At 45.3% G+C, this 57671-nt stretch carries 56 protein-coding genes (1 of these 56 running past the window's edge); 21 read left to right on the top strand and 35 right to left on the bottom strand.

The genetic code is table 11. The annotated features are described in order from the left end of the window. From B3S93_RS14555 to fae, 3 genes are all read left to right on the top strand, one after another. Positions 1–862, top strand: partial view of a RimK family alpha-L-glutamate ligase gene (locus B3S93_RS14555; RefSeq protein ID WP_292402921.1) — the 3' portion only. It extends 65 nt beyond the left edge of the window; 862 of the gene's 927 nt are visible here — the last part of the coding sequence; its start codon lies beyond the left edge, outside the window; the stop codon is at positions 860–862. Then, positions 852–1730: a triphosphoribosyl-dephospho-CoA synthase gene (locus B3S93_RS14550; RefSeq protein ID WP_292402919.1), complete on the top strand. Its 879-nt coding sequence runs from the start codon at positions 852–854 to the stop codon at positions 1728–1730. Before B3S93_RS14555 ends, B3S93_RS14550 begins: the two co-directional genes overlap by 11 nt. A gap of 118 nt (positions 1731–1848) precedes the next feature. Further along, positions 1849–2367 carry a formaldehyde-activating enzyme gene (gene fae / locus B3S93_RS14545; protein WP_014705284.1) on the top strand — a complete coding sequence of 173 codons (519 nt, stop codon included), beginning with the start codon at positions 1849–1851 and terminating at the stop codon, positions 2365–2367. A 41-nt stretch (positions 2368–2408) separates the two neighbouring features. Here the strand turns inward: fae and B3S93_RS14540 are convergent, their stop codons facing one another. Beyond that, a complete protein-coding gene (locus B3S93_RS14540; protein WP_292402916.1) occupies positions 2409–3104 on the bottom strand; it encodes a HisA/HisF-related TIM barrel protein in 696 nt (231 codons plus the stop codon). A gap of 22 nt (positions 3105–3126) precedes the next feature. On the opposite strand from B3S93_RS14540, the gene B3S93_RS14535 reads away from it, so the two are divergent. The 5 genes from B3S93_RS14535 to B3S93_RS14515 are packed head-to-tail and all read left to right on the top strand — an operon-like array spanning position 3127 to position 8307. Further along, positions 3127–4122, top strand: coding sequence for an ATP-grasp domain-containing protein (locus B3S93_RS14535; protein ID WP_292402913.1), 996 nt, complete (start codon positions 3127–3129; stop codon positions 4120–4122). Next, positions 4115–5158 carry a hydantoinase/oxoprolinase family protein gene (locus B3S93_RS14530; RefSeq protein ID WP_292402911.1) on the top strand — a complete coding sequence of 348 codons (1044 nt, stop codon included), beginning with the start codon at positions 4115–4117 and terminating at the stop codon, positions 5156–5158. The genes B3S93_RS14535 and B3S93_RS14530 overlap by 8 nt, the downstream gene beginning before the upstream one ends. A gap of 9 nt (positions 5159–5167) precedes the next feature. After that, complete coding sequence (gene pabB, locus B3S93_RS14525; RefSeq protein WP_292402991.1) at positions 5168–6553, top strand: aminodeoxychorismate synthase component I; 1386 nt, start codon at positions 5168–5170, stop codon at positions 6551–6553. Continuing rightward, positions 6554–7129: a delta 1-pyrroline-5-carboxylate synthetase gene (locus B3S93_RS14520; protein WP_292358231.1), complete on the top strand. Its 576-nt coding sequence runs from the start codon at positions 6554–6556 to the stop codon at positions 7127–7129. Beyond that, on the top strand, positions 7126–8307 hold the full coding sequence (locus B3S93_RS14515; protein WP_292358233.1) for a pyridoxal phosphate-dependent decarboxylase family protein: 1182 nt from the start codon (positions 7126–7128) through the stop codon (positions 8305–8307). The genes B3S93_RS14520 and B3S93_RS14515 overlap by 4 nt, the downstream gene beginning before the upstream one ends. Here the strand turns inward: B3S93_RS14515 and B3S93_RS14510 are convergent. The 8 genes from B3S93_RS14510 to B3S93_RS14475 form a co-directional block, all read right to left on the bottom strand. Further along, the gene (locus B3S93_RS14510; RefSeq protein WP_292402909.1) at positions 8282–9991 is read right to left on the bottom strand and encodes an SPOR domain-containing protein; all 1710 of its coding nucleotides are present in this window, start codon (positions 9989–9991) and stop codon (positions 8282–8284) included. The genes B3S93_RS14515 and B3S93_RS14510 overlap by 26 nt on opposite strands. 8 nt (positions 9992–9999) lie before the next feature. Further along, positions 10000–11085: a 3-dehydroquinate synthase gene (gene aroB, locus B3S93_RS14505; protein ID WP_292402989.1), complete on the bottom strand. Its 1086-nt coding sequence runs from the start codon at positions 11083–11085 to the stop codon at positions 10000–10002. 5 nt (positions 11086–11090) lie between these two features. After that, a complete protein-coding gene (gene aroK, locus B3S93_RS14500; protein ID WP_292402907.1) occupies positions 11091–11618 on the bottom strand; it encodes a shikimate kinase AroK in 528 nt (175 codons plus the stop codon). Positions 11619–11703: 85 nt separating this feature from the next. After that, positions 11704–13839, bottom strand: coding sequence for a type IV pilus secretin PilQ (gene pilQ / locus B3S93_RS14495; protein ID WP_292402904.1), 2136 nt, complete (start codon positions 13837–13839; stop codon positions 11704–11706). A 28-nt stretch (positions 13840–13867) separates the two neighbouring features. Continuing rightward, positions 13868–14416: a pilus assembly protein PilP gene (locus tag B3S93_RS14490; protein ID WP_292402902.1), complete on the bottom strand. Its 549-nt coding sequence runs from the start codon at positions 14414–14416 to the stop codon at positions 13868–13870. Continuing rightward, positions 14416–15003: a type 4a pilus biogenesis protein PilO gene (locus B3S93_RS14485; RefSeq protein ID WP_292358244.1), complete on the bottom strand. Its 588-nt coding sequence runs from the start codon at positions 15001–15003 to the stop codon at positions 14416–14418. The genes B3S93_RS14490 and B3S93_RS14485 overlap by 1 nt, the downstream gene beginning before the upstream one ends. A gap of 2 nt (positions 15004–15005) precedes the next feature. Next, positions 15006–15566 carry a PilN domain-containing protein gene (locus B3S93_RS14480; protein ID WP_292358246.1) on the bottom strand — a complete coding sequence of 187 codons (561 nt, stop codon included), beginning with the start codon at positions 15564–15566 and terminating at the stop codon, positions 15006–15008. Next, positions 15566–16624, bottom strand: a complete 1059-nt coding sequence (locus B3S93_RS14475) for a pilus assembly protein PilM (protein WP_292358248.1) — start codon at positions 16622–16624, stop codon at positions 15566–15568. Before B3S93_RS14475 ends, B3S93_RS14480 begins: the two co-directional genes overlap by 1 nt. Positions 16625–16812: 188 nt before the next feature. Here B3S93_RS14475 and B3S93_RS14470 point away from each other — a divergent pair, with 188 nt between their 5' ends. Beyond that, positions 16813–19212, top strand: a complete 2400-nt coding sequence (locus tag B3S93_RS14470; RefSeq protein WP_292402900.1) for a penicillin-binding protein 1A — start codon at positions 16813–16815, stop codon at positions 19210–19212. Positions 19213–19294: 82 nt separating this feature from the next. Next, positions 19295–19513, top strand: a complete 219-nt coding sequence (locus B3S93_RS14465) for a hypothetical protein (protein ID WP_292402898.1) — start codon at positions 19295–19297, stop codon at positions 19511–19513. Between the two features lie 116 nt (positions 19514–19629). On the opposite strand, the gene B3S93_RS14460 is transcribed toward B3S93_RS14465, so the two are convergent. The 12 genes from B3S93_RS14460 to B3S93_RS14405 all read right to left on the bottom strand — a co-directional run bounded on the left by B3S93_RS14460 (position 19630) and on the right by B3S93_RS14405 (position 32148). Continuing rightward, positions 19630–21105, bottom strand: a complete 1476-nt coding sequence (locus tag B3S93_RS14460) for a M48 family metalloprotease (RefSeq protein ID WP_292749177.1) — start codon at positions 21103–21105, stop codon at positions 19630–19632. A gap of 27 nt (positions 21106–21132) precedes the next feature. Continuing rightward, the gene (rpmE, locus tag B3S93_RS14455; RefSeq protein ID WP_014705308.1) at positions 21133–21333 is read right to left on the bottom strand and encodes a 50S ribosomal protein L31; all 201 of its coding nucleotides are present in this window, start codon (positions 21331–21333) and stop codon (positions 21133–21135) included. 123 nt (positions 21334–21456) lie between these two features. Beyond that, entirely contained in the window at positions 21457–22032 is a 576-nt protein-coding gene (locus tag B3S93_RS14450; RefSeq protein ID WP_292402891.1) for a class I SAM-dependent methyltransferase, read from the bottom strand. Then, positions 22032–23483, bottom strand: coding sequence for a TrkH family potassium uptake protein (locus tag B3S93_RS14445; protein ID WP_292358255.1), 1452 nt, complete (start codon positions 23481–23483; stop codon positions 22032–22034). The genes B3S93_RS14450 and B3S93_RS14445 overlap by 1 nt, the downstream gene beginning before the upstream one ends. Positions 23484–23489: 6 nt before the next feature. Continuing rightward, a complete protein-coding gene (lnt, locus tag B3S93_RS14440; protein ID WP_292402888.1) occupies positions 23490–25001 on the bottom strand; it encodes an apolipoprotein N-acyltransferase in 1512 nt (503 codons plus the stop codon). Further along, positions 25001–25870, bottom strand: a complete 870-nt coding sequence (locus B3S93_RS14435) for an HlyC/CorC family transporter (RefSeq protein ID WP_292358259.1) — start codon at positions 25868–25870, stop codon at positions 25001–25003. Before B3S93_RS14435 ends, lnt begins: the two co-directional genes overlap by 1 nt. After that, positions 25867–26331 carry an rRNA maturation RNase YbeY gene (gene ybeY / locus B3S93_RS14430; RefSeq protein WP_292402884.1) on the bottom strand — a complete coding sequence of 155 codons (465 nt, stop codon included), beginning with the start codon at positions 26329–26331 and terminating at the stop codon, positions 25867–25869. Before ybeY ends, B3S93_RS14435 begins: the two co-directional genes overlap by 4 nt. Further along, positions 26328–27302: a PhoH family protein gene (locus B3S93_RS14425; protein ID WP_292402880.1), complete on the bottom strand. Its 975-nt coding sequence runs from the start codon at positions 27300–27302 to the stop codon at positions 26328–26330. Before B3S93_RS14425 ends, ybeY begins: the two co-directional genes overlap by 4 nt. A gap of 21 nt (positions 27303–27323) precedes the next feature. Further along, on the bottom strand, positions 27324–28664 hold the full coding sequence (gene miaB, locus B3S93_RS14420) for a tRNA (N6-isopentenyl adenosine(37)-C2)-methylthiotransferase MiaB (RefSeq protein ID WP_292358264.1): 1341 nt from the start codon (positions 28662–28664) through the stop codon (positions 27324–27326). A 143-nt stretch (positions 28665–28807) separates the two neighbouring features. After that, a complete protein-coding gene (locus B3S93_RS14415; RefSeq protein WP_349677850.1) occupies positions 28808–30403 on the bottom strand; it encodes a glucan biosynthesis protein G in 1596 nt (531 codons plus the stop codon). Between the two features lie 72 nt (positions 30404–30475). Continuing rightward, positions 30476–31738, bottom strand: a complete 1263-nt coding sequence (locus B3S93_RS14410) for an acyltransferase family protein (RefSeq protein ID WP_292402877.1) — start codon at positions 31736–31738, stop codon at positions 30476–30478. 98 nt (positions 31739–31836) lie between these two features. Continuing rightward, positions 31837–32148, bottom strand: a complete 312-nt coding sequence (locus B3S93_RS14405; RefSeq protein ID WP_292402874.1) for a hypothetical protein — start codon at positions 32146–32148, stop codon at positions 31837–31839. Positions 32149–32363: 215 nt separating this feature from the next. Here B3S93_RS14405 and B3S93_RS14400 point away from each other — a divergent pair, with 215 nt between their 5' ends. From B3S93_RS14400 to ycaO, 3 genes are all read left to right on the top strand, one after another. After that, complete coding sequence (locus tag B3S93_RS14400) at positions 32364–32798, top strand: GlcG/HbpS family heme-binding protein (protein WP_292402871.1); 435 nt, start codon at positions 32364–32366, stop codon at positions 32796–32798. A 29-nt stretch (positions 32799–32827) separates the two neighbouring features. After that, positions 32828–33031, top strand: coding sequence for a DUF3185 family protein (locus B3S93_RS14395; RefSeq protein ID WP_292402866.1), 204 nt, complete (start codon positions 32828–32830; stop codon positions 33029–33031). Between the two features lie 139 nt (positions 33032–33170). Continuing rightward, complete coding sequence (gene ycaO, locus B3S93_RS14390; RefSeq protein ID WP_292402863.1) at positions 33171–34913, top strand: 30S ribosomal protein S12 methylthiotransferase accessory factor YcaO; 1743 nt, start codon at positions 33171–33173, stop codon at positions 34911–34913. Between the two features lie 52 nt (positions 34914–34965). Here ycaO and B3S93_RS14385 read toward each other — a convergent pair whose 3' ends face one another. The 6 genes from B3S93_RS14385 to B3S93_RS14360 all read right to left on the bottom strand — a co-directional run bounded on the left by B3S93_RS14385 (position 34966) and on the right by B3S93_RS14360 (position 39006). After that, complete coding sequence (locus tag B3S93_RS14385) at positions 34966–36540, bottom strand: cation:proton antiporter family protein (RefSeq protein WP_292402860.1); 1575 nt, start codon at positions 36538–36540, stop codon at positions 34966–34968. 154 nt (positions 36541–36694) lie between these two features. After that, positions 36695–36991, bottom strand: a complete 297-nt coding sequence (locus tag B3S93_RS14380) for a DUF1840 domain-containing protein (protein WP_292358278.1) — start codon at positions 36989–36991, stop codon at positions 36695–36697. 284 nt (positions 36992–37275) lie between these two features. Further along, the gene (locus B3S93_RS14375) at positions 37276–37596 is read right to left on the bottom strand and encodes a hypothetical protein (RefSeq protein WP_292358280.1); all 321 of its coding nucleotides are present in this window, start codon (positions 37594–37596) and stop codon (positions 37276–37278) included. 99 nt (positions 37597–37695) lie between these two features. After that, the gene (locus B3S93_RS14370; RefSeq protein WP_292402858.1) at positions 37696–37971 is read right to left on the bottom strand and encodes a DUF1971 domain-containing protein; all 276 of its coding nucleotides are present in this window, start codon (positions 37969–37971) and stop codon (positions 37696–37698) included. Positions 37972–38090: 119 nt separating this feature from the next. Continuing rightward, the gene (locus tag B3S93_RS14365; RefSeq protein WP_292402855.1) at positions 38091–38711 is read right to left on the bottom strand and encodes a uracil-DNA glycosylase family protein; all 621 of its coding nucleotides are present in this window, start codon (positions 38709–38711) and stop codon (positions 38091–38093) included. A 40-nt stretch (positions 38712–38751) separates the two neighbouring features. Next, a complete protein-coding gene (locus B3S93_RS14360) occupies positions 38752–39006 on the bottom strand; it encodes a DUF1488 family protein (RefSeq protein ID WP_292358285.1) in 255 nt (84 codons plus the stop codon). Positions 39007–39248: 242 nt separating this feature from the next. Here B3S93_RS14360 and B3S93_RS14355 point away from each other — a divergent pair, with 242 nt between their 5' ends. Next, a complete protein-coding gene (locus tag B3S93_RS14355) occupies positions 39249–40535 on the top strand; it encodes an MgtC/SapB family protein (protein ID WP_292358287.1) in 1287 nt (428 codons plus the stop codon). A gap of 235 nt (positions 40536–40770) precedes the next feature. Here B3S93_RS14355 and B3S93_RS14350 read toward each other — a convergent pair whose 3' ends face one another. After that, positions 40771–42231: a phospholipase D-like domain-containing protein gene (locus B3S93_RS14350; protein ID WP_292402852.1), complete on the bottom strand. Its 1461-nt coding sequence runs from the start codon at positions 42229–42231 to the stop codon at positions 40771–40773. Between the two features lie 342 nt (positions 42232–42573). On the opposite strand from B3S93_RS14350, the gene B3S93_RS14345 reads away from it, so the two are divergent. The 3 genes from B3S93_RS14345 to B3S93_RS14335 all read left to right on the top strand — a co-directional run bounded on the left by B3S93_RS14345 (position 42574) and on the right by B3S93_RS14335 (position 47937). Next, positions 42574–44412: a purple acid phosphatase family protein gene (locus B3S93_RS14345; protein WP_292402849.1), complete on the top strand. Its 1839-nt coding sequence runs from the start codon at positions 42574–42576 to the stop codon at positions 44410–44412. A gap of 228 nt (positions 44413–44640) precedes the next feature. Further along, positions 44641–45705 (top strand): phosphate ABC transporter substrate-binding protein PstS, encoded by a 1065-nt coding sequence (gene pstS, locus B3S93_RS14340; protein ID WP_292402845.1) that lies wholly within the window; start codon positions 44641–44643, stop codon positions 45703–45705. Positions 45706–45951: 246 nt separating this feature from the next. After that, positions 45952–47937, top strand: a complete 1986-nt coding sequence (locus B3S93_RS14335) for a site-specific recombinase (RefSeq protein WP_292402842.1) — start codon at positions 45952–45954, stop codon at positions 47935–47937. A gap of 489 nt (positions 47938–48426) precedes the next feature. Here B3S93_RS14335 and B3S93_RS14330 read toward each other — a convergent pair whose 3' ends face one another. Further along, positions 48427–48744 (bottom strand): winged helix-turn-helix transcriptional regulator, encoded by a 318-nt coding sequence (locus B3S93_RS14330; RefSeq protein ID WP_292402839.1) that lies wholly within the window; start codon positions 48742–48744, stop codon positions 48427–48429. Between the two features lie 143 nt (positions 48745–48887). Between B3S93_RS14330 and B3S93_RS14325 the strand changes: the two genes are divergently transcribed. Beyond that, complete coding sequence (locus tag B3S93_RS14325; protein WP_292749168.1) at positions 48888–49646, top strand: SDR family NAD(P)-dependent oxidoreductase; 759 nt, start codon at positions 48888–48890, stop codon at positions 49644–49646. A gap of 125 nt (positions 49647–49771) precedes the next feature. Beyond that, complete coding sequence (locus B3S93_RS14320; protein WP_292402835.1) at positions 49772–50092, top strand: YdhR family protein; 321 nt, start codon at positions 49772–49774, stop codon at positions 50090–50092. A gap of 100 nt (positions 50093–50192) precedes the next feature. Here the strand turns inward: B3S93_RS14320 and B3S93_RS14315 are convergent, their stop codons facing one another. The 6 genes from B3S93_RS14315 to B3S93_RS14290 form a co-directional block, all read right to left on the bottom strand. Next, positions 50193–51200: a YihY/virulence factor BrkB family protein gene (locus B3S93_RS14315; protein ID WP_292402832.1), complete on the bottom strand. Its 1008-nt coding sequence runs from the start codon at positions 51198–51200 to the stop codon at positions 50193–50195. Positions 51201–51389: 189 nt separating this feature from the next. After that, positions 51390–52337 (bottom strand): malate dehydrogenase, encoded by a 948-nt coding sequence (gene mdh, locus B3S93_RS14310; RefSeq protein WP_292749166.1) that lies wholly within the window; start codon positions 52335–52337, stop codon positions 51390–51392. A gap of 117 nt (positions 52338–52454) precedes the next feature. Continuing rightward, a complete protein-coding gene (locus tag B3S93_RS14305) occupies positions 52455–52793 on the bottom strand; it encodes a hypothetical protein (protein WP_292402826.1) in 339 nt (112 codons plus the stop codon). 132 nt (positions 52794–52925) lie between these two features. Then, the gene (locus B3S93_RS14300) at positions 52926–53510 is read right to left on the bottom strand and encodes a DJ-1/PfpI family protein (RefSeq protein ID WP_292402823.1); all 585 of its coding nucleotides are present in this window, start codon (positions 53508–53510) and stop codon (positions 52926–52928) included. A 187-nt stretch (positions 53511–53697) separates the two neighbouring features. Beyond that, positions 53698–53988 (bottom strand): hypothetical protein, encoded by a 291-nt coding sequence (locus B3S93_RS14295; protein ID WP_292402820.1) that lies wholly within the window; start codon positions 53986–53988, stop codon positions 53698–53700. A gap of 69 nt (positions 53989–54057) precedes the next feature. After that, positions 54058–54249, bottom strand: coding sequence for a hypothetical protein (locus B3S93_RS14290; protein ID WP_292402818.1), 192 nt, complete (start codon positions 54247–54249; stop codon positions 54058–54060). A gap of 529 nt (positions 54250–54778) precedes the next feature. On the opposite strand from B3S93_RS14290, the gene radC reads away from it, so the two are divergent. Both radC and B3S93_RS14280 read left to right on the top strand, forming a co-directional pair. Continuing rightward, entirely contained in the window at positions 54779–55453 is a 675-nt protein-coding gene (gene radC, locus B3S93_RS14285) for a RadC family protein (protein WP_292358316.1), read from the top strand. Positions 55454–55568: 115 nt separating this feature from the next. After that, the gene (locus B3S93_RS14280) at positions 55569–57602 is read left to right on the top strand and encodes a TonB-dependent receptor (protein WP_292402815.1); all 2034 of its coding nucleotides are present in this window, start codon (positions 55569–55571) and stop codon (positions 57600–57602) included. Positions 57603–57671: the final 69 nt, after the last annotated feature.

The raw sequence follows: 57671 nt of genomic DNA, 5'->3' as shown, positions 1-57671 counted from the left end.
AGCACTGGCTGACTTAAATATTGAAACGGTGCTTATCGATCTGGCGGAATGCCGGATCGATACCCGCAGTCCAACAGGCATGGTGATTCCTCATTTTGAAACGACATTGCCTGATGCCGTACTGGTCAGAGGGATCGCTCCCGGAAGCCTCGAACAAATCACCTTACGCATGGACGTATTGCATACCCTTGCCGAATTAGGTGTGCCGGTTTTGAATCCCGCACATGCTATTGAACTCACCGTCGATAAAGCGCGTACGTCATTAAGACTCCATCTGGCGAATATCCCTTCTCCACATACCTGGGCTTGCGAAAGCCGCGAACAGGCATTGCAAATTGCCCGCGAAGAATTCGCCAAAGGGTTCAGCCTGGTCGTTAAACCGTTATTTGGTTGTCAGGGGAAAGGCATACAACGCCTTGATGCGTTAGCACAACTGGATAATCTCTCAGTAGTTGGTGAGGCTTATTATCTTCAGCATTATGTGGCACCGGCTCAAATCGGTTGCTGGCAGGACTGGCGCTTGATGGTGGTCAATGGAGAAGTCATTGCGGCCATGACTCGTCGCTCGAATCACTGGATAACCAACTTTGCTCAAGGTGCCAGCTGTTTTGCCAGTACAGTGACCCATGAAATGGCACAACTTGCTATCAGAGCGACGGCTGCGGTGGAAGCACCTTATGCCGGCGTCGATCTGATTCAGGATCCGCAAGGCCAATTCAGTGTATTGGAAGTCAATAGCGTACCCGCCTGGAAAGGCTTATATCAGGCAACAGGTATTGATATTGCTGTTCGACTTGCAACAATGGTTGCTTCTCATATTCAGCAAACCAGACAGGTATCTCTCCCCGAACATGCTAGCTGAACAACAGATTGCTGACAGTGTCCGTTGGGCCTGTGAGCAGGAAGTCAACGCTCCAAAACCCGGCAATGTAAATGTCTGGAGTGACGGACATAATATGGCTGTGCAGGACTTTCTCTCCAGTGCTGCAGCAATTGCGCCGGTAATGGCGCAACCCAATCTAAAGGTTGGCGAACGGATTTTGCAGTCCATTAAAGCTACCCGTAAAGTCGTCGACTGTAATACCAACCTTGGTATCGTATTATTATTTGCCCCGTTATGTGATGCAATTCAGCGATGTTCCAGCTTTGATCAACTATCTTCAGAGCTTGAAAAAACCCTAGTGGCTTTAACCATTGAAGATGCCCGTCTGTGTTATGAAGCGATTCGGTTGGCTGATGCGGGCGGTATGGGTCAGCAAGCTGAAGAAGACATACATCAACAGCCAAAAGTCACCCTGCGAAAAGCGATGGAATTAGCGCAAAATCGAGACACAATCGCCTTGCAATATGTAAATAACTACCAGCAAGTATGGGATATCGGCTATAAACAATTGACAGAAGCGTTGAAATGTGGGGAAAAGGTTGAATGGGCCTCCACAATCGCGTATCTTTACTTACTAGCACGTGTGCCGGATACGCTAATTATCAGAAAGCAATCCCGGCATATCGCCCAGACAGTGGCACAGAAGGCACAGTTATTTATTTTAAAAATGAATAAAAATAGACCCTTAAGCAAATCAACAGCCGAGTTGACCGTCTGGGATCAAGAATTAAAGAGTCACGCCATAAATCCCGGAACCTCCGCAGATATGACCGCAGCAGCATTGCTGCTATTTGCGTTCGAGCAGGCGTTTGATTCAAACCGAATTTCAGTAGCACGATGCTTATAGCGGGCGGCACTGAGCAGGTGATACGTTCCTTTATTACGTATAAACCTCAATCTCACATAAAAAGGTTGAGGAAAAAATGAGCCTTTTTGACAATTTTTTTGGAACAGGAAAATATAACATGCCAGTTATCGATCGCGTACTTGTAGGTGAATCCTTAGTCATTGAAGATGGTGACTTAGACAACGTTGCTCACATTGATTTATTAATGGGCCCACGTGGTTCAGCAGCAGAAGATGCTTTCTGCCGCACTATGACCGACCAGAAACAAGGTGTTAACGGCCTGTTGGCTGTGGTTGCACCTAACCTGATGGTCAAACCAGCTACCGTTATGTTCAACAAAGTAACCATCAAAAACATGAAACAAGCTGTGCAAATGTTTGGCCCTGCACAACGTGGTGTTTCTGTTGCGGTTGCTGAGTGTGTTGAAGATGGCACTATCCCTCTCAGTGAAGCTGATGATTGCTTCATTTGCGTTGGTGTATTTATCTCACCAACAGCTGACAGTGATGAAAAAATCCAGGACTGGAACTACCGTGCAACTAAAGAAGCTATCAAACGTGCAGTAGCTCGTGAGCCTAAAGCGGCTGACGTTGTTGCACAATACAAAGCTTCTGAACACCCATTTGGTGCTAAGTAAGTTTTAGACTGATGTCAATGCCGCCCTTCGGGGCGGCATTTTCAGTTCATTATCTGGCGTACTGTATCGACGCCAAGCCTGCCTTTGTGCAAAGCACTGGCAATCAAAGCCCCTTTGATTTGGTTTTTTGCCAAATTCATTAAATCTTCTTCCCCACGCACACCACCCGCCGCAATTAATTGCGCACCAGGCTTAATCATTTGAATTTTATTCAGTAACTTTTCATCTGGCCCCCTATCCATCCCCACTGTATCCAGACTCATCACGATAATAGTTTCAGGCCATAAATCTACACGCGTTAACAAATCATGTTGACCCAATAACCGTCCCTGCCGAAAATCCAGCGATAAAATAAATTCCTTAGGTTGCAACGTGGTTAACAATTGAAGATCCTGCAGAGTCTCACTCCCTAATACCGGCTTAATATTTGGTATATCACACCAGAACTGCCAATCATTCAGAGTACGGATGCCCGCATCCAGCCAGATGGTTAATTGTGGAAATAGCCGGTGCAGTTGCAAATAAAACGCTTTATCGATTTTTCCAATTTCGATTGCATCCAGATCCGCAATATAAATATCGGTAAACGCATACCATGTCAGTAACTGTTTAATCACCGCATTTGGATAGACACTGGAGGTTAATTGCGATTTAAGCGGCTGATAGTGATCACGCCTTCCACCTTGTGCATGTACGACCTTCCCCCCCATCAGATCAATGACCGGTATAATCAACACTTCTTTAAGTAACCTCAGAAAAATGAACTTAGTCGTCTACGAGCATATCACCAGTGGCGCATTGTGTGACGAGCAGTTACCCGCATCGCTCTCACATGAAGGCGAAATGATGCTTTCTGCCATTGTGCAGGATCTTCTCCGGCTGGGTCAGATTCATATCACTATCCTTAGAGATAAGCGACTTAGTGAGTCTGACTGGATGAAGACCTCCAGTATCACGATAAAAACTTGCGCTAGTCGCCAGGAATTTGATCAAAATTGGCAGTATTGTTTAAAAAACCTTTCGTTTTTTTTACTGATTGCTCCCGAAACCGATAATATTTTATTGTCCCTGCAACAGCAGGTTATCGCTGCGAACAATCTCTATCTGGGGTGCTCAATTGAGGCAACCAGCTTTTGTACGGACAAAATTCAATGTTCTGAGCAACTGCTGAAAAAAGGCATTGCTACACCAGTGACTTTATCAGCTGCCGATGGTTTATTAGACCAGTGCCTGCTCGACCAGCCTTATGTCGTCAAACCTCAGGACGGTGCCGGTTGTCTTGATACTCTCAAATTTGAATCGATACAACAAACTCGACAATACCTGATAGGTCTGCCTAAAGAGGTACGAAACAAACTGATTGTGCAACCTTACCTTGATGGCCCGGCCTTGAGCATTAGTTTGTATGTGGGACAAAATAACATCGAGTTACTGTCAATTAATCAGCAATTAATCGAACATCAGGCACAACAATTTGTCTTTCATGGGTGTCAGGTAAACACTATTGCGACACAGCAATTTACTGACCAGCAGGCAATGCAGCTTGCCACTTTGATTGATCAGGCGATTGCAGGATTATCCGGCTACGTTGGTATCGATTTTATATTAACTAAGCAAGGGCCAGTGGTGGTAGATATTAACCCCCGATTGACAACAGCCTATGTCAACCTGGCAGCCAATAAACAGCGTAACCCTGCCCTGCCGTTATGGCAGCATCTACAACGTTTGCAGCAACAAGAAGCATATTATGCATAGACAAGAAAAAGGCTGTTTCACCGGCTGGGATATTGGTGGAGCACACTTGAAAGTAGTTCGCTGTAATAATCAGGGCGAACTATTACAGGCGCTTGAACTGCCCTGCCCACTTTGGCGGGGCAAAGAAGCGCTGCGCAAGGCTATTCGTCTGGCAGTTGATACGCTGAACAATGAATTGGATCAACAACTTGTCACCATGACCGGCGAACTGGCAGATTGCTTTGTTGACCGAGCTTCGGGTGTATCGGAAATTCTGGCCTGTATAGCTGAATATTTTCCAACTGATCGGGTTTCGGTATTCAGCAGTAATGGCTGGTTAAGTCAGGAACAAGCCCGCACTCACTGGGATAAAGTAGCTTCGATGAATTGGCTGGCCAGTGCCCAGTTAGCCGCTACAAATTATCCAGCAGGACTTTTAATTGATTGTGGAAGCACAACCACCGACATTATTACACTTAATCAATCTCAGCCACAATTAACCGCATATGATGATCAAGGCCGGCTAAAAAGTGGTGAGTTACTGTATACAGGTGTTATCCGTACCCCCTTGATGGCTATCGGGCAGAAGCTGCCGTTTCGTGGAGAGTGGCAAACTATCACCGCTGAATTATTTGCGACTACTGGGGATTGCTGGCGGCTGCTGGATAAAATCAGTGCTACACAGATTAATGATAGCAGTGCGGATGGCAATGATTGGCAAACCGAAAACTGCCAACGCAGATTAGCTCGAATGCTGGGAACCGATACCAATTTGTTTACAGCAGAAGACTGGCAGAATGTCGCAATATGGTTTTCTGAACAGCAAATCCAGCAGATCCATAATGCCTGCTTACAGGTATTATCCGCTCATAGTGATCTTGATATGCAAGCACCGGTGATTGGCGCAGGTGCTGGACGATTTATCGTCAGCCAGATTGCTAAGCGTTTACAGCGTCCATATGTTGATTTTGATAGCCTGCTTGGCTCGCATGCAACCGCTGCGTCATACGCACCAGCCAGCGCACTCGCCCTTCTAGCCCAGAGGCAGTTCACGTAAAATACTGTGATGAATTCTCAATTGCCGCCTTTATGTGCCGAGCTTCCCTATCAAATAGACAGTGCCACACTGTTTGCTGCTATTCGTGATTTGCCGTGGGCGGTTTTCCTGGATAGTGCCATTACCGAAGGCGATAATGCCCGCTTCGATATCATCGCGGCAGATCCCTTTATTACGCTGCAGACCACCGGTCAAACAACAACTATTGACTATCGAACTGCAAATAGCCTGAATTCGGCGGACGATCCCTTTTTGTTGTTGCAGACTGTGCTGAAAAAATATGCTCAGCAGTCAACCGAACTGCCCTTCTGTGGGGGTGCCATTGGGTATTTCAGTTATGATCTGGGCCGCAGAATTGAAAGCCTGCCAAGTCTGGCGGTAGATTCGGAACAAATACCGGAAATGGCTGTTGGCATTTATGACTGGGCAGTGATTAATGATCATCAGCAACAGCGCTGCTGGTTAGTCAGTTATGGTGTTGACCCATTCACTCATCAGCAATGGTCAGATTTACTCAGCCGACTACACCAAATGCCAATCCCTGACTCCGCAAGCTTTAAAGTAACCGGTGAATTACATTGCAACATGGATCAACAGGCCTATCAAACGGCCTTTGAAAAAATAAAAAACTATATTACCGATGGGGACTGTTACCAGGTCAATCTGGCCAAACGTTACGAAGTAAATGCTGAAGGGGATCCCTGGATTGCCTATCAGCAGTTACGAAAACAGAATGCCGCACCTTTTTCAGCCTTTTTAGCAACGCCTCAGGCAGCGGTATTAAGTTCATCACCGGAGAGATTATTACGGGTCAAAAATAATCTGGTGGAAACCAAACCAATTAAAGGCACACGTCCACGGGATTTGCACAATGCAGAGCGCGACCGCATGCTCGCCCGGCAATTACAGGACAGCCTCAAGGATCGCGCTGAAAATGTAATGATTGTTGATTTGCTACGCAATGATCTGGGGAAAGTCTGTGCACCAGGTTCCATATCCGTGCCATCTCCTTTTGCGCTCGAGTCTTTTGCTACCGTACATCACCTGGTCAGCACTATTACCGGGACACTGGCTGAAGATCAGGATGCTGTCAGCTTATTAAGAGCCTGTTTTCCTGGGGGATCCATTACCGGTGCACCCAAACTGCGCTCGATGGAAATCATCGAAGAACTCGAACCGCAACGCCGTGGGGTCTATTGTGGCAGCATTGCTTTTATTGGCTTTGACGGCAATATGGACAGCAATATTACGATTCGTACATTGGTATTCAGTGATAATCGTCTGCGTTTCTGGGCTGGTGGCGGTATTGTGGCGGATTCCGAACTGGAAGCCGAATATCAGGAAGTGGCTGATAAAGCCGCGGCAATGCTGGGTCTGGTGGAGTCATTACGTTAAATGTATGTCGTTAAACTGGGTGGTAGCCTATATCACACTGCTGAACTCAAATCCTGGTTAACATTGCTGGAACAAACGGCGCTTAATGAGTCTGTGGTAATTGTTCCGGGCGGTGGTCCTTTTGCTGATATGGTGCGTCAGGCGCAGCAACTGCATAAATTTGATGATCAACATGCTCACCATATGGCGATCCTTGCCATGGCACAATATGGGTTGATGCTTCAGGCCTTGTTACCCTCCGCTGTCCTTGTAAAAACGCCAGCAGAAGTTTCCAGCCATTGCCAACTGGCTATCTGGTTGCCAGATGATCAATTACTGCAAGTCAAAGAAATTACCCAAAACTGGCAGATCACTTCCGACAGTCTGGCTTTGTGGTTTACACAGCAATTTCCACAAAGCAGCTTGAGTCTAATCAAACGTGTTTCCGCAGAGAGTGGAGATCTCAACGAGTTAAGTAAAAAAGGCATTATTGATCAGGGTTTTACTGCACTGTTCCAACAAAGACCAATTTCAACTCAATTGATCCATTATCAAGCCCTGGATAACTTTCCCGAGCATGGAATTAAGCTCGGATGAGCATTGATTCAAGTCAACTATCTGCCACGCTGTCAGCGTTAATTAATCAGTCTCTGCAACAATTCGACATCGATGCTAAAACGCTTCAACAGCTTTCCCAACAAATAGATACCTTACTCCTTGCAGGACAGCGTCACAGACAAGCAAACTGGGCAGGTCATATGACGCCTGCAGTAAATGAATTAGCCGCACTGGGAAAGCTTGTGGCGGCTTTGCATCAAGGTAATCTGCTCTCATCAGAGCTTTATCCAGAACTTGCGATCATTGAAAAAGATATCTTTGATTTTTTCTGCCCTTTGTTTGGTCAACAACACGGACATGCGACGCATGGTGGCAGCTATGGCAACCTTGATGCGTTATGGCAGGCTCGAAAAAAATTCGGTGGCCATTCAAACCGGGTATATGCCAGCGATCAATCCCACTATTCCGTTTTCAAGGCGTGTGACATTTTGGGCCTGCAGTTACAATTGATCCCCACCAATGATTCCCAGCAGATGGATATTGCCGCACTTGCGTTTGCCTGTAACGAGCAGACGCCAATGGCCATTGTTGCTACAGCAGGCACCACCAGTAGTGGACAGATCGATGATATCAATGCGGTTAAAGCAATTATTGGGCATAGTCCATGTTGGCTGCATATCGATGCAGCCTGGGGTGGTTTTTTAAGTTTAATCAACACTAGTCCCCTGACTGACAAACAGCTCGGACAAGCTGATTCGGTCTGTTTTGATCCGCACAAAAGTCTGGGCCAGCCCCGTCCCTGCGGGTTATTGATGTATCAGCAACCAATTAAAGCTACGGCCTCGCCAACCCAATACCTGACACAAACACCACGTGACACATTACCGGGTTCCTATGGAGCAGAACTTTTACTGCCTTTATGGCTGACCATTAAAGCACTTGGAAAAGCAGGTCTTGTTGAGCAAATTGACTTTCAACTCGATCAGGCCAGAAAATTTGCCGATTTTCTCAATGAGCAGCCAGGTTGGCAGGCAGAAGGTTCTCCCACAGGCATTGTCTGTTTTAATCCCCCCCCTCAAAAAGACCTTTCCGGTTTGCTTGAAAAAGGTATTTTTTCACTTACAGAAATTGCTGGAAAAAGAGTCTATCGTGCTGTCTTTGCCGGACCTGGGACCCGCAGTGACACACTGATTAGCGATCTGGCGCCTTATCTATAATCTGTTTTTGTACGCCATCATAGCGTCTTAGCCAGGGCGATATTTTATTTAACGGAGAGGACCATTGCTGACTATCACGCATTGCTACCTGTTTTGAAGGATATACCCCGTAGATCACGGCATACCAGACTTCACCATTACGCATACTTTCAAAAACTGCAACATTACCTGTCAGTTCATTTTTTTCCACAAAGCTGTCCACTTCAGATCTATCCCATGTTCCCATTAATTGAAAGGTAAAATCAGTAGCGGATTGCTGCATAATCCACTCTTTATCCTTTAAAGTCGTATCGACCAGATCAGAAAATGCTGTATCAGCTTTCTCCGTGGTGGTAGCGGGTACGGGAATTAATTCAATTGGCGGGTTAATTTGTTCAGGCGTTGAAGGTGGCTCAACCTCTTGTTCTTCTGCTGTTTCAGAAGTCACTTTTTCTATTTCAGAACTTGAATCATCATTCACCGTGACAACGTCGGCAATAGATTCCTCTGAATCAGCAGTCTGAGAGGGTTGTTCAATTATTTCTACAGGATCAAGTAAAACGTCTGCAGCGACTTCCTGTTCAGGTTCAGGCTCTACTTCATCGGTCGGGGAAATGGTTTCGATTGCTGCTTCAACATCAGAGTCAGTCGTCGGTTCAGCTTCTATATCTGTCTGTTCCAACTCTTCGAGTAATTCGACTAATTCCTGGCGATCGGCTTCTGCAACACTGGTAAGTTCTTCTGGCTCATCCACAACGACCATGGGCAAGTCTTCGGTTAAAGCATCCGTATTTAGCACATCGTCTTCAATCGTGCTTTTATCAGCAACAAACAAGTCATTTATCTGCTGCTGATAAAACAAAACCAATGCAAATAAAACACCCAGCGGAACCAGTCCAAACCATTTATTCCAGCGCAAAGAAACAGCAGGAAACTTGAAGCTGAAAGGCAGCTGCACCGGTTTGCCCTGTCCCAGTAAAAATTTATGGGCAAGATGATTCAATGCTGCCGGAACACCTGAAGACTGTCGATGAAAACGTATTAATGCTTTGTTATCAAATGGGCTGTCACCGTTGAAACCAACACCCTGTAACCGCTGCAATAAATAAGCAGCGGTTTCCTGTTGTGGAATTGGCCCCAGCAGTAAGGGTTGAATGCGCTCATTTTGAGAAGCCATGACATCAGCCGTAACATCAGTTACTACCGCCCGCCATAGATAGTTGCCTTCATGTTGCCAGTCAAACCAGGTTTTTAATTGCTGGAGTAATGGCTCGGCAAGCTTACTGATATCATCAATCAATAACACCGGACGAATCTGTAAAGTCTGCAGTTGTTGTAATCGCTGTTGTAATAGCTGAAGGTTGTTACTGCCCAGCGTACTCTCCTGAGGCGCACCAAAAACCTGTAAACAGCGGCTGACCATAAACTGAATGGTTAATGAGGGTTCTGCCTGAATCAGGCAAAAACGCAAATCATCGCCCCCCCGATTCATTAAGGCTTTTAAAGTAGTGGTTTTACCCAGACCGTTGGTGCCATACAGCAAAGGAATTTTGTCACTGGCCCGAAGCAGATGCAGAACCAGGTCCAGACGCTGCTTAATTTCCGGCCCCATATACAGTCCGGCTTCTGTCACCTCAGCACTGAATGGATTCGACTGAAGCGCTAATCTTGAAATATATTTTGGTTCAGCTGCCGCTGCAGTCATTGCATTACTCAATTTCCAGCAGTAAATTTCGCCAGGGTTTCAGCCAGGGCATCACCATCATAGTCATCGGAAATAATGGCCTGACCGATATCTTTTAACAACACCAGACGAATCAGTCCATCCTGAACCTTTTTATCTACCGCCATCAGGTTCATAAAATCTGCAGAACTTAACTTACCCGGGACAGTAACAGGCAGATTAGCGGCTTTCATAATGTCGCTGATACGGGTAACTTTTTCCGTGCTAAGCCATCCCATACGTTGCGACAAGTCGGCCGCCATCACCATACCTATTGCAATCGCCTCACCATGCAGACAATTCCCGTAGCCACAACCAGTCTCAATGGCATGACCGAATGTATGACCAAGGTTTAACAAAGCTCTGACACCCTGTTCACGCTCATCATCTGCCACAATGGTTGCCTTATCCTGACAGGATCGGGCAATCGCTTGTGCCAGTGCCTCAGGATCACGCGAAACCAGCAGCGACATATTCTGTTCAAGCCAGTCAAAAAATTCAGCGTCATTAATCAACCCATATTTAATGACTTCTGCCAGTCCCGAAGAAAACTGACGATCATCCAACGTTTTTAACGTGGCAGTATCTGCCAGTACACATTGCGGCTGGTAAAACGCACCAATCATATTTTTGCCTAACGGATGATTGACCGCGGTTTTGCCGCCGACTGAAGAGTCGACCTGTGATAATAAGGTGGTGGGAACCTGGATAAAGGGCACCCCCCGCTGATAACAGGCTGCAGCAAATCCTGCCATATCGCCTATAACACCACCACCCAGCGCAATAATGGTTACCTGACGAGACAATCTGGCTTCCAGTAAACGATCAAAAATCAGCTGCATGGTGTCCAGCGTTTTATATTGTTCACCATCTGGCAAAATAACACTTTCCAGCCGATAGTCTTTTAACGCTGTTTTTACGGTATCCAGGTACAGAGGTGCCACCGTTTCATTGGTAACAATCAACACTTCCTTTCCCCGGATATGGGCGGTAAATAAATCACTTTCCGATAGCAGATTTTCACCAATATGGATGGGATAACTGCGATCACCGAGCGCAACTTGAAGCGTTTTCATCATATTCAGTTTTCTTTTGTTTTTAATTGTTGCAGTTGTTTTATCACTGCGTTCACGGTTCGGGTTACAGACTGATCACCCGTTTGTAACACCACATCAGCCACTTCCCGATATAAAGGATCCCGCTGTGCCATTAGTTGTTTTATTTGCTGGCGACGATCCCCTACCTGCAGTAAAGGACGGCTGGTATCACGAGATGTGCGGCGGTAAAGTTGTTCCGCTGTGGCCGCCAGATAGACAACCTTGCCACGTTTCAGATTGCGCCGGTTTGCCTCCGCCAGCACAGCACCGCCACCAGTTGCCATTACAATATTCTCCATTGCGCTAAGCTCATCAATCACTTTTTGCTCGCGCTCTCTGAAGCCCTCTTCACCTTCCATCTCAAAAATCCAGGAGATGGATACACCAGTGCGCTTTTCAATCTCACGATCACTATCAAAAAACTTACGATGCAGCTTTTTAGCAAGCTGTCGACCAATGGTAGACTTTCCAGACCCCATTGGTCCCACCAGAAATATATTACCTGAAATCACGTGGCTAATGACTCAACTGTTTATCGTGAAAAAAAAACCGGATCATAGTAGATCCGGTTTTTTATATTAACTGAAAAAGCAGGAATTAATAATCCATACCTTCCTTAATAATTTTTGGTGTCACAAATACCAGCAGTTCACGTTGACGATCTTCATTTAAATTGGTTTTGAAGAGGAAGCCCACATAAGGCAAATCACCAAAGAATGGTACACGTGTCGATTCTGTTCTAGAGGTTTGTTCATAAATACCCCCCAACACCACAGTTTCGCCATTATCCACCAATACCTGCGTGCGAACGCTTCTGGTATCAATACTAGGAACGCCGAGGAAAATGGCACCTACTTCGTCTTTATTCACTTCCAGATCCATCACAATGCGATCATCCGGCGTAATCTGCGGAGTCACATCCAGTTTTAACAGTGCCTCTTTGAATGAAACCGAGGTTGCACCACTTGATGAAGCTTCCTGATAGGGAATTTCGGTACCTTGCTCAATGGTAGCCTGTTTTTGGTTTGAAGTGATGACACGTGGTGTTGAAATAATCTCACCTTTGCCTTCCTCCTGCATCGCAGAAAGCTCCAACTCCAGCACCGCTCCCAAAGGCAATTTAGCCAACGCCAAAGCAATAGTCCCTGCCGGATTGGCAACTGGTAAGTTCACATTTAAATCCTGACCACGTAATCCAGCCTGGTTTGTGGGAACCACCGCATCCAGATTATTCGCCGGAACCTGCAAACCTTCCAGAGAACCGGATGTGCCTGCTCCCAATGTGCCACTTTCAGCTGAGGTGCCAAAACGCACCCCCAGCTCCTTAGTAAAGTCATTGTTGGCAATAACAATCCGCGATTCAATTAACACCTGACGTACCGGAATATCCAGTTTTTCAATTAATTTGCGAACATCGGCAAGATTTCTAGCAGTATCACGAAGCAGTAAAGAGTTGGTCCGTTGGTCAACCACTACGCTGCCACGATCTGAAAGAAATCCGCCAGCACTGCTCCCGGCTGTAGTTTGACCTTGAGTTGTCGTTAAAATCTCAGCCATATCTGTGGCTTTTGCAAAGTTGACTTCAAATATCTCGGAATAGAGTGGTTCCAGCTCGACCAATTGACGTCTGGCCTCAAGCTCCTGTTTTTCGCGAGCGGCAATTTCTGCTGCTGGGGCAATCAGCATGACATTACCATTCTGACGCATACCCAGACCCTTGGTTTTCAAAATAATATCCAATGCCTGATCCCAAGGTACATTTTTCAAACGCAGGGTTAAGTTGCCGGTCACTGTGTCGCTGGTCACCAGATTCATACCGTTAAAATCAGCCAGTAACTGTAAAACGGCACGAACTTCAATATTCTGGAAATTCAGCGACAGCTTCTCACCTTCAAAGCCAAATTCATTTTCAGTGGTCTCAGCTGTAGTTCGTTCTGCAACTGGTTTTACCTCAACAACCAGCTTATCGCCAGATTGGTAAGCCAGATGTTCAAACTTGCCAGTAGTTGTAAGCACCAACCTGGACCCATCGCGTGTTTGCATACTTTCAATCAAATTCACCGGGGTCGCAAAATCCATTACATCCAGTTTGCGTTTCAATTGGTCGGGCAAGTCAACCCCAGGCAAATCTACAATCAAATCTCCACTTTCACGACGAATATCCATAGCAGTATTTTCATTTTTTAACTGCAATATTAATCTGCCTTCGCCTTGTTCGCCACGTCTGAAATCGATATCCGTCACCGAATTAATATCTGGAGCAGCTAACGGAGTTGTATTTGGAAGTGGTGCTTTTGCAATCTGCCCATTGTTTTCATTAAGGAAAACTTTGACGATCTTCCCTTCTACTTCAATTTCATAAGGTAATTTTCGAAGCAAATTAATAACCATCCGGGTACGTTCACCTGCTTCTACGGTAGCAATACTTCGGGTCTGACCATTATTTATCTGCTGGGTGGTTTCATTCAGTTTATTGCTTACACCATGGAAATCCAGAACGATCCGTGCGGGCTCATCGGTAGCAAAGCTTTCTGGTTTTTCAACCGCTTCGGAAAAAGTTAATGTGACAACACCTTTGTTACCCGATAACGCTGAATAATCCAAGGATTGCAGTTCATTTGCTGAAACAAGACTGCTGACGAACAATAATGAAAGCAAACCCAGACTCGACCGCCACCGCTCCATAAAATTCTTGTCGATGTTGGTGAAGGCTTGACGCCGAGTGATTTTCATTCCGTATATACTCATCATTGTTTGGCCCTTAATTTATCTCTACGACGGGTACTGTCGTCTCACGCTCGTTATAGCCGTTTCCTTCAGGAACGATCTCTTTTAATGTCAGTTGTGTTTCACTGATCGCAACAATCTGGCCATGGTTCATACCCATATAGTTACCAATTTGCACACGATGTATCGTACTGTCTGGAGCCCGTATTAATGCCCATAAACTGTCTTGTTCCAGGGTGCCGACATATTGCAAATCAGCCAGCGAATAATTTTCCAGAATTTCCTTCATCCGGTTTTCATTAGGTTGAATGCCGTTATCAACCACTTGCTCCGGTTCCGGTTCGGGAACATCAATGACGGTTGGAACAAATGGATCACGTAACTCAGCAGCAGCATAACTGAATTTTTCGTAAGGCTTCATCACTGGAATGGGAGGAATATCAACTACTTGACGTGCTTTTACTTCGGCAACATAGGCTTGCAGATCGTCTTTTGGTTGTGAACAGGCCACGAGCATAAATGCCATGGAAAGCAGAAGAAGCTTCTGAATCAATGAATGGATAACTATGGATATGTTCATCATTAATTACCCTGCTCGTCAAAGTAACGATAGGTCTTGGCCGTAATATCCATGGTCATATTCCCATCGCTGGTCAATGGACCCATTTTGAAATTATGCAGTGTCACAATACGCGGTAAGGCCGCTATCCCACTAATAAATTCAGCAAATTGATGGTACGTGCCAGTTACACGCATGGTGATCGGCAATTCAATGTAAAAATCAATTGGCCGTTCTTCTTCCGGTTTGAATAGTTCAAATTCAAGCCCATTTACCAAACCGGTTCTGGAAATATCTACCAGCAGATCAGCCACTTCACTTTTCCGGGGTAACTGCTGCAACATGGAAGCAAATGACAATTCCATTTCTTTCATCTGTTCTTTATATGCTTCAAGATTAACGGCTTTGCTTTGTTTTATCTCAAAGCTTGTGCGCAGTTCTGTTTCTGTTTGTTCAAGTTGCGCCAATTCGACACGCTTATCTTTGATTATAAAGTAATAACCAGCGCCCCAAATCACTGCAAAAATCAGCAATCCGGCAACGATTTTTCCAATCAGAGGCCATTCGCCACTTTCATTGAAATCAATATCATTAACTGAAGGGATATCCACGACTATAGCTCCTCATCCGTTTCAGGTTTGGATTCAGTCACTTCCAGAGTGAATTGACGAATTGCATCATCACGGGAGGATGTACGCTGAATAACGCGAAGTGTTGATTCGGTAAACTCTGGATCATTATCGAGTTGATTCATAAACACGGACACTCTGGCATTAGTCTGTGCTACCCCCTGCACAATCAGTTTATCGCCCTCGCGGCTTAAAACTTGAAGATGAATACCTTCTGGTACAGTTCTCACAATAGAATCAAATACTTTTACAACTTTAGGACGGCTCTGCTGCAAATCCTGAATAACCCGCATTCTGGCCAGCAAACGATCACGTTGTTTTTCTAAATCCTGGATTTCTTTAATCTGCGTATCCAAAATGGCAATTTCTTTTTGCAAATAAGCATTTCGCTGATTCTGTTTATCCAGCAAACTGTTCATATGGCTATTGAAAATAGCAAAAATGATAATGGCGAGAGCTAATGTCAGCCCCATCGCAATAAAGAACTGCTGCTGTCTTTCTTGGCGTTTTTCTTCGCGCCAGGGGAGAAGGTTGATATGTGCCATTAGTCAAAACTCCTCATGGCCAGCCCACACGCTATCATCATCGAGGGCGCATCATTACTCAATGCCTGCACCTTGACCCGGGTACCCAGCCCCATATCAGTGAAAGGGTTGGCTACTGACGTCGAGGTACCTGTTTCTGACTCAACAATTTTATCGACACCTTCTATAGAGGCGCAGCCTCCTGCCAGAATAATATGATCAATTGATTGGTACTGGCTTGAAGCTGAAAAGAAAAACTGCAGTGCTCGAGTGATGGTTACAGCCATGGAACGTTTGAAAGGCTCAAGTACTTTTGGCGCGTAGTCATCCGGCAGGCTGCCATCTTTTTTGGCACGGCCCGCTTCCTGATAAGACATTCCATAATAACGCTCAATATCTTCGGTAAGCATCCGGCCGCCAAAAGTTTGTTCGCGGGTAAATACAATTTTGCCATTGACCAGCACGTGCAAGGTAGTAACGTTTGCACCGACATCGGCAACAGCTACCGTTAATCCATTACCCTGATTGGGTAATTGTCTGGCGATAAGAGAAAAGGCATTTTCAACAGTATAGGCTTCAACATCGACCAGCCGGGGTTTGAGACCAGCTTTTTCCAGCACATTGGTGCGAGCATCAACATTTTCACGACGCGAAGCGGCTAACAATACATCTACTGCATCAGCATCGGCTGCAGAAGGACCCAATATTTCAAAATCCAGACGCACTTCATCCAGTGGATAGGGAATATAGTTTTCAGCTTCCAGCATCACGTTTTCTTCCATGTCGCGTTCTGAAATGGAGGAAGGAAAGGAAACAACTTTGGTGATAGCAGAATTTGCCGAAACCGCGACTGCAGCATCTCGGGACTTCGTGCCTGAACGCTTTATAGCACGTCGTATCGCACCGGCAACTTCGTCGCTGTTTTCAATACGACCTTCTACCACAGCATTTACAGGAAGCGGTTCCACTGCGTAGGATTCGACGGTATAACGATCACCGCGTTTATTTAGTTCTAGCAGCTTCACAACCGAAGAACTGATGTCTATCCCTAGTAAAGGGGATTTCTTACGTCCAAACATGCATCGCCCCAATTCCATCGAAATGATGTGTGCAGTACACTTACACTTGTAAGTTAAAGTAGTTTATTAACAATTACTAGGATGTCAACAACTAAAACTGTGACATCTTCCCAAAAAGTCATTAACTGGCTTTATTAGGATGTTTATATATACTCTACGGTTTTATTTTTTGCGAACGAAATAATCCAATGTCGCGACTTGTATCACGCCTTTTTAAATGGGCCTTTACCTTTTTGATAGCTGGTCTACTGTTTATCGCTGTAGTCTATCTATTTCTGTCACCCAAGCTACCTAGCACGGAATCGTTGCGCACGATTCAGTTGCAGATTCCTTTACGTATTTTTAGTGAAGAAGGTCTTTTGATGGCCGAGTTTGGCGAAAAGCGCCGCATTCCGGTCGCTTATGAGGATTTCCCCACTCAACTCATAGAAGCTTTCCTGGCAGCGGAAGATGACCGATTTTTTGAACACCCGGGAGTGGATTATCAAGGCTTGCTTCGTGCAGCGTATTCGCTGGCACTCACGGGTGAAAAAACACAGGGTGGCAGTACCATTACCATGCAGGTTGCCCGGAATTTTTTCTTAAGCAATGAAAAAACTTATTTGCGCAAAATCAATGAAATTTTTCTTTCACTGGAAATTGAAAACACATTATCCAAAGAAGAAATTCTCACCTTATATCTGAATAAAATATTTCTTGGTCACCGCTCTTACGGTGTTGGTGCAGCGGCTCAAGTCTATTATGGGAAAACGTTGGACGAGTTAACGTTGGGTCAAATGGCAATGATAGCCGGTCTGCCAAAAGCGCCCTCGACGACTAACCCTATTACCGCCCCACAAAGAGCGCTGGATCGCCGTAATTATGTGCTCAGTAGAATGCTAGATGTCGGGTTTATTTCTCAGGCCGAATATCAAGAAGCAATAAAAGAAGAAGTAAGTGCCCGCTATCATGGACGTGAAATAGAAGTCTATGCTCCCTATGTTTCGGAGATGGTCCGTACCTATCTGATTGAGCAGTTTGGCGAAGAGATCTATGAAAACGGTACTAAGGTCTTTACGACGATTAAAGCCAAACATCAGCAGGCTGCCACTAAAGCTCTGCAGGATGCATTACTGGCTTATGATAAACGACATGGATATCGCGGCCCGGCTGCCAAGGTTGAGTTCAGCGAATTACCGGATCAGGCAGCTTCAGAACTGTTCCTTAAGGATTATTCAGTTATTGGTGCCCTCAGTCCAGCATTGGTATTAAGTATAGAAGATAATATTGCCCAGGTTTTTGTAAAACGCTTGGGCCAAATAGAGTTACCGTTTGCCGCAGTAAGTTGGGCTCAGCCACAACTCAGTGCTAACAGCATGGGCAAGAAACCACAGACTATCGACGACGTATTGGCGGTTGGCGATATCATCTATCTGCGGGAGCTGGAAGAGAATTCATGGCAATTGACACAGATACCGGAAGTCCAGGGAGCCCTGATTTCTCTTGCTTCTGAGGATGGAGCAATCACCTCCCTGCAGGGCGGATTTGATTTCTTTCAGAATAAGTTTAACCGGGTAGTGCAATCAAAACGTCAACCGGGTTCTGGCTTTAAACCATTTGTATACTCTGCTGCGCTGGAAAAAGGCTATACCGCGGCTACCGTGATCAACGATGCGCCGGTGGTATTTGATGACCCCGGTTTGGAAAATGTCTGGCGTCCGGAAAATTACAGTGGTCGATTTTTTGGCCCAACTCGTCTGAGAGAAGCACTTACTCATTCAAGAAACCTGGTATCAATAAGGTTGTTAAGAGATATCGGCATTGCCTATACGGTAGATTATGTACAACGTTTCGGGTTTAAGCCTGAACAAGTTCCACCCAATCTTTCTATCGCACTGGGAAGTGGTAATGCAGCACCAATTGATATGGCAAGAGCTTATGCTACTTTGGCAAATGGTGGTCACCTGATAGATCCCTATATTATTTCCCGGGTTGAAAATACTGCTGGTGAAATCCTGATGCAGACCAAACCTAAGAAAGTCTGCGACAGCTGTGCCATACCCGCAGCTGATATCAGTGAAGAAGAAGCCCTGATGCAAGCTGAATTGTTAGGCTTTTATCCAGCCAAGCAGGTCATTACCCCTCAAAATGCTTACATAATGAACAGCATGCTGCGTGATGTAGTGAAATTTGGTACAGGTCGTCAGGCATTAAGTTTAAATCGCGGTGACCTGGCTGGTAAAACCGGAACAACCAATGATCAACTGGATGCCTGGTTTAATGGCTTTAATCCCGATCTGGTTGCCATAAGCTGGGTTGGATTTGATAATCCCCGCACTTTAGGCCGCTATGAAACAGGCGGGCGTGCAGCTTTGCCAATGTGGATTGATTTTATGCGAGTTGCACTTGAAGATGTGCCCGAGAAAAACTTTGAACAACCTGTTGATATGGTCACTGTTCGCATCGATCCTGAAACTGGACTACTGGCACGTCCCGGCGATACCGAAGCAATCTACGAAACCTTCCGTAAAGATAATGTTCCGGCAATGCGTGGCGGCAGTGGTGCCACATCCACTGAACAGGATGACTCTCTGATAGAGCTGTTCTAGGTTCTGTTGATCTTTCTTAGCCACCTCTGTTGTGGGCTGAAAAAGCATCAATCAATGTAGGACAAGAGTGGTTGTGGGATACATGCATGTATCCCACTCAATTCGCGCTTTGGCAGACACAAAACTAGTCGCCAGTATTGATGTGGTGACTCATTTTGTTCAACAAGGTGGATATGTCGCTGTAGTTTCTATAGAAGTCATTTCTAAGGTCGTAGGGGAAATAACGGGTAGTGGCTATGAAAAGCTAACAAACTATGGCAAATGGAAAACACTATCTCGCTATAAACTGCCGGCAGAATGACAGCTCAATAAATTGGCAACAGTGATGCCACCCTATTTAGGATAGGTGGTTCAAATTGCAATTGAGGAGGTACTTAATTGGATGCTGAACGTCAATCAGCGCACTGCAATTCTCAGTTAACGAACACGCTTGGCCAATTGTCCTGGCTTCAGTTCACCATTTGGATAATCGCCGTTCAATAGCCGCAATTGCTGTATCGGACTATTACTGATTCGTGTTTTGGCTGCCCAGCTGGAATAACTATCGTTACTATCGACTTTGACCACATCGATACGCTGTGCTTCAGCGAATTGCTGTTCATCCTGACGCATAGCATGGAAGCTCATCACCGTCTCACGAAACGCCGGATCAAATTTATTGAAATCTCCTGACGATTTGGTGGTCGCAATAAAAATAAACGCTTGCTCTCGTAAGTATATGACCGCCACTCGAACAGGCTTGCCCTCAGCTACGGTCAAACCAGTATAACCCTGTAAGCCATTAGTGGAGAGCGGCTCCCCATTTTTCAAATCTTTAATATTCAACCTGTCCCGAATAAACTCAGCGGGGGTCTGTTTACGATTAAGATCGGAAGCTCCCATCTCAATAATAGCGGCCCCTTGCGGCGCGGTTGCACGAAGACTGGAAGGGTTGTTCTGAATATGCCAATTCTGCGGAAAACTCAATGCAAACTGCATTTCACTATGGTAGAAATTTCGACCAGAGCGAATACCCTGAGATTCACTGTCTCCAAACACCATGCCATCGATACGCTGTAGATAGCGCTCAGTACCTTCATCTTCTCGAACAGTGGTTTTGTATTTATCAGCCGCTTTAACAACTTCCTGCAGCCGAGTGTCATTATCTGGGTGAGAAGCAAACAGACCGTGGTAACCCTGATAATCCTGGCCTTGTTTTTTAGCCTCGGCTTCGGCAAAAGTTGCCTGATCTTTTAATACACCAATAACTTCTATCATGGCCTCTGAAGGATAGCCAGAACGGGCCAGGTATTCGGCACCAAGCCTGTCAGACTCTAATTCGTGTTCGCGACCATAACCACTAAGTAAAGCACCACCAAACACATTAAACAGATCCTGGGCACCTGCCGTGCGTAACCCCGGAAGCAGTATTGCTCCCAGTGTGTATCCTAAACTTGCTGCCTGGGCTGCACTTTGCTGGCGCACGCCATGGCGAGCAGTTACATGACCAATCTCATGCCCGAGAACGGCTGCAAGCTCAGCTTCGGAGTTCAGATAGGCCATCATTCCCCGAGTGATATAGATATACCCACCAGGTAATGCAAACGCATTGATAACCGGTGAATCTAAAACAGTAAAGCGATAAACCAAATCATCCCGATGACTGACTGCAGCGAGTCTTTGTCCGACATCCTGAACATATCTCTGCAACGCTTCATCTTCATAACGACCATATTGTTCAATGATCTGAGGATGGTAGGTGCGGCCCATCTCAAGCTCTTTATTTTCGCTGATCATCACAAAATCCTGGCCACCTGTCACGGGATTTTGCGCACAGCCGGATAAAAGGCCCAGAAATAACAAAGCCCCTGTCAATCGACAGAGGCTTTTGTATGTAATGTTGATGATGTTCATTAGTATCTTCGGCTTAAGCCCGCAAGATTATTTTCCGTATTTTTGACGGAATTTATCAACACGGCCAGCACTATCCAGCATTTTCTGTTTGCCGGTGTAGAACGGATGACATTCTGAGCATACATCCAGCGTCAGGTCATTGCCGCGTGTTGAACGGGTTTTGAAACTGTTACCACAGCTACAGGTAACATTGATTTCGCTATAATCTGGATGGATATCCGCTTTCATATCTGTTCTCGCCAATAATGATGTTTGCCCGACAAACACGATTTTTATGTTTGCCCTTTCTGAACCGCGTAATTCTACTGATCCGGCGACTTTTCAGCAAGTCCTATTAAGTATTTATTTTTATTATGACTTTTGCCCCACCAGCATCGCCATGTTTCGCCACCCCATGGAAGTATCTCCAAGTGTCGACTCTTCTCGATAAACTCTCAATTTCAGACTCGTAAATAAATTTAATAGTTCATTATCTGCCAGTAAAAATTCGGGATTCTGCGGACCGGAACCATCTACCTTATCGCGACAGAAGGTTTGATAAAAAAGTAAGCCGCCGGGCTTTAACGCATTGATAAGTTTCGGGCAAAGTTTGCGATCCAGAAACTGACTGACGACAATGACATCAAAGCTCGAATTGTCAGGCGCTGCCACACTCACATCCCGCTGCTCAGTAATAACCTGTAACTGTCGCTGTTGAATCTCTGCGTTCAGTTTCGCCAAAGCTTCAGAACTGATATCCCATGCGTGAGTCTGTAACCCCAGACTGGCCATCAACAAGGCATTGGCACCTAAACCACATGCCAAATCCAGCGCTATTCCCTGCTCAGGCAGTAAATGCTGATTTTGAGTAAGCACCAGAGCAGGCTCAGGATAAACAGCAATCTCTGTTCGATAGCGCTGATCCCATTTTTGCTGACTATCAGACATTATCGACGCCAGAATGCCGGGGTTAACACGACTAACAAGGTGAAGATTTCAAGACGACCTAATAACATGGCAACGCATAATATCCACTTTGATGGGGCATTAATCTGTCCAAAATTTGCCCCGACATCCCCCAGTCCCGGCCCAAGATTATTCAAACAAGCGGTTACAGCAGAAAACGACGTCACCACATCAAGGCCAGTGGCCATCAATAAAAGATGCATGATACTGAAACAGAAAACATACAAGGCAAAGAAGCCCCAGACCGCACCAACAACTTTGGGGGGTAGCGCTTTACCGTTCACTTTAATGGCAAATACAGCGTTAGGATGAATCAACCTTAACACTTCACGATATCCCTGTTTAAACAGCAGCATCGCGCGAATCACCTTAATACCGCCACCTGTGGAAAAAGCACAGCCACCGATATAGCTGGTCATCAATAATAAAATTGGCAGAAAACCTGGCCACAAATAATAATCGGTAGTGGTAAAACCAGTGGTGGTACCGATGGAAACCGCTTGGAAAATACCATGATGAGCAGCGGTCCAACCATCATCAAAGGTGCCGGTGAAATACAGATAAGTTGCCGTTATAAGCGAGATAACGAACATGATGCTTAAAAATACTTTTAACTCTGAGTCTCGCAGATAATGCATCAGAGTGCGATGGCGCCAGGCGAGAAAATGTAATGAAAAATTCATCGCTGAAACCAGCATGAAAGCCACCGCGATCATTTCAATCGTCGCGCTGTTAAAAAAACCCATGCTGGCATCGTGGGTGGAAAACCCGCCTATGGCGACGGTAGAAAAACTATGGCCAATGGCATCAAACCATGACATACCTGCCCAGTAATAGGCGATGGCACAAGCGATCGTCAGGCTCAAATAGATATACCAAAGTGCTTTTGCGGTTTCGGTAATACGTGGAGTTAATTTGGCGTCTTTCATCGGACCAGGTGTTTCTGCACGATACAGCTGCATGCCACCGACGCCTAATAATGGCAGGATAGCAACGGCCAAGACCACGATCCCCATCCCCCCCAACCACTGCAGAAACTGACGATAAAACAATACGGCTTCTGGCAGCGTATCCAGACCAACCAGAACCGTCGCCCCGGTGGTGGTTAAACCCGACATGGACTCAAACACCGCATCGGTAATACTCATCGCGGGTGATTCGGTCAGATAAAACGGTAATGCCCCGGAAAAACCCAAAGCAATCCAGAACATTACCACCACGATAAATCCATCGCGGATCTTCAACTCTTTACGGTGTTTTCTCGCAGGTAACCATAACAACAAACCAGTACTGACCAGAATCACGAACGCTGTCAGAAAGGCGGTAGCAGCGCCGTCGTTAAACCACCATGAAACCAGCACAGGTGGCAGCATAGTGATACTGAACAGGCTCAGTAAAATGCCCAGAATGCGCTGGATAGTCATTAATTGCATGGAAGATTAAGACTCTTTACGCCGATAAAAATACTGATAATACGCCCACAAAGTCAGCATCAGCAAAGTTAAAATCCATAATGGCCATTGCCCGAAACGCACGTAGGGAGTGACTCCCTCTCTGGGTTGAATGTCACCTTTCAGTACAGCTAATTCAAATTGAGGACTCTGTTGCTGAATAACGCCCTTATAATCAATAAACGCTGAAATCCCGTTAGTTGTGACCCGCAAAATCGGCCGCCCGGTCTCCAAGCCCCGGCTTCGTGAGATTTGTAAATGCTGGTGCGGTGCGAAAGAATCACCATACCAGGCATTATTGGTGGCGTTAATCAACATGGTTGCCGCCGGTACAGTTTCACGAACTTCAGATGAAAAGGCATCTTCATAGCAGATAGACACCCCGACTGGATGGCCTGCCAACATCATTTGCGGTTGCTCGGAACCGCCCGGTACAAACGCTGACATCGGTAAATCAAAGAATTTGATCAATCCACGCAGGGTTTCAAAAGGAACGTAATCACCAAATGGAACCAAGTGACGCTTGTGATAAAACACCGGTGTTTCGGTCAGACTGACCATACTGTTGTAATAATCTTCACCATTTTCATCCAACACCGGCAGCCCGAGAATAATATCGGTATTCTGCGAACGTGCTTCGCGACCTAATGGTTCGAGATAACCTTCATCTATTTGGTGATAAAACGCTGTTGCTGCATTTTCAGGCCAGACAATTACCTCTGCATCCCAATTCTCTCGACTCAGATCAGCATATAACTGCAATGTATTACGTAACTGCTGGGGATCCCATTTAATGTCCTGCGGCACATTGCCTTGAATCAAGGCTGCTTTAACCGGTTCACCAATGGGTTTGGTCCATTCAACCGATTGCAGGGAAAAAGCGCTGCCCCAAATCACTGCGGGCAAAATGAGAAATATCCATTTACGCTGGTAAATCACTATTGCCAGACTACCGGCGGTCAATGCCACCAGCCAGGAGGCACCGTGAACACTGATTAACGGAATAAAACCGGCAAGTGGGCCTTCAATTTGTCCGGTACCCACTTCCAGCCAGGGAAATCCTGTCAGAAACCAGGCTTTAAACCACTCAAACAAAAGCCAGCTGCTGGGCAGTAATATCAGGAAATCTTTACTGGATAATGCTGGACCGGTCAGGCGTTTTAACCCCCACCCTAATATGCCGATCATGAAACCCAGAGCAACCACAAACAATGCAGTCAGCAAACCTGCAAGCAGTATGCTGGCCTGTCCAAAAACATGGATAGCCACAAAAACCCAGGAAACACCTACACCGAACATACCGGTACCAAACAGCGTGCCTCGCCACAACGCCTGACGAGGACTGACTCCTTGCCAACTGAGAAACAGCGCGAGCAGGCTCAACACCGCCAATGGGTAATAGTGAAAAGGGGCTAGACTCAATGGCAGGATGGCACCGGCCAATAATGCTGCCCAACTGCCAAATGCGCCTTGCCAAGCCATCTGCCTGGAAGTTGTCATTATTCTGTTTCGCTTTCGCTTTCAGTTTCTTCGGGTAACTTCACCATCCGTAACAAATGAACTCGACGTTTATCTGCACGTAACACGGTGAATTCCAGTGCACCAATTGTGACTTGCTCTCCCCGGCCGGGCAGATGACCAAATTGATTCACTACATGGCCGCCAACCGTATCAAAATCATCGTCACTCCACTCGGTTTCAAAATACTCGTTAAAGTCTTCTACCGGGGTCAATGCTTTGACAGTGAAGGTATTGTCATCACGTTGCAGAATCGGCGCATCATCATCCACATCATGCTCGTCTTCAATTTCACCAACAATTTGTTCAAGCACATTTTCGATGGTGATCATGCCGGCAACACCGCCATACTCATCTACAACGATTGCCATATGATTACGACGGGCACGAAATTCACGCAGCAGAACATTTAAACGCTTACTTTCGGGGATAAACACCGCTGGACGTAACAATTCACGCAGATCAAAATTAAACTCACCAGAGCTGACCACTGCCGCCAGCAAATCCTTGGCGAGCAGAATCCCGATAACATCATCACGATCATCATCAATCACTGGAAACCGTGAATGCGATGTTTCCGTGACCAGCTTAAGTGTTTCTTCCGGTGGCGCATCTCGAGAAACCATCACCACCTGTGAACGCGGAATCATAATGTCGCGAGCTTGCATCTGTGAGACGCTCAAAGCGCCCTCGACAATCGACAAAGCTTCGGCATCAAGAATATGCCGTTCAGAAGCATTGCGTAGTAATTCAATCAACTGTTCCTGGTCTTTAGGTTCCAGGAACAGATTACTTAATTTTCGCACCCAGGAAACTGGACTGTCTGAGCGACTCGGTCGTCCCTCACTCATGATGTAACCCTCTGCTCTGTATAAGGATTGTTAATATCAAGCTTGTGTAAAATTTTAATTTCCAACGATTCCATTAATTCTGCCTCATCGTCTTCAATATGATCATAGCCAAGTAAATGCAAACAGCCATGCACAATTAAATGTGCCCAATGATCATTTATGGTTTTCTCTTGCTCGGCAGCTTCACGCTCTACTACCGGAACACACAGCACCAGATCACCTAACAACATAGGTTCTAGCGGCACAGGTGACTCAAAGGGAAATGATAAAACATTGGTCGGATAGTTTTTGCCGCGATAATCATTATTCAATTCGGCACTTTCGGTTTCATCGACCAGGCGAATGCTTAATTCACAGTCTTCGTTGACTTCCGCCAGCGCAGCACTGGCCCAGAGTTGAAATTGTTGTTCAGATGGCACATCTGCATCAGTTGCCTGCTGCAAATCGATAATGACGTTCACGACTTTGTTTCAGCCTTTTCGTAAGCCAGAATAACTTTCTGCACCAAGGAATGACGCACCACGTCTTTTGCCTGGAAAAAAGTAAAGCCAATGCCTTCAATATCTTTTAAGACTTCTATGGCATGACGGAGACCTGAACGGGTGGAACCCGGCAAATCCACCTGGGTAATATCGCCGGTGATCACCGCTGTCGAGTTATATCCCAGACGGGTCAGAAACATTTTCATCTGCTCAACCGTGGTGTTTTGTGCTTCATCCAGAATAATAAACGATTCATTCAAAGTACGGCCACGCATATATGCCAGTGGGGCTACTTCGATCACATTGCGTTCAATCAGTTTGGCAACACGTTCAAAACCCAGCATTTCATAGAGCGCATCAAATAAAGGCCGTAAATACGGATCCACTTTCTGGGCCAGATCACCTGGCAGGAAACCAAGTCTTTCACCGGCTTCAACCGCCGGTCTGACCAGTACAATACGTCTGGCAAAGTCGCGTTCCAGCGCTTCTACCGCACAGGCAACCGCCAGATAGGTTTTACCGGTACCGGCAGGTCCAACACCAAAGTTGATGTCATGGGTCATTACACGGCGCAAATAGGCTTGTTGATTTTCACCCCGCGCCTTAATCAGGCCGCGTTTGGTTTTGATGGAAACTTCTTTTTCTTCTTCAAACCCGGTGGTTTCAGTACCACCCGATTCACGAATCGCCAGATGTACCTGTTCCGGTTCCAGAACAGATTGGGCGGTGTCAGCATACAAGGCATGTATCACATCCTGTACTTCAGCCAGAATATCCGGCTTACCGATGATCTGGAACTTGCCACCACGGTTATTGATTTCCACACCGAATCCACGTTCCATCATCCGGATATGTTCATCCAGATGACCACATAGGTTGGCTAGGCGGGGATTATCCGCAGGACTTAATTCAAAGCTTATCGTGTCAACTGTAACAGCTGGAGTGACCACAAATTAGATTCCAAAAAGGAGTTAGAGGATAACGCTATCAGCAAGAAGTTCTCCTCGCAAGGAGTTGGTGTGTGCCTCTGTGACACGCACATCGACAAACTTGCCCACCAGCGCAATATCACCGGGGAAATTGACGACCCGATTATTTTCAGTTCTGCCGGCGATTTCACCGGCATCGCGATGTGCAGCACGCTCTACCAAGACACGTTGCACCGTACCAAGCATCGATTCACTCACAGCATTTTCAAGCTCACGTAAACGATCCTGCATAATTTGCAGACGCTGTTTTTTCTCTTCATCAGAAACTGAATCATTAAACATCGCTGCTGGTGTACCAGGACGCGCGCTGTATATAAAGCTAAAAGAGTGATCAAAACCTATCTGATTAATCAACGCCATCGTCGCGTTGAAATCTTCTTCGGTTTCATTAGGAAATCCGACAATAAAATCGCTCGACATACTCAGATTCGGACGGATTTTTTTGACCCGTTCAATTTTTTCAATATATTGCGCAACAGTATGGCCGCGTTTCATCATCGCCAGAATTCGATCTGAGCCGGACTGCACCGGTAAATGCAGGTGGTTGACCAATTCCGGAATTTCGGCAAACGCTTCGATCAATGAATCGGAAAATTCCACCGGATGCGAGGTAGTAAAGCGAATTCGCTCAATACCTTCAATTGCTGCGACATAGTGAATCAATAACGCCAGATCAGCGGTTTCATCATCTTCAATAATACCGCGATAGGCATTAACGTTTTGTCCTAACAGATTGACTTCACGCACGCCCTGGGCGGCCAGTTGTCGAATCTCTCGTAACACAGCACCCACTGGACGACTGACTTCTTCACCCCGGGTATACGGCACAACACAGAATGTGCAGTACTTGCTGCAACCTTCCATGATGGAAACAAATGCTGTTGGGCCATCGGCTTTTGGCGCAGGCAAATTATCGAACTTTTCGATTTCCGGAAACGAAATATCAATTTCCGGTTTATTATTTTTTCTGACATCGTCCAACATGGTGGGCAGTCGATGCAGAGTTTGTGGTCCAAAAATCAGATCGACATAAGGCGCACGTTTACGAATCGCCTCACCTTCCTGACTGGCCACACAACCGCCAACCCCAATCACCAGATGTGGTTTTTTATCTTTCCAGCGCTTCCAGCGACCCAGTTGATGAAAAACCTTTTCCTGAGCTTTTTCACGAATCGAACAGGTATTAAGCAACAACACATCGGCATCTTCAGCGATATCGGTTGTTTCCAATTGATGTGACGCAGCAAGCACCTCGGCCATCTTGTTCGAGTCGTACTCGTTCATCTGGCAGCCAAAGGTTCTGATAAAAAGTTTTCCGGCCATAAAATCAGTCAGTGATAAAGGGCGCACAGCATACGCTTTTTACGCCTTAGAGTACAGACAAGTGATTGTTTTTGTTAGCGCAAAATTAGTCACCGTAAAACAAATCACTTGTCTATGCTGGGCTGAGCCTTCTAGTAATTTTTTCAGCGGGTTACAGCATAGCCAACAGGAATCTGATAGCTCCATGTTTCGGATAAGGGTTGCTGATGTTCATCGACCAGCGCGGCACGCATTTCTACCACTTTATTTGGATCATGAATCTGCGTACGCATCATTAAACGCCAGCCTTTGGTGGCTGGGTTATAACGTAAGTGGCTGCTTAAAATTTCGGCATGCTCACTGATACTGATTTGTGTTGCTGGTACTTGATGTTCACCCCGCTCTGTCAATACCGGTCCTTCAAAATCCACTTGCAATAATATGGTTTCATCCAAATCACGAATCAGATTGGCTTGTTTGTCTTCACCTGCAGAACGTAATGTTTGTGACACCCAGGCAATATTGGGGTCTGCCAATGACGGCTCATCCAGCGTCCAATGGATCCGATAAGACATTTCTAGCGGCTCCCCCAGCGGCGGAAGATTATCCGGAATCCAGAAAGTCCCGATATTGTCATTAGTCTCATCTGCTGTGCGATATTCAATCAATTTGATGCGACCTTTACCCCAGGCACTTTTGGTTTCAATCCAGGCACTTGGTCGTAAATGGTATAAATCATCCAATTCCTGAAAGCGCGAAAACTCACGGCCGCGCTGCAACAAACCAAAGCCTTTCGGGTTTTCGACCTGCCAAGTACTCACAGACACCCCATCCGGGTTATTCAGCGGACGCCAAATCCTTTCCCCGTTTCCAGCATGAATGGCTAACCCGTTCGAATCATGAATTTGTGGGCGGAAATTATGCTGGCTCGGTGGTTGTCGGCCATCATATAAAAACATACTGGTAAGTGTCGCTAGACCTAGCTCATGAACGTCTTTACGCAAATACACTTTTGCTTCAACATCCAGCACGGTATCGGTGCCTGGTTGTAAATCAAAACGATAAGCTCCCGTCGCGCTAGGCGAATCCAGCAATGCATAAATCACCAGATTCTCTTCACCGGGTTGGGGACGCTGAATCCAGAATTCACGAAATTCTGGAAACTCTTCTGTAATATCATCAGCAACCGCAGTATCAATATTCATCCCTCGCCCCGAGAGCCCATAAACCTGATCCTCACCAATAACCCTGAAATAACTCGCGCCCAACACACTCATGATTTCATCGTATTTATCCGCTTTATTGATGGGATATAAAACACGAAAACCGGCATACCCCAGACTCGCCGTGGTGACTTTTTCAAAAGTTAAATCACCAAAAGAGAAATTTTCCGGATCGTAGTTAATTTCCGTCATGCCATTAGGCAGGATCTCATTAATCTTTACCGGCACTTTAAAGTGCATTCCTTGATGATAAAACGCCAGTCGGAATGGCGTTTGCTGTTCGTTCCAATGAAATTGCTCTACTCTTGGCTGGATTTTCATGTAATCGGCAAACTGCATCTGACTGAACTCTGCGGGCAGATTGCTTTGTGGTTTGACATAGTCCTGTTTGACCAGTGCCTGAGCTTTTTCAGCGACATCGTCGAGTGAAAAGGCATAAAGACTGCTTGAGATCATCAACAAGCTGATGGCAACAAACCGACTGAAAAATGTGGATGAACGTCCTGAGCGATTTGTTAGGGTCTGTTGATCTTTCATAACTGCCTCTGTTGTGACTGAAAATGAATTTTGCTTATATATAGAATCAGGCCGCCATTGGCACATAAAAAATCAGGATTGCTTGATTGCCTTAAATGGCAACCGTTTTAATATCCACTTACGGGTAGGCACCACCGCGTGCTCCATTGACCAGATACACAAGATAACGGTCAGCAGCAGGAACAATGGATAAAACCAAATCGATAAGCTTTGTTCGCTTGCCTGAACCGCGCAGCTATTCCAGTTCTGCAAGCACTCAATCGATACTACATTAAGTATTTTTTCTGATCGGGAAAATAATACAAAGGCAGGCACATGCAATACAAACAATGGCAATGATGCTGCACCCAGCCGACGTGACCAGTTGTTAAACCATTCATTGCGTGGCGTTCCTGCTAAAGCGCACAGATAAATCAGCATCAGCTGTGCCGGCAATAACAAACCGTTATGCAGAAGGAAATACCAGTAACGTTCGCCTCTAAGCAGCCATATCGCGCCGAGAAAACACAGCATGACAAACAACCCCATCAGGATTCGCATCATGAATTGTGGATCACGCCCACTATCTCGCAGCTGACGAAACAAGGCATAGCAGAGAATGCCAGCAAAAAACTCTGGAATACGAATAATCGGCATGCGATGCAACATGCCAGTAAATGGCATACCGTAATCGCCATTCCAAATAACCAATAGAGGTGGAATAAGGTAAATCAGCATCAATGCTGAAAGCCACAGAATTTTATGTTTTACCCGCATCAGATACGGCGCAGCAAAAGGAAAGGTCAGATAAAAGAAAAACAACGTCGAAATTGACCATAATGGCGCGTTAAACGTCAGATAGAAAGGGTTCCAGGCCTGCAACATGAATATCTGCAATAACGAATTAATTAGTAACTCACTATTACTCATGTAATGTTCAATTGATGCCCGCCCTGCTTCACCCAAATCCACATTTGTGTCATACACCACAAACCTTACTGTGGCTTTCACATCATCTGGAGGAAGGCCCAGATAATTGATAATGCTCAGTACCGAAAACGTGAGCAGCAATGAAAAAACATGTAGCGGATATAAGTTAGAAAAGCGCTTTGACCAAAAGCTGGTCGCTGCTTCGCGGAGTTCACCGTTTCGGCAATAAACATGCGCTAAAAGAAATCCGGACAATACAAAAAAACTGCTGGTGGCAAAAAAACCCACACCAACCATATCCATCAACCAGGGGGCTTTTTCTTTGAGTTTATAAGTATGTAACGTGTGAAAAACAACGATATATAAACCGAGCAAAAACCGCAGCCATTCCAGCCCAATAAAATGTTCCTTACCGCGTTGTTCCACTCTGATTCCCTGAACTAATAAATTGCGCTAAATATTACAGGCTGTCATACAAAACTGTTTAACCAATTCGTTATACCAGGTGTTCCTTTAAATTGGCTTTAATCTGCACTGCGATATCTTCGCCGGTAATTCCAGGCTTTCTCGCATTCTGGCAAATCGTAAAATAAAACTGGAGCTTCTCCCCCGGCATTGCCGTAATCACTATAAAACCGGTCACAATATTGCTGGCTGCGATCCCATTCAGCAACACATTGGTCAGCATATTTTTCCCGGATAGGCGTTAACTTCTCCAGCCTTGCTGTTTCACAGGCCTCATCAAGTTGCTGTTGGGTCAACTGGCTGTCTTCAGCAAATACCTGACTTGTAAATGCACTCATCATTAGCGTCAATAGTATTGAAAAGTGTTTCATACGCTTATCCTTCGCTCAAAGGCTATGAATGGTTTTGACTTATGTTATTGCGTTTATATCGAGTCCGCTTACAGTGGAAAGGCATCTATTAAAATTTAAGGTTTCAATATAAATCTTAATCCCTGTCTGGGTCCTATTTTCTCTATGAAATAGTGTTGGTGAAAAAATACTTTTTCAACAGTTTCTGATCCAGCAACTCAATTAAGGAGATAACCATGCACGTTACTTCAGAAGCGGCTAAAAAAGCGATTGATGGCGCCCTCAAAAAAGCTGAATCAACTGACACCCGTATGTGTATTGCTGTAGTTGACTCCGGTGGCGCGTTGAAAGCATTCTATCGTATGGATGATGCCTGGGTTGGCAGTATTGATATTGCTATCAAAAAAGCCCGGACTGCAGTGTATTTTGGTATGCCCAGTGGTGAAATCGGTCAATTATCTCAACCGGGTCAGCCTTTATATGGCATCGAACATTCAAATGATGGCATGATTACCTTTCCCGGCGGTGTGCCAATCGTTGATGACGAAGGATTTATGTCGGGTGCGATTGGAGTAAGCGGTAGCTCGGTTGAAAATGATGACCTGGTTGCACGTGCAGGCGTTGAAACAATCGGCGTTTGCGATTTACCAGAACACCCATGGAGAACTTAAAAAAATAAATAATTAACAGGAGAGAGAACATGGGAAGTCAAAAGCTTTTAGGCATAATTTTAGTAGTTATCGGCATTATCTTGTTGGTATTTGGTTTTAATGCTTCTCAGTCATTAGGCGATCAAGTGACCGAAACATTCACCGGTCGTTTTACTGATGAAACCATGTGGTACATCATCGGTGGCGCGGTTGCGGTAGTCGTCGGTGGCTTTTTGGCTCTGGGTCGCAAATAAATCGATTCGTCTTATACGTTTGACCTCCAGACAACTAGTCAGAATCTAAATGTGTCGAACTGTTAAGATGTGATTCTAAATCGGCTAATTGAAAGAGCCCCCGTTATTGGGGGCTTTTTTATCCAAGTGAGAATCCACCATGACTGAGCAAACATTTATCAAAGGCAAAGACAGCGATCTGGAAACCAGTATCGCCACCATGCAGGCCAAACTAAAGTCGTTTGGTTTTGATATCGAAGAAGCATCCTGGCTTAACCCGGTCAGCAATGTTTATTCAGTCCATATCCGTGATAAAACCTGTCCTTTGATGTTTACCAATGGCAAAGGCAGCAGCGAAAAATCCTGCCTTGCCAGTGCGTTGGGTGAATATTTCGAACGGCTCAGCTGCAATTATTTCTTTGCCGACTTCTATCTGGGCGAACATCATAGCAATAGTGAATTTGTGCATTATCCCAACGAACGCTGGTTTGATATGGATGGTGATGAAATGCCTGAGGGCTTGATGGATGAAAGCCTGTGGAAATATTTTGATCCGGAAAATGAACTGACGCCAGATATGTTGTTTGACACCAATTCCGGCGATGGCGAACGCGGTATCTGTGCAGTGCCTTATCAGCGCCTTGGTGATGGCGAAGTTCGTTATATTCCAGTCAACCTTATCGGCAATATTTACGTCAGCAATGGTATGTCGGCCGGTAATACCCAGAATGAAGCCCGTGTTCAAGGCTTATCCGAAGTCTTTGAACGCTATGTGAAAAACAAAATTATTGCTGAAGGTATCTGTCTGCCCGAAGTACCGGATGAAGTATTAAACCGTTATCCAAAAATCCAACAGGCATTACAGGAACTGCGTGATCATGGCTATCACTTAAAAGTGGCCGATGCCTCTCTGGACGGTCAATTTCCGGTAATGTCCGTCACACTGATTAATCCTAAAGACGGGTCAGTATTTGCCTCGTTTGGGGCACATCCAAGTTTTGAAGTGGCGCTGGAACGGACTGTCACAGAGCTATTACAGGGACGCGGTCTGGATCAGCTGGATGTTTTCCACCCACCAACATTTGATCTCGATGAAGTCGCTTCCCCCGCCAATCTGGAAATGCACTTTATCGATTCCAGCGGTTATATCTCTAACGACTTTTTCCGTGAAACACCGGACTATGATTTCTTCGACTGGGATTATGATGATGCCACCGCTGATGAATTCAAATTCCTGACCGATAAAATCCATCAACTTGGATTTGATATCTACATTGCCGATTACAGTCACCTTGATGTTTACGCCTGCCGGATTCTGGTGCCGGGCATGTCGGATATTTATCCCGTTGATGAACTGGTGTGGGAAAACAATAACGAAGGCGCGTTATTCCGCGAGGATTTCCTGACTCTGAAAGATGGTGACCCGGAACAATGGCAGGATATTCTGGATCGCCTGGATGAAGGCGGTTATAACGATCAAACTCCCGTCGCACCGTTTATCGGGCTGGCCGCAGATCCCGGCACTTTATGGGCAGATATTCGTCTTGGCGAACTCAAAGCCATGCTCTATCTGGCATTGGAAGATGAAGAAGCAATTGACTGGATTGACTGGTGTCTGGCTTTGGATCAGGGCAGCGAGCAGAATATTTTATTTTACCGTTGTCTGAAAGCACTGCTGGAAATCAAATGGGATGATGAACGTGATTACGCTGAATACACCAAAGGCCTGGCATTAATGTATGGTCAGCAAAATGTCGATGATGGCATTCAAATCGTCGAAGGTGAAAAACTATTCCACAATCTGCATTGCCCCGGCCTCAGCCTGGAAGGGTTTGAACGACATAATGCGTTATTGGCAGGCTATGAAAAACTCCAGCAAGCCAAACGGTCAAATTGGAAATAGAGAAAAATCTTTAAAATGGCAGGGCTGCTTTTAAGCAGCCCACAAGTCCAAATTAGTCTTTAATCTCAATCCTCTGCATTGCCTGATCCGCCAGCGATAAACCTGCGCCTTCATAGACTTCAAATACTTCATCAGCACCGAGATTCTTCAGACGCTCAACTTCATCGGGATATTCCACAATGGCTGCAACATGGCCTTTAAAGTCACGTCCTCTCAGTTGTTTAAGCGCATACACATTACCGGCATGATGCGGCATGGCCAGTACCACCAGTTGTATCTGATCGCTCATCAGCAATTTATTCCAAAAGTCGGAGTCAACAGCATCGCCTTCCACGATCCTGAATCGCTCATTTAAACGACTGATTTTATTTTGATCATTATCAACACCGAGTACTTTTAAGCCGTATTTTTGCTGCAAACGCTGATACGCCCCACGACCGATCTTACCCATTCCCAAAATAACTACCTGAGTTGAATTCAATTCAATTGGTTTATCATGCAAATGTAACTGGTCTGTCGGCACCTCTGTTAATCGGCACTTGCTTAGCTGATATATCCGCTCGTTGTAGTTGTTCAAAATGGCTGACACTACAAAGCTCGTGGCAACAGATAAAGAAAGTATCACCATCCAATCATTGCTGAGCCAGCCCTCAGACATCGCCAATGCAGCCACAATCAGACCAAATTCCGAATAATTGGTCAGGGTGAGTGAGGTTAACACCGAGGTACGGATACGCAACCTGAACCGTGGGAACATGAGCACAAACAACAAGGTTTTCAACGGCAACAGCACTAATAACAGCAACGCCAGCCCAACATGCTCCCAACTGGGTAAAGCGGTCAGACCAATCGATAGAAAAAAGCCGACCAGAAACAACTCTTTAATATTGAATAAAGAACGCGCCAGATTGGCTGATGTTTTATGCGGTGCCAGCAAAACACCCATAATCAATGCACCCAAATCACCTTTTAAGCCCACCATTTCAAACAGCTTATAACCTACCACCAGTGCCAGCACAAAGCCGAACAATACCTGCATTTCGCCATGTCCAAGGCGATCCAGTAATTGTCTTAAAAAAGGGGCAGCCGGAATCAGTAAAAACAGACCTAAAGCCCAAACTGACGGCATCGTGCCCGTAGTGGCAGAGAGAAAAATCACTGCAAAAATATCCTGCATGATCAGAATACCAATCGCTACGCGGCCATAAAACGATTGGGTTTCACTGCGCTCTTCGAGGACTTTAACGGCAAACACCGTACTGGAAAATGACAAGGCAAAGGCCAGAATCACTATCGCTGTCCAGTCGGTAGATTGCATCAGCAAAATACCACCGAACTTGAGTAAGCCGAGGATTCCTACAAATAACAGACTTGAGAGGGTGATATGTAAGCTTGCCACTCCCCATACTTCAGATTGCAATAAGGTGCGAATATTGAGCTTAAGTCCAATGGTAAACAATAATAAGGTCACACCAAGACTGGCGATGGCCTCAAGCGTTGGTGTTAGCTCATAACCCGAATAGTTGAGTAAAAAACCGGCGGTAAGAAATCCTGCCAGTGGTGGCAGGCGTAAAATCATCGCCAGCAATCCACCTGCAAAAGCATAAATAAAATAAGCCGGTTCCACGATATGACTCCCCGTCTGCTGGCTGATTTAAAGCCAATCGTTATATCGAATAAAGGTTAATCATACCGCACAAAATATCAGGGCCTATTGATCTTATTCGTTTCGTCCGTTCTGACAGGTTAAGGTGCGTTAATCCAGAAAATTGTGAATAGTTTTATTTACCTTCCCACATAACATCGGCATTGGCATCAATTGCTGCGTTTAACAGATTAATTAACGGTAATGCTCTTTGTGACAGGCCCGGTTTAAATTCACCATCTTGAGGATCCTGCTCAGCTGCTTTACTGGAATCAACCGCTGTTTGCAGTTTTGATAAAGCCGATGGTAAGTCCTGCGGCTGAAAGGCGCCTGGAATGGTGCCGCTATGCCCCATAATCTTCAACATATCTTTGGCCACATCACCAAACATGGTGATATCGGCATAAGCCTTGGTGCTAAACGTTACGATCATTCTAGTTCTCCATTAAAAGTTTATTGAGCTGTAAATAACCACGTCACGGTCAGTACATTCAGCGCTAAAGTATCGGAAAAGTTTTTGCGGTTTATCAACGACGCTTAAGCAAAACAGGGTATATCAAGCGAGGGAAAATGGACGCAAGAAATGCGGAGGCAAATACATCACTTCATTGTGTTAACCATAGAGCAAAATGAGGCTGATTGCTATCTAACCTCTTTCATACCAAACCCGACAGAACGATTCGATCTGCCGGATTTGTTAATGACGAATAGCCGTGATTATCTCGGCTCAACCGTAGTTTCGTATTCCGGACTTACCAACCGTGGGTCACCTTCATCCAGACACAGGAAAGTTACATCATAAAAATATTTCACCTTTTGCCGTTTCAGGGTTTTAGTGACCAGTAGCTCTTTTCCCTGACTGACGCAATACTCACCAGCTTGTTCAAGAACAGAAGCTTTTGCCGTGGAGGCATTCAGATGGTCAGCTGAAACCGTATAGGTATCAGGGCCAACTTTTTTAACACCGGAAGTTTTCACCGCACAGCCGGTGAGGACTAATGCAGCTGACAGACTTACCACTAATGCCAGTATTTTCATTTTGTTGTCTCCAATTAATAAACCCTAGTACCAACCAATTATCCGCTGTTATGCGATCTTGCCGACAATAATTTTGGTTAAAGGGACTTGTAATACTCATTACTGGTAAAACTCGACAAAAAAATCGACATGCCCAATCGGTTTTACCTGATGCAAAACAGCGGGCTCCACCACACCATATTTATCTGAATCCAACAGGATTTCTTCGAATGGATCCTGAATGGTATAAAGCAATTTTCCACTTACAACCACAATCTTTCCCCATACGCCCTCCTTGGTTTGGTGATTGTTCAGTAAACCGGTGGGGATAGAGCTCTCATCAAATTCCGGCGTGCGTTTATATGCAACAACATTGTCTGGTAGCGATTTCATCATCTTTACCTCTTAAATAGAACCGGAGCATGCAGAAATCTGCAAATTCATATATAAAATCGTCGATTCTCGACTATATATAACATTCAATTATGTCGTTTTGCATTTCCCCCACGACCAGCTTATGTAGCCTCTTGCGAGTAGGATAAAACTTCGGCCACCCGATGACGTAAATCCGGTAATAACGTTTGTTCAAACCATGGATTGTTTTTCAACCAGCGATTATTGCGCGGACTTGGATGTGGCAAAGGCACAACGTGTGGCCATAGTTCATGCCATGCTAAGACTTTTTCGGTGAGTGAGGCTTTATTATCAGCAAAATGATAAGCCTGAGCATATTGGCCAACCACCAAGGTCAATTGAATATTTTCCAATTTGGACAGCAAGTCGTCACGCCACGTCGGAGCACATTCCGGTCGGGGTGGTAAATCACCTGACTTACCTGTCCCCGGATAGCAAAATCCCATGGGCAGAATAGCAACCTGCTGTTCGTCATAGAAAACATCGCGAGATATGCCAAGCCAGGCTCGCAATCTATCACCGCTGGCATCATCAAACGGAATTCCGCTTTCATGTACTTTTCGGCCTGGGGCCTGCCCGGCAATCAGAATTCGTGCAGCAGGATGAAATTGCAAAACGGGTCGTGGCTCAACCGGCAACTTCTCAGCACAAATCCGACAACCATGAACCTCATTCAGCAATGCAAACGCATCATCTTCTTGGCAATTGGCAGATTTTTTCAAAACGAATAATCCCGGAGCCAGTGAACGTTAAACAGAATAATTACAACTCACCCCGATCAATATGTAGTTCGCCATCAACTACTTTATGGTTGAGGATCAATCCCTCAGCAATCTCTTCAAATTTATATTGATGCTCCAGAAACACGGTTTCAGCATCCATCTCATCATCCGGGTCAGCCAACTCATCAAGGGCCGCTGTAGAAACAATACATGCCACCGTCTGATTATTGACTATGGCATAAAACGTCACATCTTGATCATTAACCAAATATTCACCGGTAAAGTCGATATCCATAACATCTCCTTTTGGTTGCTCAGGCTTTAGCTTAATAAGCGAAACAAAGTAAGTTGTGGATTTATACTGACAAGTTATCGTCGGTAAATCAATTTTACGGATCTTAATTTAAGCATTGCATTCCCATGATTTTATTTGGATTCGTTGGTCTTTAATTACTGTTAATTATTATTACAATGCTTACTAAAGAGTACCAGCTGATGCTTATAATGCTTGTCAGTCATTAATCAGGAATTATTTTAATGTACCAACTGAGTGATTTTCTCGGCGCAGTCAGCCAGGACCTTTTTGCTCTCGGTATTGCTCTAGCTCTGGGTGCCTTAATCGGATTACAACGTGGTTGGCTCGCCCGTGATAAAGCAGCAGGACAACGCGTTGCAGGAATTCGCACGCACGCGCTCCTTGGTTTGCTTGGTGGCCTGTCAGTTCAACTCGGCCGCGAATTGGGTAACTGGGTACCTGCAATATTGTTGGTTATGGTTGCATTGGCCGGACTTGCCGGGTTTTTGATGCAAAACCGGCAGCAGCAAGATTTCAGTATTACCAGTTGGGTGGGTCAGGTACTGACATTTTGCTTTGGTGCGCTGGTAGTTGCCGGACAACCTGTGATCGCAGCTGCCGCTGCAGTTGTGACTGCAACGATTCTAGATAACAAAGAATCTATTCATCGTTTTCTGAAAACATTGGAAGCCAATGAACTGGACGCAGGACTGAAACTTCTGCTGATTTCCGTGGTGGTGCTGCCGTTATTGCCAAACGAAGGGTTTGGGCCGGGCGATGTACTCAATCCTAGAGAAATCTGGTGGATGGTGGTGCTCATCGCTGCAATTGGTTTCATCGGTTATTTTGCTATGCGTTTCGGTGGTTCGACACGCGGTATCATGTTTACCAGCCTGTTTGCAGGTCTCAGCTCATCAACTGCGCTAACTTTACATTTTTCACGCCTTTCAAGACAGTCAAACTCACGTCAGCTAAGCCCGCTCCTGGCCGCAGGAATCCTCATTGCATGCGGCACTATGTTCCCACGCATTCTGCTTTATGCTGCACTGATTTATCCACCGTTGCTGAAAGAGTTGCTGATACCTGTCATCGTAATGGGAGGCCTTCTTTATGGCTCAGCTGCACTGATATGGTGGCAACACTCCGGCTCAGTTAACGTAAGTCAGCCTCAAGGGCAGAATCCACTGGAACTACGCTCTGCTCTGCTTTTTGGTTTATTACTGGTAGTGATTTTATTGCTCGGCGAATGGTTGAAAAATGTGATGGGTGATGCAGGAGTCTTTCTACTGGCTGCTATTTCCGGACTGACAGATGTGGATGCTATTACCTTATCCCTGACCCGCATGGCACGTGAGGATTTAATGGCGGCTACTGCAGTGTTAGCAATTATTATCGCCGCTATGGTTAACAATCTTTTCAAAGCAAGTCTGGCTCTTGGCATCGGAACCGTTGGATTGGGCACACGTGTACTGATACCGATGTTACTATCATTATCCTCCGGTTTAGCGGTGGTTTTTTTAAGGATGTAAATTTGCCTGCGTTTTCAACTTACAGCTGATCAAAATTCTTCTTTAATTTTTTTGGCAATACGCTTTACCAATATCCCTTAGAAAAATTGCTCTACACTCTTTCCGAAAGCCCGCGGAGTGCTGAAAGATAAGGCGTCAAGAGAAAGCCTAGTCTGATTTACTCACTTTGATTGGTGTTTGAAAATGTAAGTCCATTTAAAAAAAGCCGATTTAGTTTGCTTTTGCAGAGAGGAACTTAAAAAGTGCTGATACCGGTGGCTTCCATAATGCGATAAAGCATACGCGGCCAGATTCGTTCATCGGCATACTGGGTATAACCTACGCTGTAATTTCGCTGATTCCTGTTATTCCAGCGCTCTTCAAACCAATCCTGGCCACGCTGCAAAGGTTCAGCCCCAGCAGATCCACGCAGAACCACACTGGTTTCAAGATTTAGGTTATGCAGATTGCGACGGGTTAAATTGGTTGAGCCAAGCATCATTGCATTTTGGTCATCACCCCCTCGATGCATCAGCCACTTTGCGTGACATTGCTCGCCATGCGTATTGCACCAGCGCACGGTAATGCCCGCTTCTACTAGTTCATGGGCCACAGGACGATTAGGTACACCATTTTTCTTCCGACCAAATGCATCTTTATTGGGATCCAGCAAAATCCTCATGCTCACGCCGCGCTCTGCCGCCCGCTTGAGTGCGTTTACTATGTCTCGGTCAGAAAGATAGAACATCGCCATATCCAATTTATCACCAGGCCCGGCTCCATCAATCATATCGATTGAGGCTCGCTCAACAGAGCGTTCGGTGACCACCTGAACGGTAAGACCGTTACTGCTTGCCTCTGATATCTGTGCTACTTCAGGTATTGGAACGGAGGCATCCGAAAATTCCAGTACCGCTGCTTCGCTGTCAAACAAATCCCAGGCTGCGGCCCCATTAAAGCGCAACGCCACATTACCGTGAGCACTACTACCATCATGAGGATTGGCAGAAGTAATCAATGCTGAAAGTTGCGTCCCATCATCGGCAATGATCAGTTTGCGATGATTGGCTTTGAAGTTGAGCATGGCAAGGTAACTCCGCAGCGAAACCCGTCCCTCCCCAAAAGGATTGGGTAACAGTTCCCCTTCATCATTGCCAAAAGGCTGAATAAACAGACGCCAGAAGGCAGAATATGCCGGGTTGCTATCCCTTAAGCGAGTCAAATCGGTCAATGTGACAGAAATACCTGCCGCTTCAAGTTGAGCAAAATGTGGCGAAGGGCGTCCACCATAAAGAGTATTCAGTGGATCGGAAATAACCTGTATATCAAGCGTCGGGTAGCGCCTTTTCTGGGCAATCAGAGCATCTGTCAGTTCGTCAGAGAGAGGGCGGTGTGTCTCCGACAGCTGGCCCTGAAAATCGTTGAATAAAAACATATCCACCAGCACAAATCGACGGGCACCGGCAATCATCTCAAAAATGGCATCGAATATCTGTTGATCGGTATGGCGTTCACCATCCGTGCTGGTAAACGTTCTGTCCGCCAAAAACTGCACATCGGTAGCAGAGCGCTCGGAGGCAAAAATATCCAACCCGGGAGGTAGCGGTTTGTAGACGTGATAAAAGCCCATACCAACCAACACAACAATCAACAATGTCAGCAGCCATAATCCCAAATGCCGACGTTGAGTAGGTTTGTCAGCAATAAACAATTTCATTTAGCAACGCTCCCTTTAGCTTGGCCTATCTATCTATATCAAATCCATCTGAACTGCGTCGCTCATGACGCCTGTTTTGTTGAGAAAGAATACTTGATGACTGTAGTGCTGTTCAAAAATCACATTCGTTATTTCAATGGTTGAAAGAGTCATTACAAAAAAATTTTAGCCAAATCAACTCCTGATCATCCTTTGGTAACGAGCTTTAACGATACTCGATAGAAAAATTCACTTACACTCTATCTGAGAGCGCGCAGGATGTTGACGACAAAGTTATTTCAATTGTGTCTTATCATCACGGGTTTCGTTTTTTTATCAGGATTTCATGCGTCAGGAGTAGCAGTGGTCAAAAAAGTACCGGAAAGCATCGAAGAAAATAGCGATTTTCTGAGCGATCCCTTTCTTCAACTGCCCACGGCAGATTCAGTCAATGTGGTCTGGTTTACCAACTTTGCCGGGCAAAGCCATCAACTGCACTATGGTGATGGACTGATTGCTGATGCCACAACCACCAAGATGACCAGCATGTTTGAGGATGCAGATTCATCCCAACCCGGTAGGGATTATCAAACTCTTACACTGAGAAAGGTCTACCGCCATGAAGCGACAGCATCGTCACTCAGGGCCGGTGTGCGGCTGAATTATCAGGTGAAAAGCATAACCGATGAGGGACAGGTTCTTCTCAGTGACAGCTATAGCCTAACGACGTTGCCAGAAAAAAATACGCCACTGAAAATTCTACTTACCTCGGATCTACAATCAAAAACCAACTCTCCGGCCAACTATCAGAAAGTGGTGGAAACCATCGGTCTGCCCGATGCGGTTTTCTTTGCCGGTGATCTGGTCAATATCCCCGATCGTGCATCGGAATGGTTTGATCAACTCGAAGACGGTGCACCACCCTTTTTCCCGACGCTGCAGGGACGCTATCAACAACTCAAACCCGACGCGGTCTACAACGGCGGTGAAATTTTGCAACATGTCCCACTATTTGCTGCTATCGGTAATCATGAAGTGATGGGGCGTTTTCTCCCTCAGCAATCTGATCACCGAATGAACAATAGCTTTAATGATCCTCAACCGCGCTGGTATGCCGAAATCGCTTATGAGCAGCTTAAAGAGCAAATCAATCCCGACAATGATCCTCAACGCAAAGCACAATGGATTCAGGATAATTCGCATAATCAGCAAACTTATCTGGATGTTTTTACCTTTCCGGACGACAGTCCCGGTGGTAAAGAATATTACGCCATGGCGTTTGGGGACGTTTTTCTGATTTCGATGAATGTTTCACGGATCTGGCGATCATGGAATGTAAGCGGTCAGCATCGCAGCAAGTTTGTAGAAGCCTTTTCCGAGTTGCAAACTCCTGATGCATGGGGCTTTGGCGAATTTATGTTCGAGCGTTTTGATACCCAGTCAGAGCAATACCAATGGCTTGAAAGTGTGTTGCATTCTGATGCATTTAAAGAGGCAAAATACAAAGTGGTACTCGCTCATCAAGGGGTATTTGGACTGGGCGATAATGTTGTACCGGTGCTGGCAAATCCACTGATGCAACTGGTAGAAACAGATGAAAACAATATCGAAATACTGACCGAGCTAACTTTTCCCATCAGCCCGCAAGATTGGCAAAACACCGTATTGCCTAAGCTGCCCAACATCCGTGAAATACGTTATCAATATCTACTTAAAGACGATATTTGGCTTAGAGATATTGAACCATTATTGCTTAAACACCAGGTTGATCTGGTGCAAATCGGTCACTCACATCTATGGAACCGCACAAAAGTCGGCAATATGCATTATCTGGAAACCTCCAATGTCGGGAATACACTAGGGGCTTATTACAATGATCCAACCGGCACATATCAACAAAACAATCGCAACAGCAAAGCCAACTTCTGGATAGAGTTGAATTCAGAAAACTCACGTTGGGATCCGGCGAATTACGCTGCCAATGGCGATCCTCATGGACGACAGATGATCCAACCCAGCCTTTTCAGTCCGATGCATCTGCTGGACAAAACCTTTACGGATTTACCCTTTGTCTCAAGTAATCAACTGACCACGTTTTCGATTCTGGATACTGGAACAGCAACGGTAAAAAGCTATGTTTTCGATACCGCTGATCCTACATCTGAAGTGCAGTTATTTGATGAATTTTCAATAGGCAATTAGCTTAGGCATTTCCCAAACACCCTCGTACCTCAATACATCTTTCTGACTCATAACGATAAGCAAATCGTGGATTTGCTATGTATTTGAGCGCATCAGGATATATCAGCGCTCTAAAATATATGGATTTACATATATATGTAATAATACATATGTATCTTCCCAGTACATGCTAAACGTTAGCTGAACCAGATAAACAGCATGAACCTATTGATGTTAAAGGGAAATACAATGAATCGTTTGATTACATCCATTATCTATTTTGCAGTTACGCTAGTGTCATTAAGCCTTACCGCCTGTGACTCCAACAATGATCCCGCTGAAATATCAGAGATTAATGACAACCGTTCTGAAATAATCATTGCAGGCTCGACCTTCGCCTCCCCATTCTTTGAAAAAGTGTTGCAGACCTATGAGCAGGGCACAAAGTTTAGCTACCATTCGATAGGCAGTGGTGCAGGTATTGAGCAGTTTATAACGGGTGATGCAGATATCGGGACAACCGATGCGCCAATTAATGAAAAGGAAGCAGCTCGCTTAAATGAGAATTTTGAAGAAATCGTCGTCACCTCCGGCATGATCAGTATTGCTTATAACGTAGAGGGTCTGACTGACACACTCAAACTTCCAAGAGATGTGTATACAGATATCTTTCTTGGTGAAATCACCCGCTGGAATGATCCACGAATACTTGAAGTAAACCCTGATATCAATTTACCTGACAGTGCTATACAGGTCATTGCACGCTCCGATAGCAGTGGTACAACCTTTGCGTTTACCAATCATCTGTCGACGGTTAGCCCAGCCTGGAAAACAACATTTGGAGCAACAAAAAAACTGGACTGGCCCGGAAAAACAATGGAAGCAAAAGGTAACGAAGGAGTCTCCCAACGCCTGGCAATTACCAATAATAGCATCGGCTACGTTGAATTCGGCTTTGCTCAGCGCCTTGGCTTAAAAGTCGCAAGTCTGGAAAACAAAAGCGGAAAATTTGTTCTGCCCAATAACGAGACGGGCGACATAGGACTTGTCGATGAATTTTATTCAGAAGCAGAGCAAGTCGTTTCATCCATTGCTGATCCTGAGGGAGAATCGGCCTACCCAATCGTCGCATATACCTGGGCATTAATACGGAAAAAATATGAAACCCCTGGCATCGGCAGTGAAGTAAGAGATTTTATAAAATGGACGCTGAATGAAGGCCAATCATTAGCAGCTCCATTGCATTACCTTCCTTTATCGAAAGAGATTATTCAGGCAGAACAGGAAAAGTTGGGGCTGTATACTATCCAGTGAACCAAAGAGTCAGAAGCAAATATCAATTTTCTCTGGCTCTTTGGAGCTTTCATCCAGCATATTAGCGCTGGCTTATGCCAGCTCGACCAATAACACTTTGTCCCCTCTCTTATCTCCCGATATGAATTTTTCTTCATATGAACAGAACAGTTAAATCATGCTGGTTTTGTTAAGCTGTAATGACTTAATCCCCTCTTTCAACGAGTAACGATTTTAATGGCAAGCAATTTCAACGCTGAGCGTCTCATGCATGACCTAAAACAAGAGGCTCCACTGTTAGATGCTTTGATCGACATCATCGAACAGCTAAGAGAGACCGATCCAGAAAACGCATCAAAGCGACTGGATGACATTATGGAGATGATCGAAGCGAATCCAGAACTGAGAGCAGAATTTGGTCAGCAGTTTCATAGCTGGCTAATTGAATTAAACCTGTATCCGGCTTTGGTGAGTTTAGGAATTTTTGCCCGGCGTGGTGTATTTAATGAGTTCATGACCCGTCTTTATGACAAAGTTAATCCGCCCCCCATTGATCGCGAAAGCTCAAGAGGGGTGTTAACACTCCTGTTTCACCGACAATCAGATAAAAAATGGCTAAACACTATTACCAACGATCAATGGCTGCGTCTGTATCAAATCCTTGTTGATCACACGACACCTGAGACATTGAATACCGCCGTCAAACATTTCCGCCAACAATGTCTTTATGCAGTTGAAATGCTGGGTATCTGGGTTGCAGCCGAAGAACTTGAACCTGAATTGATTCGAATGGATCGGCGACTGATCGATATTGACTCTGCCTTTATTGGTCTGCAACGTGAACTGCGCCTGTTTACACAAACGGAGTTCGACCGTATTCAGGAACCTGAACTTCCGGCCTATGATCCCGAACATATTTGGGTAATGCTGGATCAATGTCGCGAACAGGTCTCACGCTTGAGACGCAAAGGCGCCGGGGCAGCAGGATCCTCAGTCTCGGTGGCACATTTGCTAGAACGTCTTGAACAGACGCTAGGGCGTATTGAACAAATTATGTCCATTTTAACCACCACAGAAACAATAGAAGTAGAACGTAAAAGTCTGGCGCTCTGGCAATCATTGATTGTTTCAGCCATTGACAAGAACAGCCTCTACGCCTTGATGCGCAACAGTCTTGCCATGCTCTCCCGCAGTATTACTGAGAACAAAAGTGATCATGGCGAACATTACATCAGCCGTGGTAAAAGCTCCTTTTATGCGCTTTTCCGATCAGCGGCCGGTGCGGGTTTTATTATTGCATTAATGGCTTTGTTAAAAATCAGTATCGTGAACATGGGCTTCAGTCCATTAAAAGAAACAGTACTCACCAGCCTGAACTATGGTCTAGGGTTTGTCCTTATCCATCTTTTACATTTCACCATTGCCACCAAACAACCTGCAATGACAGCAGCCAGTTTTGCCAGTGAAGTAGAACAAGGTGAAAACGGACGTGCTGCTCATCGCAAATTAGCCAGCTTATTAATTGATGTTAATCGGTCTCAGTGGGCAGCCGTTTGGGGCAATCTTTCAACAGCCATTTTGCTGGCGGCAGTGATTGCATTCAGTTTCTTTATGTTCACCGATAGTCCTTTACTAGATGCCTCGACTGTCAGCTACCAGCTGCATGCAATTGCCCCCTTCGAGGGTCTCGCCCTGTTTTATGCTGCAATTGCAGGTGTGTGGTTGTTTTGCTCAGGGATTATTGCCGGATATTTTGATAATCGAGCGGATTATCTCGAGTTAGAAATGCGCCTTCAGCAACATCGATTATTACAATGGTTAAAAGAAGAACGCCGGGATAAATTCGCAAAGTATATGCACGAAAATTACGGCTCGCTAGCTGGTAATTTCTTTTTTGGGGTATTGCTGGGGACGACGGGCTATATAGGCTATTTGCTGGACTTGCCACTGGATATACGTCATGTGGCTTTTTCATCTGCCAATTTAGGCTACAGCGCTTTGAGCACCCAGATGAACTTAATGGAATTTTTAATCCATTTGTTTTACGTATTATTGATAGGTTTTGTTAATCTCTGGGTCAGCTTTTCACTCGCCTTGATGGTCGCATTACGTTCCCGCGGCACACAAATAAGTCGTTTTCCAGTCTTGCTAAGCAGCCTATGGGAACAGATTAAGGAAAAACCGCTGCGTTTATTTTTTCCGGTCACCACGGTTCAACAAGCATTAAAAGAAGATAAGAAAAATAAGTCCTGAACTCTTTGCAAATTCAAATCTGCTGTACCTTAAATTCATCGAGATAAACGTTCTCATCGGCTGTATCTTTCAGATAAGCTTACGGCTACCCCGAACGCGAAAGCCTCAAGTAGAAAGTCTAACTGACCCAACGCCTGGCAATTACCATCAATAGTTTCGGCTAAGTTGAATTCAACTTTACTCAGCGCCTTGGCTTAAAGGTCGCAAATCTGGAAAAGAAAAAGCGGAGAAATGGCCTACCAATCGTCGCATATACCTGGGCATTAATACGGAAAAAGTATCAAAAACCCAGCATCGGCACTGAAATAAGAGATTTTATAAAATGGACGCTGAATGAAGGCCAATCATTAGCAGCACCATTGCATTACCTTCCTTTATCGCCAGAAATTATTCGGGCAGAACAGGATAAATTGCGGCTGTATGCTTTTACTCCATTATCTTTTTGGCTTTGCACGCTTTAATTAGCTTCCGTTCACTTGCATTGCCTTGTTATATGTCACATTCAATTTCGCTTTGGAGTTTTTCAAGCTCATCAAGAATACGTAGAAATTTGGTGCCGAACTCAGTGACTTTATATTCAACCCGTGGTGGCGTCTCGTTGTAGTTTACACGCTCCAAAATACCAAATTCCGCATTCTTTCTCAGGCATTCATTGAGCACTTTGGTGGTTAAGCCTTCAACGTTACGAACCATTGCACCAGGCCGGTTGATGCCATTTGCCAGAAGTTGATAAACCGTCAGAGACCACTTGCAACCGTAAATGGTCTCAACCATACGGGCACTTTTCTCGGGGGCTGATTTCCTCAAAAATATTTTTCCCTTTGCTTTCATCAAGATGTACCAAAAAGTACCTACCGCACCAATTTGTGCCTAATTTTCAATAGTCTACGAATTTCATAACCTATGTCCACACCTTAATATTTACCTGTGGAGGTAATCAGATGGAAAACATGACCAGCCCTTTGGCTTTGATCGTAGGCGGTTCCAGCGGAATGGGTTTAGCGACGGCAAAGCAGTTGCTCAAACGCGGCACTCATACGCTAATTATTGGCAGCTCATCCTCGAAATTGGAAGCGGCCAAGAATGATCTCTTTGGACTGGGACACATTCAAACCCTTCAGGCAAACCTGTATGAAGCCAGCGACGTACAACGCGTTATTGATTTTGTGGCAAATCATGACCGACATATTCAATATTTTGTAAATGCGGCGGGCAAGTTCAAACCAACATCCTTCCTAGAACATGAGGGCAAGGATTACGACGCTTACATGGACTTGAACCGTGCGACATTCTTCATCTCTCAAGCTGTCGCCAAAAACATGGCCGTAAATGGTGGAGGTTCTATTGTGCATGTTGGTTCAATGTGGGCAAAACAAGCCATCAAAGCCACACCGTCATCGGCATATTCCATGGCTAAAGCCGGTTTACATGCGTTAACGCAGCATATGGCGATGGAACTGGCCGATAAGAATATCCGTGTCAATGCCGTTTCACCAGCGGTTGTGAAGACTCCCATTTACGAATCCTTCATTGAACCGAGTGAAATCGATAAAACGCTTGCGACATTCGATAGCTTTCATCCGATTGGAAGGATCGGTACTGCCGAAGATGTTGCCAGGACTATTAACTTCCTGCTTAGCAGTGATGCAAGCTGGGTAACCGGTGCCATTTGGGATGTGGATGGTGGTGTAATCGCTGGCCGAAACTAAACCCGATAATTAGATCGAACTGAAAAATGAGCGAAAAATGTGGGTTAGGCGTAATAATTAAAATACATTCTAAGCTGATTTTGAGTTATTACGCTGCCCCAAAATAGTTAAACAAGGAGCCTACTATGACCCAACCAAGCCGCGTTTTTCTCTATGCCGAGCTTCAATTATCCGCGCCTTTCACCAAAGACCTGTGGACGGAGATCAATCAAGCTATGCATACCGTACCGGGTATGCGAAGCAAAACCTGGTTAAGCGGTATCAACAACCATTCCGTCGGCGGTTTCTACGAATTCGATTCTGTTGAGAGCGCCCGAGCCTATGCCGAAGGCATGTTGGCCGATTTTGCCAAGACTGCAAACACCAGTCTGAGCGTCAAACTGTTTGATGGGGATGTGGTGGCTGAGGCGAGCAAAGATATGAACTCACCTTTCTTCATTAATTGACAGATAGGTTGGCCTAACGAAAACCTGGGGCCGGAGTAATAATTCAAATCCTGTCTGAGATGATGGTGAGTTCTTACTCGGCTCCAAATATCAATATCGTTTATTGCTGCTTCTCTTCTGATGGTTCAGCTCCGACCGTGTCAGCTACATATGCACCGCGTTTGCCCATTGGCTTGTCTTCCCCGACCGTTGAGTCAACTTCTGTTTGATGTTCCATCTCTGCGTTTATTTCGGCCCCCAACAGCACGACAAAGGCACTGATATAAAACCAGAAGATCAGAACGATCACACTGCCAATCGCACCGTAGGTTTCATTGTAATTAGAAAAATTTTGCACATAGGCCGTGAAACCGAAAGAAGCCAAAAGCCAAAGTAAAGTCGCAATGACCGCACCAACACTGACCCAACGCCACTTCGGATCTTTTCTATTGGGGGCGAAACGGTAAACGCACTCAAGTACCAGAATGAATAACATCGCCAGAATTGGCCAACGCAATGTTCTTAAAAGGGATTCTAACGTTTCGCCCAAGGGGATCACGCCAAGGACGATGGGCACCAAAATGGCGAGCAACGCTAACATCACCACACTGAAAATACCCACCACCGTAAATAAAAGCGACACCACCAGCAGGCTCCAAAAAGGGCGCTTTTCCTGTTCTTTATAAATAATATTGCAAGCCTTAATGACCGCCATAGCGCCCTTGCGCGCCACCCACAGCCAGACCAACAGAGATAAGACCAGCGTTACATTAAAGGCCGCTCCACCGGTATTCGTAAGCTCGGTAAGCTGATCGGTAAAGATACTGAATGCTTGTTCGGGTAACAGCTGCCGAAACGGCTCCACTTGAGAAATGATATTTTCTGGAGATGCAAAAAGCCCAAAAAGTGAAACCCCTACATTCAGTGCCGGGAAGATAGACAACATCATAAATAACGCCACACCGGCTGCCAGCAATGAAATATCGTGGCGATTCACATTGGTGATGACTCGCCGACCGATATCCCACCATCCTCGCCAGGAGATTTCAGGCGGCTTGCTGGCTTGCCGCCCACGATTATTGTCAGACGATGTATGTGCTGAATGCGGCGTGACGTCATCTTTTGGCATAGAGCCCCTTACGTTGCTGGCGGCGGTTAAAACCTATAATCAGAGTGATAATTCAAAGATAAAAATTTATTCATTCTTAAGCTGGTAGTGATTTTTGACACTGCATCTTTTAATCAAGTTTGCAGATCATTTGATTTTCGCTCTGTTAATACTTCTGAATCTCTCTCTTGTATTCCCCACTTTTATGAATTAGTTATAACCTAACAAAGCAACAACATCTTTCACGGAGTTCATTGAATATTCGAGTTTGGCTTTTTCATCAAAATCCAAATTGAGTTCAATGATTTTTTCTACGCCCTTACACCCTAAAATAGCGGGCAGACCGATAAATAAATCTGTGTAACCATATTCACCTTGGGTATAAACAACGCTGGGAATAAGCCGTTTTTGATCTTTCAATATCGACTCTACGGTCTGGGCTGTAGCAGCTGCAGCTGCGTAATAACTGCTATAACCCAGCAGATTTACGATCTCTCCCCCACCATGCGCTGTTCGATGAATAATTTCTTCCAGACGTTTTTCGCTGATCAAATCCAGAATAGGAATACCGGAAATAGTAGTATGGGTAGGCAACGGCACCATCGCATCACCATGACCGCCAATTACCAGACCATTTACATCTTTAACGCTAACACCCAACTCCATCGCAATAAACGCTTTATAACGAGTGGTATCGAGAGCTCCCGCCTGACCAATAATGCGTTCAGTGGGAAAGCCTGTGACTTCTTTTACTACATGACACATCGCTTCAATAGGGTTGGTGACAACAATCACAATGCTATCCGGCGCATAGCGTTTAATATTCTCTGACGCCTGCTCCATTACCACCTGATTGATTTTTATTAACTCATCGCGCCCCGGATACTTACCGGTTTCAGGATCTTTACGCCGTGGCACACCGGCAGAAACCACCACAATATTGGCATCAGCAATGATTTCAGGATCATTACTTCCGGTAATCTTCGCATCAAAACCCGCTGCCGGTCCGGACTGCATTAAATCCAGTGCTTTGCCCTTGGCAATTTGCTCATAAATATCAAATAATGCGAGATCACCTAATTCTTTCTGAGCTAACCAGTGAGCCGTAGTGGCACCAACATTGCCAGCACCATAGAGAGCAATTTTGTTTTGCATCATGCTTCCTTACTTTGTCGGGTTTCGGTTTTTATTTAGTCCTATTTCTGATTAAAATTTTAATCGACTAAAATTATCCAGCTTGCTGGCACCTTAGATTGTTAAATCACCAAGCAACCCTCATCGACTATAACTATTAGGTAAGCTTACGGCTACCCCGAAAGCATATGCCTCAAACGGAAAAGACGCACCTGGCTCCAGCCACACCGAACCACCTTTCTCCACAACTTCATGTAATAAATTCAGTACCCGGGCGTTAGCCAGACACAGTGATTGAAAAGCCGAGTTGGAACGTGCAGGCAGTAAGTTCGAGTGAAGAGGCTCCAGCGAGGCTGGGCATAGCCATTCATCGGGATATTCGGGATCCTTAAACGGGCGCCCCACCTGGATGGTAACCTCACGCAAAGGTTCGTTTGGGAGCTGTACGAATACTTTATCTATTGCTATTGGATCTTTCATGAATATGCTCATAACAGTCTGGTAAAGAGGCCTGCTTTCTCATAATAATTAATAACCGAAGTTTGGTCTCAGATGATTGTGAGTTTTTACTCTACCCAAATAACATAGAGCCCGTCCCCGTAGACGCAGGTTTTATGCGTTCTTTGTCCATACAAAATCCATCTGTCTTGCTGTCTTTTCAGCCAGGTCATTGCTGTGCAACTTGCTGACCAAATGTAGACTCATGTCGATTCCTGCTGATATACCGCCTGACGTGATGATTGACCCCTCATCTACCCAGCGAACATTCTCGACAACCTTCAACCGAGGAAACAACTTCCTTAGATCAGCAACATCCTCCCAGTGCGTTGTCACCTTATGCTCGTTAAGTATTTCAGCCTGTGCCAGTAGAAATACGCCAGTACAAACCGAAGCAACCATGGATGCTTTACGTGATTGTTTAGAAATCCAATCAATGACGTGATGTTTTTTCATTTCATCCGTATGACCCCCGCCTGAAACGACTAGAACGTCAATTTCCGGATGATTTTGAAATCCATAGCTCGGTAAAACTGAATACCCTGCCCTGGCAGAAACCATATTCCCAGTTTCACTTACGAGGAAAACATTGAAAGGAATATCGCTCTTACAAAGCCGCGAAGCCGTTGAGAACACTTCAAATGGTCCAGAAAAATCCAGTACCTCGGCGTTGTCGTAGATATAAATGCCTATATTCATTCAAGTATTACTCCAACTCATCCCCCCAGCAAACTAGGCTTTATAGTGAAGCCGCAGACGGAACAAAAAGCAATCGGATTTAATGTGTTTTTTATGCAGCAATTTCAACAAACTCCAGCCTTGGCAAAAGCTACTTGAAAATAGATTGAGTATTACCTGCAATTTTTGGCTTGATTCTTAGGTTTGCTTATTCATTGAGCTGAACGCACTTATATTCACCAGGAATTACCGAAGAAGATTCATCACTATTGTATTCTTCGACTAGCGTCCGACACACGGCGCCGTCATTACCGTACCCGTGAATGGTTATCAGGTGATCTGGTCCCGCAACACCATCTTTCACGAACGCGAAATCTGGTGAATTCCCAACCTTGTTTGAAGCAAAGAACGTTTGTACATCGCTGGCATCTGCCGCGAAAACGCTCACGGTAACTCCAACGATAAATCCAGCGAATGATGCAAAAATTATTTTTAGCACAAAATCCTCCTACACCTAATAAAGCTGAGCTTCAGGCGCATTAGCGCCGATGTCGGCTGGAAACAATTCTTATCCTTTTTTCTCCGCAGGCCATTCCATAAAGGCAAAAACCCAGACCATGATTAAATTAATTAGAGGCACAATTAATATCAGAGACCACCAACGAGAAAAACCTGCTTTCTTTGCCACTGGCCCGAATATAACTACTGGGATGACGATTAGTACAAGGATGATAATTAGCTGCCAGATACTGATCCCCATTATTTACCTCCTTTTGTCACAACGTCGAATTGCCACTTCGAAACGGCCAAAATAATTCCGCTTAATAGAATACCGGTATACGGGAGCAGTACCGTAAGACTTATCGCAGGATTTAGACCTGCCCGTTTAAATATTCTCCATACGGGATACAGGAACAGAATAGCCATTACTATGACTTGAATTATTAACTCTTCCATTTCTTTTCCTTTTTACTCATAACAGTCTGTTAATGAGGTCTACAACCTCATAATAATTATTAACGTGAATGAATCATAATTATTTTTCAATTTCATCTGCCTTTGTTAAGTGATTGAAATTTAATTTCTTATATTTGGTTAACTATAACCGGAAAAATTAATCATGAATCATTCACGATTAATTATTGGTGATTTGGAGCAGATACTTGCTTTATTCCAATCACCATAACTAACCGCACCAGTTCACAGAATCACGAATCTGGTTTTGTATTTACGATTCACCATCGTTAAATTTAAAAGTAAATGTAATCAAAAATCGCAGGGAGCGAATCATGGCAATCAAGGACTGGCCGGCAGATGAACGGCCGCGTGAAAAACTGCTTCAATCAGGGGCCGCAGCATTATCGGATGCAGAGCTCTTGGCAATCTTTCTTCGAACTGGTGTGACCGGCATTTCGGCTGTCGATTTAGCTCGAAAACTACTTTCCGACTTTGGTGGTTTACGAGCTTTATTTGAAGCAGATCATCATAGCTTTTGTCAGCAGCATGGTTTGGGCACAGCGAAGTTTGTGCAGTTGCAAGCGGTGCTGGAGATGAGTCGGCGTCATCTTGAATCAACTCTGACTCGAGGTAATGCGTTTACTGATGCAGTCACTACCCGACTCTATCTGCAACGTCAGTTACGACATTTTCCACATGAAGTATTTGCCTGTCTGTTTCTCGATACCCGACATCGGTTAATCAGTTTTGAACCGTTATTTCGGGGCACGATTGATGGTGCCAGTGTGTATCCGCGTGAGGTGGTGAAGCAGGCATTGAAGCACAATGCGGCGGCAGTGATTTTTGCTCATAACCACCCTTCCGGTGTGGCTGAACCGAGTCAGTCGGATATTCAGATCACCAAACGGTTACGCAGTGCTTTGGAGCTGGTGGATATTCGGGTGCTGGATCATATTATTGTTGGTGATGCTGAAACTACATCATTGGCTGAATTGGGGCATTGTTAAGCCCCTTTTGCGGGTTTTGCCACACTATTAGTTCATATCACCCATTTTTATTGGCAAGCAGATCGTTATGATTTTGGGAATGTAACCAACCCATTTATAAGACGTGACCCATATCATGACGATAAGCAAAACACTTAAACCCATTAGCATGGCTCTGGCTGTAGTTTATGCCAATGGCGTATATGCCGAATCACCCAATCTGCTGGATGATGCCAGTCTGACGCTTGGCACTGTCGTGGTTAGTGGCGAAAGTGGCCCGATTGCCACCCGCAATTTACCGACATCAGTGGATATCCTCGGTGCAGAAAAAATTCAAAATCAGGTAGTGACCAATAATTGGCAGTTATTTGGGCAAATGCCTGGCATCATGCTGACCCAGTTTAATCAAGGCAATGTCTCGGGCAAGTTTTCATTACGGGGCTTTAACGGCGAAGGTCAAATTAATGCGGTGAAGCTGCTGATTGATGGCATTCCCAGTAACAGCAATGACGGCAATATGCCGTATCTTGAATTGACCAATCCGTTGGATATCGAGGCGATTGAAGTAGTACGTGGTACTAATGACCCACGTTATGGCCTGCATAATATCGCTGGTAATGCCGATGTGATAACTCGGGTTGGTGGTAATTATCAAACGGCTCGCGCCAGTTATGGCAGCTTTGATACCCGCAATGTGCAATACGCCGCTGGGTTCGACAATGGGCTGTTTTCACAGAATTACACCGCCAGTTATCTGGATTCGACCGGCTATCGTGATCACAGTGATACCCAAAGATCTTCATTTGCCGGTAAATGGTTTTTCACCCCTGAAAGTGGCAACGCACGGTTTGGTGTGATTGCTCGTCATCATAAAGCCGATGCCGAAGAAGCGGGCTATCTGACTTATACCCAATCACGCGATGACGACAGACAATCACCGGAACATAATGCGTTTGACCAAGGCGATCGCGAGTTGAATCAATTTAGCGCCCATATGGATATTGATTTGAATGATGAGCTGTATTGGGAAACCAAAGCCTATCTCAATCAGATTGATGATAGACGTTATGTGCGTTTCTCGGAGAACGTCCCGCAACAGGAACGCTATACCAAAGAAAATCATGTAGGTGCATTAAGCACGTTAACTTGGCGACCAGAAGTCGATTGGGCCAATGAGTTTGCTCTGATGGGCGGGGTCAGTGCCGAGTTTCAGGATAACGAAAGTGATCGCTATCTAACCAATCAACGTACTCGACAGAGCCAGACGCGAGCTCAGCAATTTGATTTGGATATTTATGGTGCGTTTGTCCAGGCAGTTATTAAACCAACCGACAATTTAAAACTGGTGCCAGCTTATCGTGTTGAATCATTACATGGCAGTTATACCAATGAACTTACCGATCAACGTTTTGATATCAATGATTATGGTCTGATTCATCAACCTAAATTTAGCGCTGTTTATTCCTTTACCGACAATTACGCTGCTTATGCCAACTGGGGCAAAACCTTCCAGGTTGGTGTAGGCACCGCTACCTATAAAGTGGACAACATTCAGGATTTAGATCCCTCCATCAATGAAGGCTATGAGATCGGTCTGAAATTCCGCCCCACTTCATGGCTTGATGGTCGGGTGGCTATCTGGCAGCAAACCGCCAGCAATGAAGCGCGCCGTGCGTTGAATGATCCTCACAATGGTAGTGAAAATATCGGAAAAACTGAGCGTCAGGGGATTGATCTTCAACTAAACGCACAAGCTACCGATCAGCTTGCTTTCTGGTTTGCTGCTTCACTGCAGCGCTCAGAAATTCTTAAAGCCGATGCCGAGTCACCTGAAAGCAAAGGTCAGGAAATCGACCATGTACCGAGTTATCTGCTCAACGCCGGTGTCGATTATCAGGCTACGCAAAAACTGGGCTTATCTTTCTGGACCTCGGCTCAGGACTCCTATCACCTGGAACGTACCAACAATACCCGTGAATTTGGTCAGTTCTTTCTGATGAATGCCTCTGCTAGTTATTCAGTGACACAAAAAGTACGGCTGGAATTGCAATTGAAAAACCTTGCAAATCGTTATTATGAATATGTCTGGATTGATGAGACTAATAATCTTATTTTGCACTCCCCCGGCGATGGACGTGCTGTGTATGGCTCGGTTCAGGTAGACTTTTAGGGCTTGTTGATCTTTCATATCCACCACTGCTGGCGACTATTTTTGTGTCCGACAAGGCGGAAAGCACGC

Source organism: Methylophaga sp. UBA3613, assembly GCF_002375415.1.
Taxonomy (GTDB): domain Bacteria; phylum Pseudomonadota; class Gammaproteobacteria; order Nitrosococcales; family Methylophagaceae; genus Methylophaga.
The sequence above is the reverse complement of the archived record's forward strand: the minus strand, read 5'-3'. Positions and strand labels throughout refer to the sequence as shown.

Excerpts from the sequence above, each read along its gene's own strand:
- miaB (WP_292358264.1), bottom strand. The coding sequence starts at position 28,664 with ATGGCCGGAAAACTTTTTATCAGAACCTTTGGCTGCCAGATGAACGAG.
- B3S93_RS14300 (WP_292402823.1), bottom strand. The coding sequence starts at position 53,510 with ATGAATATAGGCATTTATATCTACGACAACGCCGAGGTACTGGATTTT.
- B3S93_RS14480 (WP_292358246.1), bottom strand. The coding sequence starts at position 15,566 with ATGGCACATATCAACCTTCTCCCCTGGCGCGAAGAAAAACGCCAAGAA.
- B3S93_RS14395 (WP_292402866.1), top strand. The coding sequence starts at position 32,828 with ATGGGAAGTCAAAAGCTTTTAGGCATAATTTTAGTAGTTATCGGCATT.
- fae (WP_014705284.1), top strand. The coding sequence starts at position 1,849 with ATGCCAGTTATCGATCGCGTACTTGTAGGTGAATCCTTAGTCATTGAA.
- B3S93_RS14510 (WP_292402909.1), bottom strand. The coding sequence starts at position 9,991 with ATGACTGCAGCGGCAGCTGAACCAAAATATATTTCAAGATTAGCGCTT.
- B3S93_RS14320 (WP_292402835.1), top strand. The coding sequence starts at position 49,772 with ATGACCCAACCAAGCCGCGTTTTTCTCTATGCCGAGCTTCAATTATCC.
- rpmE (WP_014705308.1), bottom strand. The coding sequence starts at position 21,333 with ATGAAAGCGGATATCCATCCAGATTATAGCGAAATCAATGTTACCTGT.
- B3S93_RS14450 (WP_292402891.1), bottom strand. The coding sequence starts at position 22,032 with ATGTCTGATAGTCAGCAAAAATGGGATCAGCGCTATCGAACAGAGATT.
- lnt (WP_292402888.1), bottom strand. The coding sequence starts at position 25,001 with ATGACAACTTCCAGGCAGATGGCTTGGCAAGGCGCATTTGGCAGTTGG.
- B3S93_RS14335 (WP_292402842.1), top strand. The coding sequence starts at position 45,952 with ATGCATGACCTAAAACAAGAGGCTCCACTGTTAGATGCTTTGATCGAC.
- B3S93_RS14400 (WP_292402871.1), top strand. The coding sequence starts at position 32,364 with ATGCACGTTACTTCAGAAGCGGCTAAAAAAGCGATTGATGGCGCCCTC.
- B3S93_RS14355 (WP_292358287.1), top strand. The coding sequence starts at position 39,249 with ATGTACCAACTGAGTGATTTTCTCGGCGCAGTCAGCCAGGACCTTTTT.
- B3S93_RS14465 (WP_292402898.1), top strand. The coding sequence starts at position 19,295 with ATGCATGTATCCCACTCAATTCGCGCTTTGGCAGACACAAAACTAGTC.
- B3S93_RS14460 (WP_292749177.1), bottom strand. The coding sequence starts at position 21,105 with ATGAACATCATCAACATTACATACAAAAGCCTCTGTCGATTGACAGGG.
- aroB (WP_292402989.1), bottom strand. The coding sequence starts at position 11,085 with ATGAAAACGCTTCAAGTTGCGCTCGGTGATCGCAGTTATCCCATCCAT.
- B3S93_RS14350 (WP_292402852.1), bottom strand. The coding sequence starts at position 42,231 with ATGAAATTGTTTATTGCTGACAAACCTACTCAACGTCGGCATTTGGGA.
- B3S93_RS14490 (WP_292402902.1), bottom strand. The coding sequence starts at position 14,416 with ATGATGAACATATCCATAGTTATCCATTCATTGATTCAGAAGCTTCTT.
- B3S93_RS14290 (WP_292402818.1), bottom strand. The coding sequence starts at position 54,249 with ATGGGGATCAGTATCTGGCAGCTAATTATCATCCTTGTACTAATCGTC.
- B3S93_RS14380 (WP_292358278.1), bottom strand. The coding sequence starts at position 36,991 with ATGATCGTAACGTTTAGCACCAAGGCTTATGCCGATATCACCATGTTT.
- pilQ (WP_292402904.1), bottom strand. The coding sequence starts at position 13,839 with ATGAAAATCACTCGGCGTCAAGCCTTCACCAACATCGACAAGAATTTT.
- B3S93_RS14445 (WP_292358255.1), bottom strand. The coding sequence starts at position 23,483 with ATGCAATTAATGACTATCCAGCGCATTCTGGGCATTTTACTGAGCCTG.
- B3S93_RS14535 (WP_292402913.1), top strand. The coding sequence starts at position 3,127 with ATGAACTTAGTCGTCTACGAGCATATCACCAGTGGCGCATTGTGTGAC.
- B3S93_RS14370 (WP_292402858.1), bottom strand. The coding sequence starts at position 37,971 with ATGATGAAATCGCTACCAGACAATGTTGTTGCATATAAACGCACGCCG.
- B3S93_RS14415 (WP_349677850.1), bottom strand. The coding sequence starts at position 30,403 with ATGAAAGATCAACAGACCCTAACAAATCGCTCAGGACGTTCATCCACA.
- mdh (WP_292749166.1), bottom strand. The coding sequence starts at position 52,337 with ATGATGCAAAACAAAATTGCTCTCTATGGTGCTGGCAATGTTGGTGCC.
- B3S93_RS14470 (WP_292402900.1), top strand. The coding sequence starts at position 16,813 with ATGTCGCGACTTGTATCACGCCTTTTTAAATGGGCCTTTACCTTTTTG.
- ycaO (WP_292402863.1), top strand. The coding sequence starts at position 33,171 with ATGACTGAGCAAACATTTATCAAAGGCAAAGACAGCGATCTGGAAACC.
- B3S93_RS14305 (WP_292402826.1), bottom strand. The coding sequence starts at position 52,793 with ATGAAAGATCCAATAGCAATAGATAAAGTATTCGTACAGCTCCCAAAC.
- pstS (WP_292402845.1), top strand. The coding sequence starts at position 44,641 with ATGAATCGTTTGATTACATCCATTATCTATTTTGCAGTTACGCTAGTG.
- B3S93_RS14435 (WP_292358259.1), bottom strand. The coding sequence starts at position 25,870 with ATGAGTGAGGGACGACCGAGTCGCTCAGACAGTCCAGTTTCCTGGGTG.
- B3S93_RS14325 (WP_292749168.1), top strand. The coding sequence starts at position 48,888 with ATGACCAGCCCTTTGGCTTTGATCGTAGGCGGTTCCAGCGGAATGGGT.
- radC (WP_292358316.1), top strand. The coding sequence starts at position 54,779 with ATGGCAATCAAGGACTGGCCGGCAGATGAACGGCCGCGTGAAAAACTG.
- B3S93_RS14515 (WP_292358233.1), top strand. The coding sequence starts at position 7,126 with ATGAGCATTGATTCAAGTCAACTATCTGCCACGCTGTCAGCGTTAATT.
- B3S93_RS14405 (WP_292402874.1), bottom strand. The coding sequence starts at position 32,148 with ATGAAACACTTTTCAATACTATTGACGCTAATGATGAGTGCATTTACA.
- B3S93_RS14530 (WP_292402911.1), top strand. The coding sequence starts at position 4,115 with ATGCATAGACAAGAAAAAGGCTGTTTCACCGGCTGGGATATTGGTGGA.
- B3S93_RS14475 (WP_292358248.1), bottom strand. The coding sequence starts at position 16,624 with ATGTTTGGACGTAAGAAATCCCCTTTACTAGGGATAGACATCAGTTCT.
- B3S93_RS14280 (WP_292402815.1), top strand. The coding sequence starts at position 55,569 with ATGACGATAAGCAAAACACTTAAACCCATTAGCATGGCTCTGGCTGTA.
- B3S93_RS14550 (WP_292402919.1), top strand. The coding sequence starts at position 852 with ATGCTAGCTGAACAACAGATTGCTGACAGTGTCCGTTGGGCCTGTGAG.
- B3S93_RS14375 (WP_292358280.1), bottom strand. The coding sequence starts at position 37,596 with ATGAAAATACTGGCATTAGTGGTAAGTCTGTCAGCTGCATTAGTCCTC.
- pabB (WP_292402991.1), top strand. The coding sequence starts at position 5,168 with ATGAATTCTCAATTGCCGCCTTTATGTGCCGAGCTTCCCTATCAAATA.
- B3S93_RS14315 (WP_292402832.1), bottom strand. The coding sequence starts at position 51,200 with ATGCCAAAAGATGACGTCACGCCGCATTCAGCACATACATCGTCTGAC.
- B3S93_RS14520 (WP_292358231.1), top strand. The coding sequence starts at position 6,554 with ATGTATGTCGTTAAACTGGGTGGTAGCCTATATCACACTGCTGAACTC.
- B3S93_RS14360 (WP_292358285.1), bottom strand. The coding sequence starts at position 39,006 with ATGGATATCGACTTTACCGGTGAATATTTGGTTAATGATCAAGATGTG.